Consider the following 57,671-nt stretch of genomic DNA (forward strand, 5'->3'; position numbering starts at 1 on the left):
CGGCACAGGTCATAATGGCAGCTCATCGCGATCATTTCATTCATGCCATGCCACCCTCATTCGAACACTGGAAAGCCGAACTTTTAATTGTGGGCAACATCATCCAGGACGACGACACCGCCATGCCGCCCGATGAAGCCCAGCAGCGCTTCCAGCGCTACTGCGCCATGCTCGATGCGCTGACGGGCAAGGAAGGCGCGCAATACGCACTGGCCATCTTTCAATCCGTGCAAGCCGAACACGATTACGGCGCCTACCAGATAGCCAACCGCGCCGCCTGGCGCTACGGCGAGACGGCGTATTGCATGGCACTGCTGCACGAACTGCCGCGCCTGATCGCCACCTTGCCCGACTGGGCGGGCGAGTTTCTCGTCGGTATCGCCAATCGCGCCGGTACGCCCCACGCCTCGGCCATCAACTGCTTCAACTCCCTGCTGGCCGGCGCGCCGCCCGCGCCTCAGGCGCTGATCGCGGCCTTTATTGCCGAGGAAGAAGACGATGGCTGGTTCGAGCATTGCCCTGGCGTGCTGGGCGCCGTTGCCGACGAGCGCTACGCAGGCATCATGCCTGGCCACGCTGGCGCCCCCGGCTACCAGCTGTTCCTGCTGCCCGGCGAAGGCGGCGCCCTGCCCTGGCAAGCCGCGCTCGACTGGGCCGCGGCGCGCGGCGCCTGCCTGCCCACGCGCAGCGAACTGGCCTTGCTGCACGCCAACTTGCGCGACGCCTTCCCGGATGCCTGGTACTGGTCGTCGGAAGCGGACACCATCCTGCCCCGCCTGGCCTGGAGCCACGATTTCGATAACGGCACCCAATACAATTTTCGCAAGACCTACAGCGGCCGCGCCTGCGCCGTGCGCCGGGTCGAATTGGCGCCATCGGCGGCCGCCCCCGTCCCCTTGCGGCAGGGCGAGCGCTATGCCGGCCTGATTCTCGGCAAGGATGGCGCGCCCGACTACCATCTGCTATTGCAGCCGGACAAGCTCGAGCCGGAGTACGACTCGTGGCAAGCCACGTCAGACTGGGCCGCCAGCCTCGGCCACAGCTTGCCGGATCGACGCGAGCAGACCTTGCTGTATGCGACATTGAAAGAGGCGTTCCGGCCAAACTGGCACTGGTCGAGCGAGCCGGGCGACATCGAGGACGAAGCCTGGTGCAAGGACTTTGACACGGGCGTCGCCTATCAGACTTTGCGCGAGTTCGACGGCTACGCGCTCTGCGTGCGCCGGGTGCTTGTATAGTGCGCGTTTGCTCAGCCGAGCTGTCCCATCAAGGAAAACCATGCTGTTATCACTCGACGATCCCCTCTGGCCCACCCTGGAAGGCGGCTACCGCATGCCTTACGACGTGGCCGAGGCGCTCAAGGCCATGCAGGCGGGCGAAGACGTGTGGCATGAGCTGTGGGAAGAGCTGCACCACCAGGGCGACGTGGGCGTCGCCTCGTATGCGGCCGTGCCCCAGCTCGTCGCCATGCTGGGCGGCGCGCAAGCGCGCGAGGAAGATTTCTATGCGCTCATCGCCCTGATTGAAATCGAGCGCCACCGCCTGCACAATCCGCCTCTGCCGGACTGGCTGGCCGACAGCTACCGCGATGCCTGGGCGCAACTGCCCGCCATCGCCGCGCGCGACTTGCAGGGCCAGCTCGACCCCGTCATGCTGGAATCCGTGTTCGCCGTGCTGGCCCTGGCCAAGGGCAAGCTGCGGCTGGGCGCCGCTCTGATGCACATGGATAGCTCGGAAGTGGACGAGTGGCTGGAAGAGCGTCTCGGCTGGTCCGAGGTCTACGGCAAGGATGCCTGAGAGTCAGAAACGCTCGTCGCGCAGCGCGGGCATCACCAGTTCGCGCACGAACGAGGCGTTCGACAGGTTCAGCAGCATGCGCACGACGGCAACGACGTCATGCACGGGTATCAGCTCGCCTTCGCCGCGCGCGCTAGCGTCCGCCAGCGGCACGGACAAGCCATCGTAGGTATTCAGGTAACCGAGTTGCAGCGCCGTCACGGCCAGCCCCTGTTCGCGGAAACCTTCGCGCAAGGCGTCGGCGATGCCGTTCAAGGCGAATTTCGACGCGCTGAACGTCACTTCCGGGCGGCCGCTCTGGCGCAGGCCGGACGTCGACCCCGTGAGTATCAGCTGCGGCTTGTTGCTGGCCAGCAAGCGGGGCACCAGGCGCTTGAGCAGCAATATCGTCGCCGTGATATTCGTATTGACCATGTCGACGATGGCGTCGTCCGCATCGCCGAGAAAAGCGTAGTCATCGCTGAAGGCCTTTTCTTCCCACACGCCCAGGTTGTAGATCACCGCGTCCAGCGCGGCCGGCGCTGCACGCGCGATGCGTTCGACGGCCTCGGCGGGCGCGGCCAGGTCCGCCGCGATCCATTGCAGCTGCGTGCCCTGGCCGGCGGGCAAGTCGGCAGGTTGCTGGCGCGATACGCCGATGACGGCGTGCCCGTCAGCGAGCAAACCGTCCACCAGCGCGCGTCCCAGGCCCCGGCTGGCGCCCACGATCATGATGTGCATACTGTGTCCTTTGCAATGAAGTCAACGCCGATGATAGCGGCGTTGTATTAAGCACAGCTGAGGCGGCTCGCCCCTCCCCCGCATTTACTCACGCGGCGGAAATGCGTATGCTAGGTCTGGCAATCTCCCATAACACACAAGAACGAGACACATGCCTACCTCCGACACCGCCGCAAGCAACGCCGCAAGCCGTCCCCTCACCCAGCAAGACTACAAGACCCTGTCGCTGGCCGCCCTGGGCGGCGCGCTGGAATTCTACGACTTCATCATCTTCGTCTTCTTTGCCAACGCCATCGGCCAGTTGTTCTTCCCGCCGGAAATGCCGGAATGGCTGCGCCTGCTGCAAACCTTCGGCATCTTCGCCGCCGGCTACGTCGTGCGTCCGCTGGGCGGCATCGTCATGGCCCACTTCGGCGACTTGCTCGGCCGCAAGCGCATGTTCACCCTCTCCATCCTGATGATGGCCGTGCCGACCTTGCTGATCGGCCTGCTGCCCACGTATGCCACCATCGGCCTGGCCGCCCCGCTGCTGCTGCTGTTGATGCGCATCTTCCAGGGCGCGGCCGTGGGCGGCGAAGTGCCGGGCGCCTGGGTGTTCGTGTCCGAACACGTGCCCAGCCGTTTCACGGGCTTTGCCTGCGGCGTGCTGACGGCGGGCCTGACTGTCGGTATTTTGTTGGGTTCGCTCGTGGCGACGGGCTTGAACACCGTCTACACGCCGGCGGAAATCACCGATGGCGCCTGGCGCTATCCGTTCTTGCTGGGCGGTATCTTCGGCTTCGGCGCCATGTATCTGCGCCGCTGGCTGCATGAAACGCCCGTCTTTGCGGAAATGCAGCAGCGCAAGGCGCTGGCGACGGAAATGCCCTTGAAATCCGTGCTGCGCAGCCACCGCGGCGCCGTCGTCGTCTCGATGCTGCTGACGTGGATGTTGTCGGCCGGCATCGTCGTCGTCATCCTGATGACGCCTGCCCTGCTGCAAAAGATCCACCACATCGCACCGCGCACCACGCTGGTGGCCAATACCGTGGCGACCCTGTGCCTGGCCTTCGGCTGCATCATCGCCGGCATGCTGGCCGACCGCCTGGGCGGCAAGCGCGTGATCTTCGTCGGTTCCGTGCTGCTGGCCATTTCCACGTACCTCTTCTACACCACCGTCGGCACCCGCCCCGACCTGCTGCTGCCCCTGTACGCCATGACGGGCCTGTTCGTCGGCGTCGTCGGCGCCGTGCCCTACGTGCTGGTGCAAGCGTTTCCGGCCCAGGTACGCTTCTCGGGACTGTCGTTTTCCTACAACTTGTCGTATGCGATTTTCGGCGGCCTGACGCCCGTGGTCGTGACCCTGATGCTGAAGAACAACGTGCTGGGCCCCGCCTATTACGTGATCGGCGTGTGCGTGGTGGGCATGCTGACGGCCCTGTTCATCAAGGACCAGCGGCAGACGGTGGGACGCTAGCTAGCCTCGGGCAGCGCACGGGCTTGCCTCGTGCGCTGCAGCAGTTGCCCCGGTAAGCGATCAAGAAAATAGCGATAGAAAGTCTTCAAAGGAGTTTGAAATCTTCCGCCAGTAATCATCGTCCCACAAGATGACGGATGGTGCGCCCCGGGCGCCCCTGAAATCGAGACAGAATGGACTCCCGTCACCGGCCATGCCGAAACAAATGATTTCTGTAAAATCAACGATGTCCGGCATGGCTCCCGGGCCAGCACTGCCGCTTCCAGGCTCCCCATAGCAGCCATCGCCGACGAAATACGCCCCAAGCTGCGCTGTCCGGGCAGTCAATTCGACGGCATCCGTATAGATGTGCGCCAATTCCGTCTGCAGGACGCGACCGAAAGAATCGAGCTCCTCCTTCAGCCTCACATTGCAGAATCCTGCCGCATCCCGATATCTTGCTGCAAAAGCAATATACTCGACGGGTAAATCCATACCGTTAATCTGCATCGCTGACGTTACCTTTCACAAGCGGAGCATGATATTAAAACAAATGTACCGCTACGCCACCTTCGGGTGGCTCCTTTCGCCCCGATTTGTCGCGCTGCACCAAAATCTGAAAAGGCGTTTCACATCGCGGGATTTCAAACGGCAGACTCATCCATTAATGCTCTCACTTTTTGAAAATTCATTTCACATCCTGAAAAATCATAATTAAGTCGTTGAAAAAGAACGATTAAATTTAAGTTATATGTCTTATATAAGACTTGAAGATCGGCGCGAATCGGCCTACTATTTAGTCATGCAGTTTGCTTCGACAAGACGTTGTGGCGCACTCGGCGATTTTCTCAAACATAGCTTTTCTTTTTAGGAGATTCACATGTCCCAATATCAAGACGACATCAAGGCTGTTGCTGGTTTGAAAGACCAACAAGGTAGCGCATGGAACGCCATCAATCCCGAGTCCGCCGCCCGCATGCGCGCCCAGAACAAGTTCAAGACCGGCCTGGACATCGCCAAGTACACGGCGAAGATCATGCGCAACGACATGGCCGCCTACGATGCGGATCCATCCAAGTACACCCAGTCGCTCGGCTGCTGGCATGGTTTCATCGGTCAACAGAAGATGATCTCGATCAAGAAGCACTTCAACAGCACCGACCGCCGCTACCTCTACCTGTCCGGCTGGATGGTCGCCGCCCTGCGCTCCGAGTTCGGCCCGCTGCCGGACCAGTCGATGCATGAAAAAACCGCCGTCTCGGCCCTGATCAAGGAACTGTACACCTTCCTGCGCCAGGCCGATGCCCGCGAACTGGGCGGCCTGTTCCGCCAGCTGGACGCGGCTCAAGGCGATGCCAAGCAAGCCATCCAGGCGAAGATCGACGGCCACGTGACCCACGTCGTGCCCATCATCGCCGACATCGATGCCGGTTTCGGCAATGCCGAAGCCACCTATTTGCTGGCGAAACAGTTCATCGAAGCGGGCGCCTGCTGCATCCAGATCGAAAACCAGGTATCCGACGAGAAACAATGCGGCCACCAGGACGGTAAAGTCACGGTACCGCACGAAGACTTCCTGGCCAAGATCCGCGCCATCCGCTACGCCTTCCTGGAACTGGGCGTGGACGACGGCATCATCGTCGCCCGCACGGACTCGCTGGGCGCCGGCCTGACCAAGCAGATCGCCGTCACCAATGAACCAGGCGACCTGGGCGACCAATACAATTCCTTCCTCGACTGCGAAGAAGTGTCGGCCGACGCGCTGGGCAATGGCGACGTCATCATCAAGCGCGAAGGCAAGCTGCTGCGTCCGAAACGCCTGCCAAGCAACCTGTTCCAGTTCCGCGCCGGTTCCGGCGAAGAGCGTTGCGTGCTCGACTGCATCACCTCCTTGCAAAACGGCGCCGACCTGCTGTGGATCGAAACGGAAAAACCGCATATCGCGCAAATCGGCGGCATGGTCAGCGAAATCCGCAAGGTCATCCCGAACGCCAAGCTGGTGTACAACAACAGCCCATCGTTCAACTGGACCCTGAACTTCCGCCAGCAAATCTTCGACGGCATGAAAGCGGCAGGCAAAGACGTGTCCGCCTACGACCGCGCCCAGCTGATGAGCGTGGAATACGACCAGACGGAACTGGCGATCGCCGCCGACGAGAAGATCCGCACCTTCCAGGCCGACTCGGCCCGCGAAGCCGGCATCTTCCACCACCTGATCACCCTGCCGACCTACCACACGGCAGCCTTGTCGACGGACAACCTGGCCAAGGAATACTTCGGCGACCAGGGCATGCTGGGCTACGTGGCCGGCGTGCAGCGCAAGGAAATCCGCCAGGGCATCGCTTGCGTGAAACATCAAAACATGTCCGGCTCGGACATCGGCGACGACCACAAGGATTACTTCAGCGGCGAAGCGGCGCTGAAGGCGGCAGGTAAAGACAACACGATGAACCAGTTCTGAGTTGTTGGTTTGGTTGTAGAGTGAGAAAGCCCGCTTTGGCGGGCTTTTTTGCGTCTGAACGTTGTGTAGCGTCAGACCTGGAATACACACTGATACACATTATGCGTATGCTTGCAGAGAGCAACATTTCTCCTCCGCGTTGCCGAGTTCAACAGATAGTGCATGAGGGAACAGCCATGAATATCCCCGTTGTCATTTTTAAAGATGCCGATAGTGTGTACGGTGTGAACGTCCCCGACATCAAAGGCGTCCACTCGTGGGGCGATAGCGTGGAAGATGCGCTCAACAACGTCCGGTCAGCCATCACCAGCCACATCGAGACACTGCTGGAGCTGGGCGAGCCAGTGGAAATCACGCAAAGCAAGATCGAAGCCCTCCAAGCCAATCTTGAGCATGCGGGTGGCATCTGGGCATTGGTCCACCTCGACCTTGAAAAGCTCGACAGCAAGCCCGAACGCATCAACATCAGCCTGCCGCGTTTTGTGTTGAGCAAGATCGACCGCTATGCGGCGGCGCGGCACGAGACGCGCAGCGGTCTGCTGTCGCGTGCGGCGCTCAGCTTGATCGAGGCCGAAGCCAAGGGAGGCGGTGCGCGGTGATGCCAATGACTTAACGGCAATCGATATCGATCTCGTTCTGCCCGGCCTTGCTGCCCTTCCTGTAGGTGAATTCACAAAGGCTGACACTGTCGTCCATTCTCTTCGACAGTGTCACCTCACCATGCGCGCCGTAACTGCATTGCAACCACTTGCCGTCAGGATAGGAGCCTTCCAGACGGTAGCTGAGTATCGTGCGCCCTTTCTTCTTGCGCTCCGCACTGGGCACGAGCTGCCCCCTGCGCTCCGGCGCGCCGTCGATCGGCGCTGCGGCACTGAGGTAGAGCGGGCTGCCGATATATGGCATCCAGCCAGCCGCCACGACGTTCAGGCTGATCGAAGTCGCAGGCACGCTCTCCGGGCAGGCATATGAGGCGGTCACGGCAGCATGCGTGAACACAGGGAAAATGCAGCAGGCGACGCCGGTCAACAAACGTTTATGTCGCATGGATGCTCCTCTATTCGATGACAAAAAAAGCATCAGCATTGTTGCTGGGATCGATATGCAGGCCATTCTTGTACTGGCCTTTGGAACGCAAGGTTCGCGAAGTCACGATGCCCAGGCGCTTGCCCGTCCACTGATCCATGACAATGATGCCGTCCAGCGTCTGCCCCATATACAGGGCGGCGTGATTGCCTTGTTGATGATTCGCATACTTCCCGTTGATAAATGTGGCAATGGCCGTACCCTTGCGCAGCAAGCGATTTCCCAGCACTGCTTCCCCCTGCTTCCAGGCCAACGCGGCAGGCGCACCCGCGTAGTGGCGAACCAGCGCAACGCATTGATGGTTGCCGACCATGGTGGTTTTTTCCAGGTCGTCGACTTTGCTGTAGGTGTAGGACATGAGACTCTCTCCATGGCTTTGTGGGAGATGCTTACGATACATGGGGGAAACTATGGGGGAATTGAGGAGGGACAAGGTTTGCAGGGGAATAAGGCTTACGCAAATTTGATTGCACATCTGTATTCGAATGAATACAGTTATCTCAGAAGATGATCACAAAAAGCCAAACACTTCAGCAACTGGTTGTCCGATATCAAGGACGACAAGACAAAGGCAATCATCGCTCAGCACATCGTTCGCCTGGAAAACGGATTGGGTGACGTGAAGGCAATTGGTGGCGGCGTCCGAGAACTACGCATTGATGTAGGGCCAGGCTGGCGTGTCTATTTCATTGAAGTTGAAGGGTACGTGATCGTGTTGCTCGTGGGAGGCAACAAGAGCACCCAGGCTACCGACATCAACAAGGCCAGGCAGATGGCCAAGAAGTTGAAGAAGTCTGCCGCAAAGAAAACCGTCACAAAACCGACAAAATAATAGCGACCCGAAGCAATACAGGAGGTGCATCATGACTGAGCACAACATCAAACTGTCCGACCTTGAAGGGCTGGATCTGGAAGACTTCGACCCAGCGGAATACATCACCAGCGATGAAGCGGCTGCCGCCTACATCACGCAAGCACTGGAAACGAACGACGCCGCCATATTCGCCGCCGCCATTGGCGATATCGCGCGTGCGCGTGGCATGGCCGAGATCGCCAAGGCGGCGGGTTTGGGGCGCGAGAGTTTGTACAAGGCGCTTCGCCCGAATAGTCAGCCGCGCATGGAGACCATGACCCGTGTACTTGGTGCGCTTGGGGTGCGGCTGGTGGCGGAGGCTGTTGGGTCTGGGAAGGGGGAGGTGGTGGATGCCGCGCCCAAAAAAGCAGTGGCTGCGAAACCGCGCTCGCGGGTCAAGTCGGCGGTAGCGAAGCCAGCAGCTGCCTAGGGCTAGGGCGGTCGTTTGGGCACGGACTAATGCTTTGGGCGCCGTAGAGGCCTATTGGGGCCTTGTTGGCATAAGTTCATAGCCTAGCGGAGAAGTCGAAGGGGCGGACCTACCTGCCCTCTTCGAGTCGACCAACTGCTGCCCGCTGCGCGGGCAGCTTCGTGCGCAGAGGGTGTGTGTTCTTGGTTTTAATCAGGCTCTCGACAGAAGTGGCTTCTACCGTGTCCAATGCCTCAGTCCGTGTACGGATGGCGTACCTGAGCCCGCGTCGTGTAGCGATATGGAATGCGAGAAAGTGATTCTGTAAACTAATCTCATGTATCCTAGATGAACCGGTACGGATGCGATTCAAAAATACTATCCTGATTCAAAGCAAGTAGATCGTTGCGCGAGAATTCCTTGAGGGTGACATGAAGCAGTAGCTTAATTTGTTCCTGCGGAAGAGCTAGCTGACTAGCCCAATGAACAATTTCTCGTAGATAATCCATTGACCCCGGATATATTTTTTCATTAAGTATTGTCCCTGCGCTGTTTAATCTAGCTTTGCTTTCCTCAATCGGCTCATTTGAATTTAATGTTCTAAATAGCCTTAATGCTACTCTTCTTACCCAAGGATGATCATCAACCACGCCCCACGATAGGGCCTCAGCATTGCGGTTTGCAAGTTCCGGACTACTTTCCAGCTGCTCAAAAATTGCCATTCTGGCAGCAACAATTGGAACATGTTTCACCGCCTCAATAAATTCTGACAATTCTTTTGCGTTTAGACTATTAAACACCCAGAGAGGACTGTAAGCGCCGCGCCAGGAACCATAAAGACTTGAATGAAGCCATTTTCCAATTCCCATTTTTTGAGTGCTCCCACGTGTTGGGGTATCTCCAAAACAATCGATACCAATGGTGCCGATGAGACTTGAATCAAGCCACGCCTTCAAATCATCGTTAAGCTGATTGAAAACCTCTCGATACCTCAAATATATAAAATTTATCAAACTTGAGGTGTGCTGCTTTAATTTTCCAATGAAAATTTCGGTACGCTCTTTAGTGGATGAGATATCGCCCCCATTTTCCGCCACATTGACGCCTCGCTCCCATAACTCACATACACCCCAACTAGATTGATAAAAATTATTTAGACTAAATCTTTGAATTATTTTTTCGAATGAAGAATATCCATAAAAATCAGAAAGGTACAATAGTGCGAGCCAGCGAACATCCATGACTTCCTCTTCTGAGCTGAGTAGCTTCTCTAGCTGCAAACGAAAATCATCTTTCGAAACATCGCGTCGAACGGTCAATATTCCAATGCAGCGATTAACCCAATGATTAGAAGAAAACAACCGATTACAAAGATTCAACTGTTCATTTTTTAAAAACTTTATTTCCGATAGTGCCGAACCTGCAGCTCGACGCACTAACCATGATGGCTCAGTGTATTTATCATCATCGAAAAGAATTTTTGCTACTCCTAATAGAATATATTCTGGCTCTTCTGCCAAGGCATACCAGATAGACTCTCGTACCCCTTCAGTAGCTACACGAAGCCTATCTGAAATATCTAATTGAAGCTTTTGCGATTGCGGTACAGAAAGGGGGGCCGGTGCGATGACTAGATCGTGCATACCCTCGGGGAAAAGAATATGTGGATTCTGCTTCGGCATAACGTAGTTACCGAGTTCAATCTCCAAATTCGCAACCGATATTTGCAAACCCTGCTGTTTAATTTTATATAAAGAGTTAGATAAACATTGAGTAAATATACTAAGGATCTCGCCGCTTTGCGATGGCTGAATCGGCTGCGATGACGCAATAAGAGTAGTCTTCTTTTTACTGAATCCTGTGTTGGCATAAGTGATTTTGTTTGCGGCTCCAGAGAAACAACAATCCAATATCAAAAGAACACGGGGATATTGGAAAATCCTAAGCATTTCACCAATCACGATGGTTGATATGCCATCTTGACCAAGCTTAGAATCAATGAAGTGCAAATCTAGCACTTCGTCGTAGGTGCTACCGTGCCCACTAAAATAAATAATCAAAAGGTCACTCGAAGGGCCATCTTTTTTTTGCTCTTTTAGAGCAGTGCGGATATGCGTCAGAAACTGATCACCTGTAATATCCAGTGCAACAATACTATGTCGGTGATCTAACGACTTCCCTAATACATCTTCAAATGTGTCATAAATTTTACGAGCATCATTTAACGATGCAGGAAGATCTTTTCGATGTGGCGCATATTCGCTGATACCAACAGATAGTAGGCGAACCTTCGGCGCTTTATTGGTCATATGAGGTGGTCTAAAACAACTTCAAGAATCTTCTCGCATTTCGTTTACTGTCCTAACTTCGTCGTCAATTTCTAACGGAGTTTCGCCATCGAGGCTATCGCCCAATCGTCTGAGTGAATATTTTAAGAAATCATAAACAGCATTTACAGCAATTCCTTCACCGAGGATAATAGCAACTTCAAGTATTAAACTGCCCTTTGTATCGTCTGATAAATTTTTTACTTTAACTTCGACTCCTTGGCTTTTTACTACCTCTACAAACTCGGATAGTGCAACTGAAAGTTCGGAACTGGCACTTAAGTTCTTTAAAATAAAAGTTTCCATAATCACCTTATATTGGAACGGAAGTCGTGGTTTGCGCTACCATTTTCTTAATTACATTAATATCATTACTAAGCAAAGATATCTTCTTGTCATCATTGCTACCATCGGTATGTTGCTGCAGAAATCCGTTCGGCTGGACATTCCAATATGTTGAATATAAAGAGTTCTCTCGTGTAATGACCTCAACATTTGATACCGCTTGACGAATTTCGCCTACTGCCAACAGAAAAGATTGATGATCCAATGCATATTCAAGATATTCATCCTTCTGGTTTGCAGGATGAGGTTGAATTAAACACCATTCGTTGACACCCATAGCATCAACTACAGGAGCCAATTTCCGGCTCCACTTATTTTCATAGTATTGTTTCGTAATAACCGTGTTGACCCTACACATTCTCTTTCGATCGCTGGAGTCTATCATGCCAACCAAGTTTACAGCATCATTCCATGCTCCAGGCTTTCTTCTTATTTCATCATGATCTTTAGCATAGCCATCAAGGCTAAATATTAATCTAGCGAACCGATTTGAATTGCCAATTAAAAACTGTTTATTTTTTTTCTTCCCCACCCCACTTGTAGTCAATGTAGTATGAATTCCCCTAGACCATAGATTAACACATACCTCTTCAAGAAAATCGTATGCAAGCGGCTCACCGCCAGAAAGGTCGACTTTCTGAACTCCTAACGCCAATAATGCATCAGATATATTTTCAATAAATTGAACAGGCAATCCAACTTCGGTTTTTGCTGCGAAACAATATGGACATGCTAGCGGGCATATATCTGTAATATGCCACATAACGTGTGGAATGCCCCCCACCACTAAGGGACCTTCTTGCGAGAGAAACTTATTGGTAACAGGGCAATATTTCATGAAAGGGAAAGGTGGTGATTGATTGCTGCGATCAAATCGGAATGTATATCTGCAACGCTCTTCATCATGCCGTCCGGATTTTGGCAAGTGACAACTATCGCATTGGCGTTATCTTTCGCCCACGACAAGTACATTAATTGGGCGCGATGCTGCAGAATTGCATCGCTCTCGTAAACGTCCTGAACTTTTTCTCCAATATATTCTCTTTCTTGTTTTTTGAAGACATTTTCTGATGCAATACGTGTACCAGTATCTAATATAATATACAAATCAGGGTGAGGCAGGCCAAGGATATCATGCTCAAGCTTCAATATCCAATCCCCAATTCCCAAATCTGCACCTGCTCGTGAACCTTGATATACAACGCTGGAAAGCGTAAACCGATTCAATAGCAGAACATCAATATCCTTGAGGGATTCTTCCAGTGATTGAAAGTCGTGCCATCTATCAAGTGCATACCACAACGACATTGATTTGGAATCAATTTTTTTAGCAGAATTTTCGTCGTCTCTACCAGCAAGAAGATTACCAATTTCTTTTCCTGTAAAGCTTGCATACTGAGGATATGAACGATTTACAACCTTCTTCCCAAGCGACAAGAAGTAATTTTCTAAAAGGTCAGTTTGTGTTTCTTTACCGCTGCCATCAATTCCTTCTACAGCAATAATAAACGTTCTATTATTGATTTTCCTCATATAGTATCACCTAAGCATTTTTCTAAGCTTAACATAGATGTTATTAGAATTTTCAGTATTTCGCCCGAGACCTGAAAACGCCGCGAAGCTCGCTCAATTGCTTCCATCCGCATTTCGTAACTAAAATCGGTAAGTGGGTCAGTACCGAACCTGCACCAGCTAGCAATATCGATACATCGTTTCAAGCTTGGGGGTGGCTCTTCCGTCAGAGCGCGTCGTTGAGCCTGCCTGAACCACTCGATGACACACTCCCCCTGCCTTTCGGTAAGTCGTTGTTTAAGTTCAGCCATATCAATGCCGCCAGCAGCGATTGATTGCCAATTTTGCAATAGTAAATTATGAGCGTTCATACATAGGCCATGTTGAGGGCAGAAGCGCATATTATGCCAGATCGACTTTTTCTTATCTCTTCGAATGTTCAGAATTCTGTATTACCATGGCTCAGGATAACATTGTGAGCAATTTTTACTTCCCGCAACTGACAATGGCTCGAAATTATCTCGCTGAGCGAGTCGCGACGCAGGAGGCAGGCCTGCCATTCAGACACAGGCTGAAGCACTGACCGCCGTAGAAGTCGGCTCAGCCGAAACCTAATTAGAACCACGAACGCGCGCCGCAGGCGCGCGGGGCTGCCGCGCAGCGGCAGCAGTTGGTCGATTCGGAGAGGGCCGGGCCGTTAGGCCCGACCCTTCGAATCCCCCGCGCAGGGCGCGCAGGCGCCCTGCTTCTCTCCGCGTACAGACGAAAAAAAAGCTACCCGAGGGTAGCTTTTTCTTTTTCGTCTGTGGCGGAGAGAGGGGGATTCGAACCCCCGATAGGCTATGAACCTATACACGCTTTCCAGGCGTGCGACTTCAACCACTCATCCACCTCTCCTGCAGGCAATGCGTCTACTGGCTCGCATTGCGTACTATTTCTCGCTTGTCGCGAAGCCGCAGATTATAGCAAAGATTCTACGGACTGCCAAAGTTATTTACCGTGGGGTAAAAGTTAAAGCTGGCAACGACAAGCAGCAGCCCAATACAGGCCGTGGTCGGCCCCCGCAGGGACCGACCTTTCATTACGACGCTTCCTTCAACTGCTCCAGGATGGCCGGGTTTTCCAGGGTCGAGACGTCTTGCGTGATCGTCTCGCCCTTGGCCAGCACGCGCAGCAGGCGGCGCATGATTTTGCCGGAGCGGGTTTTCGGCAGGTTGTCGCCGAAACGGATTTCCTTCGGTTTGGCGATCGGGCCGATTTCCTTGCCGACCCAGTTGCGCAGCTCCAGGGCCAGTTTCTTCGCTTCCTCGCCCGTCGGACGCGCTTGCTTGAGCACGACGAAGGCGCAGATCGATTCGCCTGTCGTGTCGTCCGGACGGCCCACCACGGCCGCCTCGGCCACCAGCGGGTTGGCCACCAGGGCCGATTCGATTTCCATCGTGCCCATGCGGTGGCCAGACACGTTCAGCACGTCATCGATGCGGCCCGTGATGGTGAAGTAGCCCGTATCCTTGTTGCGGATGGCGCCGTCGCCTGCCAGGTACATCTTGCCGCCCAGCTCTTCCGGGAAATAGCTGGACTTGAAACGCTCGGGATTGTTCCAGATCGTGCGGATCATCGATGGCCATGGGCGCTTCACCACCAGGATGCCGCCCTGGCCGTTCGGCACGTCCTGGCCCGCTTCGTCGACGATGGCGGCCATGATGCCCGGCAATGGCAGGGTGCAGGAACCGGGGACCATCGGCGTGGCGCCTGGCAACGGGGTGATCATGTGGCCACCCGTTTCCGTTTGCCAGAAGGTATCGACGATCGGGCATTTCTCGCCGCCGATATGCTTGTAGTACCACATCCACGCTTCCGGATTGATCGGCTCGCCGACCGTGCCCAGCAAACGCAGGCTGGTCAGGTCGTAGTTGCCTGGATGAACTTTCGGATCCACGTCGGCTGCCTTGATCAGCGAACGGATGGCCGTTGGCGCCGTGTAGAAGATGCTGACGTTGTGTTTCTTGATGGTTTCCCAGAAACGGCCCGCGTTCGGGTAGGTCGGGATGCCTTCGAACACCACTTGCGTGGCGCCCACGGCCATCGGGCCATACGCGATGTAGCTGTGGCCCGTCACCCAGCCGATGTCGGCCGTGCACCAGAACACGTCGTCAGGCTTGATGTCGAAACTCCACTTCATCGTCAGCGCGGCCCACAGCAGGTAGCCGCCGCTCGAATGCTGCACGCCCTTCGGCGTGCCCGTCGAGCCGGAGGTGTACAAGATGAACAGTGGATGCTCGGCATCGACCCATTCTGGTTCGCATTGCGCGCTCTGGCCTGCGACCAGGTCGTGCAGCCACGTGTCGCGGCCAGCCACCATCGGCAGGTCGCTGCCCGTGCGTTTATACACGATGACGTTTTTCACGGTATCGCAGCCACCCAGCGCCAGCGCTTCGTCGACGATGGATTTCAATGGCAGCTTCTTGCCGCCGCGCAATTGCTCGTCGCCCGTGATGACGGCCACGGCGCCCGCGTCGATGATGCGTTCCTGCAGGGATTTGGCCGAGAAGCCGCCGAAGACGACGGAGTGGGTGGCGCCGATGCGCGCGCAGGCTTGCATGGCGGCAACCCCTTCGACGGACATCGACATATAGATGATGACGCGGTCGCCCTTGGCGATGCCCTTGGATTTCAGGCCGTTGGCGAACTTGCAGACTTTTTCGTGCAGTTCTTTATAGGTAGCCTTGGTAACGGTGCCGTCGTCCGCTTCGAAGATGATGGCCGTCTTGTCGCCCAGGCCATTTTCGATGTTGCGGTCCAGGCAGTTGTACGACACGTTCAGCTGGCCGTCCTCGAACCATTTGTAGAACGGGGCATTGTCTTCGTTCAGGGTGCGGGTGAATGGCTTTTTCCAGCTCAGGTTTTCGCGCGCCAGCCTGGCCCAGAAGCCTTCGTAGTCGGTTTCCGCCTCTTTCACCATGGCCTGGTACGCGGCCATGCCGGAAATGGTGGCTTGTGCGGCAAAGGCCGCCGATGGTTCAAATACGCGCGACTCTTCTGGTCCTTGCTGCTGCGTGCCCTGTCCTTGGTTTTCTGTAGCGGCCATGCTTGTCTCCAGTGTAGTAATTGTTTGCTAACACGATAAGCGCCCTGTCTTACGGACGCCTTACATTGCGCATTTTCTGCAGCGTTTTCCTCTGTCAAGACTAACCATAAGCGCCTTCGGCGATGGGCGTCAAGGGGACGCCGTACAGTATTTTCACTGGGAAAATGCCTGGCGCGCCGAAGCTTCAATACCACTTTGTGTTTCATCAAACCCAATAATACAGAGCAAGGCCATGCGCAGTAATCGACAGCAAGTGTAAAATGTCGGGCATGCCAAAAATTGGTATTTACTCCCCCAGGAACCCCTACATGATCGACCACCTACCACCGTCTGCCAAACATACCAAGCTGCATCCATTGTCCGCCTTCATCTTCATGTCGCGCTGGCTGCAGTTGCCGCTGTACCTGGGCCTGATCCTCGCACAATGCGTGTATGTCTTCCATTTCTGGGTGGAGTTATCCGACCTGATCGGCGCCGTGTTCGGCAATGATGCAGCCTTGCAGCACGTACTGACGGCCGTCGCCGTGCCCGGCAGCGCCCTGCCGACCAAGCTGAACGAAGCGACCATCATGCTGGTGGTATTAGGCCTGATCGACGTGGTCATGATTTCGAACCTGTTGATCATGGTCATTATTGGCGGCTACGAAACCTTCGTTTCGCGCATGCACCTCGATGACCACCCAGACCAGCCGGAATGGTTGTCGCATGTAAATGCTTCCGTGCTGAAGACGAAATTGGCGATGGCCATCATCGGCATCTCGTCCATCCACCTGCTGAAGACTTTCATCAATGCCAACTCCTACAAGATGGAAGTGATCATCGCGCAGACGGTGATCCACATGGTCTTCATCATTTCCGCCATGGCGATCGCGTACACCGACCGCATCATGACGGTGACACAGAACCAGGCACGACCGCATTAAACCCGAAGCCCATGGCTGCCAGCAGCGGCCATGGGCTTTGTCATTCCAATGCAGTAACTAGTATTAGTAAAGAGTCTTACCCTTCTTATCTACCGCGAGAACACCATGACTGTCATAAAGCAAGAAGACCTGATCGAATCCGTCGCCGCAGCGTTGCAGTACATTAGCTACTACCACCCTGCTGATTACATCGAACACCTGGCGCGTGCCTACGCGGCCGAGCAAAGCCCGGCGGCAAAAGATGCGATCGCGCAAATCCTGACCAACTCGCGCATGTGCGCGGAAGGCAAGCGTCCGATTTGCCAGGACACGGGTATCGTCAACGTCTTCCTGAAAATCGGCATGGGCGTGCGCTTCGAAGGTTTCAGCGGCACGGTTACCGACGCCGTCAACGAAGGCGTGCGCCGCGCGTACAACTTCGACGACAACAAGCTGCGCGCCTCCATCGTGGCCGACCCGCATTTCGACCGCAAGAACACCAAGGACAACACGCCAGCCGTCGTGCACATGGAATTGGTTGAAGGCAATACCGTCGACGTGAAAGTGGCTGCCAAGGGCGGCGGTTCGGAAAACAAGTCGAAGATGATCATGATGAACCCGTCCGACTCGCTGGTGGACTGGGTCATGAAGACCGTGCCGACCATGGGCGCCGGCTGGTGCCCGCCCGGCATGCTGGGCATCGGCATCGGCGGCACGGCCGAAAAAGCCATGCTGATGGCAAAAGAGGTGTTGATGGAAGACATTGACATGTTTGAGCTGAAACAACGCGGCCCGCAAAATAAACTGGAAGAATTGCGTATCGAGCTGTGCGACAAGATCAACTCGCTGGGCATCGGCGCGCAAGGCCTGGGCGGCCTGACGACCGTGCTCGACGTCAAGATCATGATGCACCCGACGCATGCCGCGTCGAAGCCCGTCGCCATGATCCCGAACTGCGCCGCCACGCGCCACGGCCACTTCGTGCTCGACGGCTCGGGCCCTGCCTACATGGAACCGCCATCGCTGTCGTCGTGGCCGGAAGTGCACTGGACGCCGGACACGGAAAAATCCAAGCGCGTCGACCTGAACACCCTGACGAAGGAAGAAGTCGCTTCGTGGACGCCGGGCCAGACCTTGCTGTTGAACGGCAAGATGCTGACGGGCCGCGATGCCGCGCACAAGCGCATCCAGGACATGCTGGCGAAGGGCGAAGAATTGCCGGTCGACTTCAAGAACCGCGTAATTTACTACGTCGGCCCGGTCGATCCGGTGCGCGACGAAGTAGTCGGCCCGGCCGGCCCGACGACCGCCACGCGCATGGACAAGTTCACCGACATGATGCTGGAACAGACAGGCCTGATCGCCATGATCGGCAAGGCCGAACGCGGTCCGGTCGCCATCGAATCGATCCAGAAACACCAGTCGGCCTACCTGATGGCCGTGGGCGGTTCCGCCTACCTGGTGTCGAAAGCCATCAAGGGCGCGAAAGTGCTGGGCTTTGCCGACATGGGCATGGAAGCCATCTACGAATTCGACGTCGTCGACATGCCGGTGACGGTGGCCGTGGACTCGAAAGGCACCTCCGTGCACAACACGGGCCCGAAAGAGTGGCAGGCGAAGATCGAGCAACTCAATAGCGTCAGCAAGATTCCCGTGACGGTCGCTTAAACAAGCACTACCATTAACGCCGCGCGGCAACACAGCGCGGCGTTTTTTTATCTTCTTCGGCTTTATATGACTTCTATTGCAAGCAATGCCCGCCCGGACGCCCCCATCGGCATTTTTGACTCCGGCGTGGGCGGCCTGTCGGTACTGCGCCATATCCGCGCGCAGCTGCCGCAGGAAGACCTGATCTACTTTGCCGATTCCGGCTATGCGCCGTATGGCGACAAGACGGAACAGCAAGTGATCGACCGTTCGCTGGCGATCACCGCCTTTTTATTGCAGCAAGGCGCGAAGGCGCTGGTCGTGGCCTGCAACACGGCCACCATCGCCGCCATCAAGGCGCTGCGCGCGCGCTACCCCGACCTGCCCATCGTCGGCGTCGAACCGGGCTTGAAACCGGCGGCAGGCATCAGCCGCAACGGCAAGATCGCCGTGCTGGCCACGGAACGCGCCTTGCGCGGCGACAAACTGCTGGCCTTGCGCGAGCAGGTGAGCGCCGCCACGGGCGCCACGTTCATCTTGCAGCCCTGCATCGGCCTGGCCGACCGCATCGAGCAATGCGAGCTGGGCACCGATCCGCTGGACGCCACCAGCGCCATGCTGGAACGCTACATCGCCCCCATGCTGGAACAAGGCGTCGACACGCTGGTGCTGGGCTGCACGCACTACCTGTTCGTGCAGGACGCCATCGAACGCACGGTGCGCGCCCACACGCAGGAACAGATCACCCTGGTGGACACGGGCGACGCCGTGGCGCGCCAGCTGGCCCGCCTGCTCGATGCGGCAAGCTTGCGCCGCATCAACAACGATGCGCCACGACTGCAAGGCTACACGACGGCCAAGGTCGAGTCCCTGGCGAAAGCCTTCGCCGGTTTGCTGGACTTGCACCCGCCCGTCGAACACCTGTCCGTGTGAGCTGGGTGAGCAAAAGCGACCGTTTTCATGCAATCTTTCGATTCTTTAAAAAAGACTGCATTTAGATTTGCCACTTTGCCGAGTTCTTTGTATAATTCGGCACCTGTTCAGCAAAACAGCTAAACAGGTAAGTAAGACAGTGGTGGCTGTAGCTCAGTTGGTAGAGTCCAGGATTGTGATTCCTGTTGTCGTGGGTTCGAGCCCCATCAGCCACCCCACAGAATAATGAAGAGCCCGGTTTTCGAACCGGGCTTTTTCTATTCCGGCGCCGCTTTTCTTCATTCTCCGATACCGGCCCCGGTATCGCTTCCTGCAAAAAATTCATTAGTGCAAATTTGACCATCGCCCTACTCTGGGGTGCGGCCTGGACCGCCCCATAAAAACAGTACGGAGACAACGATGAAGCAAATCCTGGCAGCACTCTGCCTGATGCTCTGCGCCCATGCGCAGGCGATCACCCTGACGGGCGTGCCCAATGCGCACGACCCCGGTACCCTGACAAAAGACGGCGACACGTATTTCAATTTCACCACGGGCGACGGCATCTGGTATTCCACCTCGACGGACCTGCTGAAATGGTCGGCCGGCCCTGCGCCCGTGTTCAGCACGCCGCCGGCCTGGATCGCCAATAAAATCCCCAACTTCAGCGGCTCGTACTGGGCGCCAGACGTGATCCACATGAATGGCTACTATTATCTGTATTACTCGGTGTCCACCTTCGGCACCTCCGTATCGGCCATCGGCGTGGCCCGCTCGGCGTCGCTGAAAAATCCCAGCTGGACGGACCTGGGCATCGTCGTGCAATCGTATGGGGGCGGTGCGGAAATCAATGCCATCGACCCCGCCCTGTTCCGCGACTACGACGGCAAGGTCTATATGTCCTACGGCTCGTTTTTCGGCGGCATCGGCGTGACGGAAATCAACCAGGCCACGGGCAAGACGAGCGGCAACGTCACCACCATCCTCGGTGGCGGCGGCAAGGATATCGAAGCGCCCTACATCACGCGCGACGGCGAGTATTACTATCTGTTCGTCAACCGCGGCAAATGCTGCCAGGGCGCCGCCAGCACATACTACGTGGAAGTGCAGCGCGCCAGCAGCGTGACGGGACCGTACAGCGACACGCGCACGGTGCTGCCCAACCTTGACGGCAAGTACAAGGGACCGGGCCATATCGGCGTGCTCAAGCAGGACGGCTGCAACTACACCTCGGTCCACTACTACGACGTCAACGACAATGGCGCGGCCAAACTCGACATATTAAAGATGACATACGGCGATGGCTGGCCCAGCCTGACGCGCAATTTTACGGTCGCCAGCTGCGGCGGCATCTCGGACGGCCCCACGGTGCTGCGCTCGCGCCTGAGCGGCAAGGCGCTGGCCGTGGCCGGCGCCGGCACGGCGAATGGCGCGCTGGTGCAGCAGCAAACCTATACGGGAGGGAAACACCAGCAATGGTATGTGGTGGGGCATGGCGACGGGTACTATAGCCTGATCAATGCGAACAGCCTGCTGGGCCTGGACGACTACAACAACTCGACCACGGCGGGCACGAATATCGCGCAATGGAGCTACTGGGGCGGACTGGGCCAGCAATGGCGCTTCGCCAGCCCCGCGGCCGGCTACCAGACAATTACCAACCGCTACAGCAACCTGACCCTGGACGTCCTGAATCTGAGCACGTTGGAAAACGCGCAAATCATCCAGTGGAACCTGACCAATGCAAATAATCAGCAGTGGTCGCTGAGCCGGCCCTAACAGACGAGCGATATCCCGGCGGCATGGCACTGCCGGGGCGTCCTCTCAGCGGGCGGGGAGCAGGCCCAGCAAAAACTCGCGCGCCCGCGCCGCACTTGGCGAGCGCGACGAAGGATGCTGGATGCGGTAGCAATCCCTGTGGTGCAGCGGGAACTGCCACAATTGCGCATTCGGTATGCCATCCTCGACGTAATCGCAGCCCAGCGCCTTGCCCTGCGCATCGCGGGCCAGCGGAAAGAAATCGCGCCGATGTCCGGCGGTGGCGCTGCCATTGGCAAAGATGATGATCTCGGGCTGGAAGAAAGCGATTTGTACATCCAGCAGCAGTTTGGAGTACTTCTTGATGACCTCAAAATGCCGACATTTGACGGGACTACCTTTATTCCACGCCATGCACAGCAGATTGGCATAGATCAAGCCATCGCTGCCGGAACGCCGGGCCACCGCGCGCGTGAAATTATGAAAGGCACGGCCCTTGATATCCGCGCGTGACAATTGCTGCGCAAAGTAAGCCTGGTGCACGGCCATCGACCGCTCGACATAGTGCTCCAGCGAACTAAAACGCCCCCCTACCGGCAACACATTCCATTGTCGCGTTTCGCAGCCCACGATCATGATGCGCTGCCGGGCGCCAATCCAGTTGGGCGGCACGCTGGGGAGAAAGAGACCCGAGAGCTTTTCCGCATCGGCATGCGGCGCATGGCGGTCCAGCAAGGCCGTATCAAAATCGGCCAGTACGCCCAGATAGCGGCTGGCCAGGTCGGTGCTTGCAGCTTGCTTCGGGGAATGCATGGTCATTGCGTGCCTGTGTCCGGATGCCCGGGGATGGGCCGCAAACCATAGCACACATTTCAGCCCGCCAGCACCGACTGCACCGTCGTCGCTAGGTCTTCCAGGCGCACGGGTTTCACGAGGAAGTGGCGAAAGCCCACGGCCAGCGCGTCGTCCATGTACATGGGCAGGCTGTGGCCGGTGACGGCGATCAGCACGGCGTTGGCCGTTTCGGGGTTGTGGTGCAGGCGGCGGCCGATTTCGATGCCGCTGATGCCGGGCATTTCGATGTCGAGGTAGACGGCGTCGGGCACGCACAGCTTGACTTGCTCGACGGCCATCTGCCAGTTGCGCACCACCACCGCGTGGTGGCCCAGCGCTTCGAGCAGCATGGCCAGCGATTCGCCCACTTCCTGGTTGTCGTCGACCACCAGCAGATTCAATTTGCGCGCAGCACTTGCCGGCTGGTCGCCCTGGCGGCGTTCCACGGGGGGATTGCCTGGCGTCGTTTCAGTTGTCTGGCTCATTGTACGTTCACGTCTGACGGCTGCAAAAACGGGAGTATACAAGAAGCGCGCACAATGCCGCCGCACCCGAGCACTGGTGCCAAGCGGCAATCAAGGCCGCCCGCTGTACCGCGCCAGCAACACTTCCCCACCCTGCGGGCAGGCATACCGCCACTACGCAATATTCGCAATTGACGGATAAAATGAGAATCATTATCATTCTTATCCCCTTGCGCAGGATGCCCACGCCACGATGTTGTCGCGCCGCCCAAAATGCCCGCGCAACCATTGTCCCTACGGAGATCCATGCATGGCCGCCACACTTTCCCCACTGCCTTTTTCGCTGCGCCCGTGCGCGCTGGCCATCGCCCTCGCTTGCCTGGGCACGTCCCTTGCTGCGCAGGCACAGGACGCCAATACGGCCAGTACCGCCAATGACGCCGGTCCCATCCTGGAATCCATCCAGGTCAGCAGCAACCTGCTGGGCACCAGCATGGCCGCCAGCACGAAGAATTTCGCGGGCGCCCGCACGGTGGTACAAAAGGATGACATCGAAAACTCGGGCGCGACCAGCCTCAGCGACGTGATGCGCCGCATTCCCGGCGTGCAGATCAGCGACAACTCGGGCAGCGCCGGCAGCGCCATTTCCCTGAATATCGGCGTGCGCGGCCTGGCCGGACGCTATTCGCCGCGCAGCACGGTCTTGCTCGATGGCATTCCGATGTCGGTCGCGCCATATGGCCAGCCGCAACTGTCGTTCGCACCCGTCAGCCTGGCCAATGTCGAAACGGTCGACGTGGTGCGCGGCGGCGGCGCCGTACGCTTCGGCCCGCAAAACGTGGGCGGCATCATCAACTTCAAGACGCGCCGCGTGCCCACCACACCCGGCATCACGGGCGACGCCACCGTACGCTACAACTCGTACAGCGAAGTGGGCCACAACACGCAGGCCAGCGTGTTTGCCGGCACCCAGCTCGACAGCGGCCTGGGCCTGGCGGTGCTGTATTCCGGCATCCGCGGCAGCGACTGGCGCGTGGGCAGCGATGAGAAGGTCAACGACTTCGCCCTCAAATTCCGCTACGACCTGAGCCCGACGGCCGAGGTGTACGGCAAGCTGTCCTACTATGACGTGACGTCGCGCACGCCGGGCGGCCTGACTGCCGCGCAATACAAGCAGGACCCGTTCCAGAACACGCGCCCGACCGACTTCTGGAGCGGCGAGCGCAAGGCCTTCGACATCGGCTACCTGAATGCCATTTCCGGCACGCAAGAATTCGAGGTGCGCGCCTATTACAACAAGAGCTCGCGCGAAAGCACGCTGATCAGCGGAAAAAACCTGGGCCACCAGCCGCGCAACTATGAAACGACGGCCATCGAACCGCGCTACACGCAGCGCTTCACGACCGGCAAGGTGTCGCAGGACGTCACCGTCGGCTACCGCTACCTGGTTGAACGCGCCGATGAAAGCATCTACAACGTCGTCATCGCCAGCGGCGTGCAGCAGGCGCCGACGCGCTTCGCCGACAACTCCACCGATGCGCAAGCCGTGTATATCGACGACAAGATCGCCATCGACGCCTGGCGCATCACGCCGGGCGTGCGCTACGAGCACATCAAGACGGTGCGCTTCAACCACTTGCCGACCGACCAGAAGATCGAGTTGCTCAACAACAAGGCCCTGCCGTCTCTGAACGTGGCCTACTTGCTCAATAACAACGTCACCCTGTTCGGCAACTACAACAGCTCGTTTGGCGCCGTGCAAAATACGCAGCTCAATGCGCAATCGAGCAAGAACCCGCTGCAGCCGGAACTGGCGAAAACCGCCGAGCTGGGCGCGCGCTGGAAGAGCGGCCAGCTGTCGGCCGAGGCGACTTTGTTCAACATCAAGTTCGACAACCAGATCCAGTCCGTCGGCAGCGGCGAGAACGTCGTCTTCTACAACGTGGGCGCCACGCATCACCGGGGCCTGGAATCGGCCGTCGACTACCACTTCGACCAATCCGGCCCGCTGGCCGGCTTGAACGCCTACGCCACCTACACCTACACCAAGGCCACCTTGCAGGATGGCGTGAACGCGGGCAATGACGTGCCCTTCTACTCGCGCACCACGGACACCGTCGGCGCCCACTACCAGCTGGGCGCGTGGGGCTTCGACCTGTCGAGCAGCCACCAGAGCCGCCAATTCGCCGACGAGGCCAACACCGTGGCGGAAAACCCGGCCGGCAGCGTGGGCGTCATTCCCGGCTTCCGTACGTGGAACACGCAAGTGAAATGGAAAGTACCGGGCCAGAACGGCCTGGAACTGGTCGCCGGCGTCAACAACCTCGCCGACAAGCGCTATTTCACGCGCACCTCGGACGGCAACCTGGGCAAGCTGGTGGGCGCGCCGCGCATGGTCTACCTGCAAGGACGGCTGGCGTTCTAGTCCCGCGCACGTCCCGGCTATGGCATCAATAGCCGGGCGCGCACGCGGGCGGCACGCAAAAAACCTGCATCGTTGTTGTTTCGATGCAGGTTTTTTTACGTCCCGATGTCACAAAAATACTCCGGGGCAAGCAGCCTCAGGGCCGCGCTCACCCTGCGGCAGCACTGCAATTGGTTCACCATGGAAATTAATGCAATTTTGAACATGAATGATTTCACAATTACAAATATTTTTATCGCGTAGCAGTTTTTTTCGTGAGTTTTAGTGATATTCTTTAAATGTCATTTAGGAAATGAAATTAACTTTTAAATAATAGAACGGACCCACATGAAAATGCCTGCTACCCTCTTCAAGATTGCCGCGCTGGCCTCCCTGATCACTGCCGGCGGCGCCAACGCCGCGACCGAACTGGTCGTCAACGGCAGCTTCGAAAGCAACGCCATCACCACCCCATTCGCACAATTGAGCGCCGTGACGGGCTGGACCTCATCCGTCAGCGGCAATACGGCCTTTGAAATCCAGAAGGGCGCCACGCAAGGCGGCCAGAGCGGCTTCAACCCCGTCGCTGCCGCCGGCACGCAATACCTGGAACTCAACGCCGAGCGCCTGACGTCCGTGTCGCAATCGCTCGCCACCACGGCCGGCGGCACGTATGCGCTGTCGTTTGCCTACTCGGGCCGCCCGAATACGCCAGGCGGAGCAAGCAGCCTGATGAACGTCTACTGGGGTTCGACCCTGCTGACGCCAACGGCCCTGGTCGGCAATACCACCGGCGTGTGGCAAACCTACAGCCAGAACGTGACCGCGCTCGGTTCGTCCACCTTGCTGCGCTTCGAATCGATCGGCCCGGCCTCCGCGCCAACCTATGGTTCCTACCTGGACAACGTCTCGGTGACGACGGCCGTGCCGGAACCGGAAAGCTACGCCATGATGCTGCTGGGCCTGGGCTTGCTGGGTTTCATGGCACGCCGCAAGACTGCCGCCTGAGTCTGAAGTCGTCGTGCAACAGCCGCTCCGCCACCAGGCCGGGCGGCTTTTTTTATGGCCCAAACGGAAGCATAATTCCCAGGAAATGTTGCCAAAAAGAATTAAATTGACGCTACAATAGCGGGGTATCAAGCAATGCCAAGCATCGCTCCGCCAGGGCCACTACCCCGCCCTGATCATCAGCACGCATTTTTTGAACAGGATGACTGGCGCTGCCGGGCCCGATCGCGCTCCCGGCACGGCCACCACACGCACCATGTCTGCAGAAAAAACCATTACCGAAACGAGTTCCTACGGCAAGGAAACGCCCGTGGGACGTCCCGACATCGATGGCCGCGCCGGCATTTTCGTGCCCACGGCGGAATTTGACATCGACAACACCACCACCATCCGCAAGGGCGCGGGCATTGTCGGCTTCGGCAACCTCGATGGCACCCTGACCGTGTATTTCGAAGCGAACCGTTTCGACGAAAGCAATCTGCACAAGTGGGAACACAAGGCGCGCAAGGCATATGACCGCATGGTCATGGGCGCGCCCACGGTGTCGAAGGCGAAAATCGATGCGCGCATGCTGGAACAGGTCGGCATCATCGATGGCATGGGCATCAATCTCAAGCATCCGGAACGCCTGACGCACTGGCTGGCGATCTCGAACGTGCCGGACACGGCGCCGGAAGAGCCTGTAGTGCGCTGGAAAAACCGCTAAGTAATCCTCAGGAAATTATTGTGAATTTATGACGAACAGAACCGGATGCTATGCAAGGCGCCCGCTGCGACGCAGTGCGAGCACTGCTAGCAGTGGGCAACACCGCAGAGCGCCGGTTATGGAAGTCAGAAATCGGAATAATTGATTGGGGGTTACTCAGGCGGTCGGAGAGCGAGGCGGGGCGCCAGGGACGAGGTGTTGTCCTACATCGTGGCGGACATTCATCCGATGCCCTAAGGCACCGAGTCATCCTATGATGAAAGCCTGACCACACCTCACACTACTCAGGAGTACGACATGTCCCGCCTCATCCCGATCAGCTTTGGCGCCTTGCAAATAGGTCTGGCAGCGGCGGCGATGTACATCCTGTGCTCGGCGGACGTGCTGCACCAGAGTTCCGTGTATTTCCACTGAGTTCATATTACGTCACAACTCTCACCAAATTGTAGCGAGCGGCAGTGAGTCGTGGGGGAGAAGCGCAGCTGTACTTTAGTACAGCGAGCATCGCAGCCCGCGAATCGCGACGCGCAGTAAATTTGGTGGGATGTTGACTAGCGGCGGCCGTAATAACGTCCGTGCCCACCCCAGCCACCGCGGTGTCCACCGTAGCGCCCAAAGCCAAACACGAAGTCCAGCCCGATCGATACGGGCGGATTGTAATAATACGGTTGCGGCGCGTACACGGGCGCCGGCACATACACGGGCTGTTGCACGTACACCGGTTGCTGCTGCACATACACGGGTTCATTCGTGTATTCCACGCGCGGCGCGCTCACCACGCGCGATGACTGCACCGGCTCGGACGAGACCGTATGCCATTCATAGGGATTGTAAGCCCCCTGTGGCGCGCGCGAACCGTAATACGCGGGACCAGGCGGCGCCACGACGCAGCCCCCCAGGGCGGCCAGCGAAATTACTGCCAACAGGGTTTTCATTGCAATTCTCCTCGGGTACCAATACTGGTGTACTACCTTAATTAAGTACTATAAGAAATTACGCCGCGCTTTGCTGTGCTTTTACCGATTGTTACACCCCGACGCACGCCGCAACATGAAGTGTCGCAAAGCCGCCACAAACGGCGCGCGCGGCATGTTTCCTCAAATAAACGGTATCGCGCAGGTATCGATGGCCTTGCCGGCCGCATCGTAGCGCTGCACGCACACCTGGTAGCGCACGCCGTAATCGAGCTCGACCTGCTCGACCTTTCCATACTTCAATTTCCAGCTGGGCTGCACCTGTTGCCGGCCAGCCAGCGCTGCCACATCCTGCGGAATCGCCATCGCCGTCTGCGTTTCGCCCTGGCGCGCATCCTGGCGCCGCGCCACGTCGATAGCCACGCTCACGGCCAGGTCGACGCCGCCGTCCGCATACTGCAAAGCGGGCGCGCCGCGCTGCGCCCGCATCACGCCCCAGGCGCAAGGCTTGCCGCCCGCCTCGCATTGCTTCAGCTGCGCCAGCGGAAAATACTCAGGGGCAATCTTGCCATCCTTGATGGGCCAGCTGGTGCGCACGCCGTCGCGCTTGCCCGTCAGGGGATTGTCCCAGCTCAGGCTATTGACGACGGCCACGGTCTGCCCCGCCTGCAAGCCCACGGGCGTGCCCAGCGAGGCGCAGGCAGAAAGCAGCATGCCGCTGGCGGCGAGAAGGGAAAGTGTCAGGATGCGCTGCATGGTAGGCCTCTTGTGGTGGGAGATCCCGAAGGTATGTTTCGAGGGTAACAGAATCGGCGGCGACAGTGCCGTTGGCTGGCGCACATAACACTACGGGCGGCACCCTTGCAGGCGCCGCCCGTAGCGGAGAGCTCATGCCGGGAGCCAGGCTCCCGGCAATAGGTGGATCAGTCCAGCTTCCAGGCGTAGTCGACCTTGGTCCAGGTCTGCGCTGCGGCGCCATCCTTGGTGCCCGGCTTGAACTTGCACGCGGACAGGGCCTTGATGGCGGCCTTGTCCAGGTTCTTGAAGCCGCTGCTCTTCTCGACTTTCGAATCGGCAACGCTACCATCGGCATTGACCAGGAAGGACATCGTCACGGTGCCCTGCTCTTCGTTCATCAACGAAGCTTTCGGATAGTCGGCCTTGCAGTTCTTGGCATCGAACGACGCCGGCACCTCGGCAGCGAAGGCTGCGGAAGAAACGGACACCAGCAAGGCTGCTGCAACACTCATCAAACGCTTATTCTCAAACATGTGCTTCCCCATGATTATCAGATACGGTAATTACAACTTCCTGTGCGCTGTTGGCCGCGCTTAAAACTCTTCCCACTCGTCATTGCTGCCGGCGCTTGCCGCCTTGCGCGGCGCCGGAGCAGCCACGGGAGCTGCCGCTTCCGCCTTGCGTGCCAGCGATTTCACCGGGCGCAATGCGGGCGCCGGCTTGCGCGCGGCAACGGGCGCAGCCACAGCCGCTACGGGGGCCGGTACATACGCTGCCGGCTTTTCTTCGCCTTCGACCAGTTTGAAGATGCTGACCACGTGGGCCAGTTCGGCCGCCTGGTCTTGCAAGCTTTGCGCCGCGGCGGCTGCCTGCTCCACCAGGGCCGCATTTTGCTGCGTCATGCCATCCATCTCGATGATCGACAGGTTGACCTGTTCGATGCCGGCGCTTTGTTCCTGGCTGGCACTGGCGATCTCGCTCATGATGTCGGTGACGCGGCGCACGCTGTCGACCACTTCGCCCATCGTCACGCCAGCCTGGCCCACCAGACGCGTACCGCGTTCCGTCTTCTCGGCCGAATCGTCGATGAGGATCTTGATTTCTTTCGCCGCGCCAGCGGAGCGCTGGGCCAGGTTGCGCACTTCCGACGCCACCACGGCAAAGCCGCGGCCTTGTTCGCCGGCGCGTGCCGCTTCCACGGCCGCGTTCAGCGCCAGGATGTTGGTCTGGAAGGCGATGCCATCGATCACGCCGATGATGTCGACAATTTTCTTCGCCGATTCATTGATCGAGCTCATGGTGTCAACCACTTGCGACACCACGGAGCCGCCCTTCAGGGCCACGTCCGACGCGGTGGCAGCCAGCTTGTTGGCTTCGCGCGCATTGTCCGCATTCTGTTTCACGGTCGAGGTCAGCTCTTCCATGGCCGACGCCGTTTTTTCCAGCGCGCTGGCCTGCATTTCCGTGCGCGACGACAGGTCGATATTGCCGTCGGCAATTTCACGCGACGCCGTGCCGATGGTTTCCGTACCGACACGTACCTGGCCGACGATGCCCACCAGGCTGTTGCGCATTTCCTTCATTTCCGCCAGCAGGCTGGAATTGTCCGATGGCTGCGTGTGGATGCCGATCGACAGGTCGCCATTGGCAATGCTGCCGGCGATCGATGCCGTGTAGTCAGGCTCGCCGCCCAGCTGTTTCAGCAAGCCGCGGGTGATCACCAGTGCCGCCGCCACGCCCATCGCCACGGCCAGTACGCCGAGGATGATCATGAACAGGCGCGCGCTGTCGAAGGCCTTGCGGGCGTCCGATTGCATCTGCTCATTGAGCTTGTCTTCCAGCACGGCCAGTTGCTCCAGCGCTTCCATCCATTTTTTCTGTACCGGGCGGATTTCCTTGATCATCACGCGCGTGGCGCCTTCCGCATCGTTGGCCATCCACAACGCGGACGCCTTGGCGATGGCCGGCATGGCGGCGGCTTCGTATTCCTTGATCGAGGTCAGCAGGGCTTTTTCTTCAGAAGTCGACTCGACGGCGAATTTCTCTTCGAGCTTCTTCTGCGTTTCCTGATAGGTGGTCGTTTGCGTCTTGATACGCGCCATTTCCGGCTCCATATCGCCCGCGTCGGTCATCAGGGTCAGGATGCGCAGCGAGGTGATGCGGTCGCTGACGTTGCCACGCATGTCGATCACCAGGCGGGTGACGACGTTGTTGACATTGATCACGTGATCGAGACGTTCCTGGATTTGCGCCATGCGCGCGATGCCGAGGACGGTCACGGCCACCAGCAGAACCAGTACCAGGGCGAAACCCAGGCCCAGGCGGGTACCAACCTTCATTTTTGCTAAATTCATTTCGGCTCTTCGTAAATGAAACTATTGATAAGGATTTTTGCCCGGCACGACAAGACGAAGGCTGCGCAACACCGGCATCCGCCCTTACCCATTGGTATGCTGGCGGTATCCGGCCGCACGCAGCCTGGGGTACTTCCTGGTCTACAACAGCCCTGAAAACCACCAGTGACTGCGAATGCAAATTTGTTCCACGGACTGAATTTTTGACACCGATGATGTGAGATCAACATCAAACATTCATATGAGAAATATTTGTCTATAATCAATTATAGGTGTAAATTTTGCCTCAAAGCAAGCAATAAGTACCTGAATAAATGGCTGATTAACTTTCTTCGGGGAAATGGCAACAACGCCGTTTCTTGCCCCATAGAAATGCCCCACGACAGTGCGGCCGTGCGCCGAAACAGCGCATTTACAACACATGGCATAGTCGGTGACATCGTTTCGGAAGTGGTATTCAGAGGAGGGGGTGGTGCGGACAATACCAGTGCGCCGGGGCACCGGTATAGACAAGTTTGCTCAGCGGTCCCAGCTGCAATGCATCACATAGGCGTGACGCTCTGTGCCAAAGACAAAGACGCTCCAGACGGCGCCCAATTGACTGGCCAGGCTGCGCTGCCCCGATGATACCAGTTGATACCAGCGGGGCGCACCGCCCAGCAATTCGGCCAGTTCGTTCTCGAAACCATCGAACAGGCGCGCGTCGAGCGGCTGGCGGTCAGCCTCGCTCGCCGGGTGCAAGCGCTCGAGCAGCCACTGGCGCGGCGTGCACAGGACGCCGCTGCACACCACGCTGTCGATCGGCTGCAGACTCAAGCCGTCCGGCGCGATTTCCAGCGCGCGGCACAGCGCGTCGAACGCCGCCTGCGGTGCCACGGAGCCCAGACAGGAGCATGCGAAAAGGCTGCCATCGTCCTTCAGCGCGCTGACGGCTTGCAGGTAGCCGTCAATCTGGCGCGCAAGGCCGTGGCAATCGCCGCTCATCAGGCAGGCAACGACAGGCGCGCCGCCGCTTCCAGCAGCAAACGCGGGTCGCCCGAGGCCAGCTTCTTCGAATCGGACAAGGTCTGGCGGAAGCCGCGCGCGCCGGGCAGGTTTTGCATCAGGCCCAGCATGTGGCGCGTGACGCTGTTCAGCTTCAAGCGCCCCGCTTCCTTTTCCAGCTGCGCACTAATATAAGGAATCATCGCTTCGAGCACCTGTTCGCGCGTCTTGACGGGAGCGTCGTCGCCGTAATAGCGCTGGTCGAACTGCGCCATCACGTACGGGTTGTGATACGCCTCGCGGCCCAGCATCACGCCGTCGAGGTGCTGCAGGTGCAGGTCGATTTCCTCGAGCGTCTTGATGCCGCCGTTGATAATGAACTCGAATTGCGGAAAATCACGCTTCAAACGGTAGGCATAGTCATACTTAAGGGGCGGCACTTCACGGTTTTCCTTCGGACTCAGCCCTTTCAGGATGGCGTTACGCGCATGCACGATAAACGTCTTGCAGCCGGCGTCGGCCACGGTGCCGACGAAATCGCGCACGAAGTCGTACGATTCGCTGTCGTCGATGCCGATGCGGTGTTTCACCGTCACGTCGATATCGACCACGTCGCGCATGGCTTTCACGCAGTCGGCCACCAGTTGCGGCTCGGCCATCAGGCAGGCGCCGAACGCGCCCTTTTGCACGCGCTCGGACGGGCAGCCGCAGTTCAGGTTGACTTCATCGTAGCCCCACTGCTGGCCCAGCTTGGCGCTGGTGGCCAGGTCTGCCGGGTCGCTGCCGCCCAGCTGCAGCGCCACCGGATGCTCTTCCTCGTTGAAGCGCAGGTGGCGCTCCACGTCGCCGTACACGAGCGCGCCCGTCGTCACCATCTCGGTATAGAGCCAGGTGTGGCGCGTGATTTCGCGGTGGAACTTGCGGCAATGGCGGTCGGTCCAGTCCATCATCGGGGCAACGGACAGGCGGCGGGAAGGCAAAGAAGAGGAAGTCATGGTGTCTACAAAAAACAGGAGCTGCAAATGACAAACCCGCTGCGCGCCTCACCAGTGACGATGACGCGGCGCAGCGGGCCGGAGCGGCATGGCCCGCAGGCCATGCTCTACAACAGATTACGAATCACGCGACGCTTTTTTACGCTCGTGCTCTTTCAGGAAGCGCTTGCGCAGACGGATCGATTTAGGGGTGATTTCCACCAGTTCGTCGTCCTCGATGAATTCGACTGCGTATTCCAGCGACATCTGAATTGGCGGTACCAGGCGCACCGCTTCGTCGGTACCCGACGAACGCACGTTGGTCAGCTGCTTGCCCTTGATCGGGTTGACGACCAGGTCGTTGTCGCGCGAGTGGATACCGATGACCATGCCTTCGTAGACCGGGTCATTGTGCGACACGAACATGCGGCCGCGGTCTTGCAGTTTCCAGATAGCGTAAGCAACAGCGGCGCCGTCGTCTTGCGAGATCAGCACGCCGTTGCGACGGCCAGCCATTTCGCCACGGGTGTTGTCGACTGGCGCGTATTCATGGAATACGTGGCTCATCAGGCCGGTGCCGCGGGTCAGGGTCATGAATTCGCCCTGGAAGCCGATCAGGCCACGCGCCGGGATCAGGTACTCGAGACGCACGCGGCCCTTGCCATCCGATTCCATGTTTTGCAGGTCGCCACGACGACGGCCCAGTTCTTCCATGACGCCGCCCTGGTTGGCTTCTTCCACGTCGACCGACAGGTTTTCAAACGGCTCGTGGCGCACGCCATCGACCATTTTGAAGACCACGCGTGGACGCGAAACGGCCAGCTCGAAGCCTTCGCGACGCATGTTTTCGATCAGAATCGTCAGGTGCAGCTCGCCGCGGCCCGATACTTCGAAGATCGTGTCGTCGTCGGTTGGTGCCACGCGCAGAGCAACGTTGGCTTTCAATTCTTTTTCCAGACGGTCACGCAGTTGACGCGAGGTAACGAACTTGCCTTCGCGGCCAGCCAGTGGCGAGTTGTTGACCATGAAGTTCATGGTCAGGGTCGGCTCGTCGACGGTCAGCATAGGCAGCGCTTCTGGGGTGTCCACTGCGCACAGGGTCGAACCGATGCCGATTTCGTCGATACCGTTGATCAGGCAGATGTCGCCGGCGACGGCTTCGTCCACCAGCACGCGCTCCAGGCCCTTGAAGTTCAGCACCTGGTTGATGCGGCCCTTGATCGGGGTCGCGCCTGGGCCATTGATGACCAGCACGTCCTGGCCGACCTTGACGGTACCGCGGTTGACGCGGCCAATGCCGATCTTGCCGACGTACGACGAGTAGTCCAGCGAGGTGATCTGCATTTGCAGCGGGCCTTCCGGATTGTCGTCACGTACTGGAACGTGTTCCAGGATGGCGTCGAACATCGGCTTCATGTCGCCGCCGCGCACGTCTTCGGTCAGGCCGGCATAGCCGTTCAGGCCCGAAGCGTAAACGATAGGGAAGTCCAGTTGTTCGTCGGTAGCGCCCAGCTTGTCGAACAGTTCGAACGTCTGGTTGATGGCCCAGTCCGGACGTGCGCCTGGACGGTCGATCTTGTTGACGATAACGATAGGCTTCAGACCCAGTGCCAGCGCCTTGCGCGTGACGAAACGGGTTTGCGGCATCGGGCCTTCTTGTGCATCGATCAGCAGCAGAACCGAGTCCACCATCGACAGAACACGTTCCACTTCGCCGCCGAAGTCGGCGTGGCCTGGGGTGTCGACGATGTTGATGTGGGTGCCTTCGTACTCAACGGCGCAGTTCTTCGACAGAATCGTAATGCCGCGCTCCTTTTCCAGGTCGTTCGAGTCCATGACTCGGGTGTCGACCGCTTGGTTTTCACGGAAGGTGCCGGACTGGCGCAGCAGCTGATCCACCAGCGTGGTTTTGCCGTGGTCAACGTGGGCGATAATGGCGATATTACGAATTGCGCGTTTTGTATTTGACATGGTCGTAGTAGTTACTGAAAAACTGCGGAGTGCGTACAAGATGTACGAGATACCCGAATGCTAATCTATTTCCGGAACCGCGTAGTATAGCATGTTGCGTTGCAACGCTATCTAAAAATGCTGGCGGCTCCCGCAGTCGGGGACGGTTTGTTTAAAAAAGCGACACTGTTTAACGAGTGTCGCTGGGTAATATGACGTTGCTGTGACTTATTGATGCGCCGTGGCAATCAAGCGTTCTGGCGCCAGGATGCTGTATTCCTGCAACTGGCCCGTGCCCAGCAGCTTGCTGTCGTGATACACGCGCACCCTGCCCGGCTCGGCTGGCACGGCGACGTCTTCCTTGCCCAGCGCGATGCGCTGGCCATGCAGGAAACGCTTGGCCAATTCTTCCGTCAGCTGGACGGCGGGAAAGCTCGACAATAATGCATCGACGGGCGCCAGCAAGCTCAACGGTTCGGCATGCGCCGTCAATTCGTCGAGCGTGACGACGCCGTCCAACGTCAGGTTGCCCACCTGCGTGCGGCGCAAGGCGTTCAAATGGCCGCCGCAACCCAAGGCATGGCCGATGTCTTCGCCCAGCACGCGGATATACGTGCCCTTGCTGCACATCACGGACAATTTCAGGAACGGGGCTTCGTAGCCGAGGAACTCGAGCTTGTGGATGGTCACCGGGCGCGCTTCGCGCTCCAGGGTGATGCCGGCCCTTGCATACTCATATAAGGGCTTGCCGTCCCTTTTCAAGGCCGAGTACATGGGCGGCGTCTGCAGGATAGGCCCGCGGAACTGCGCCAGCACGGCTTCGATCTGCTCTTCGGTGACGTTGACGTCGCGCGTTTCCAGCACTTCGCCCTCGGTATCGCCCGTATCCGTCGTCTGCCCCAGGTGCACCAGGGTTTCGTAGGTCTTATCGGCTTCCAGCAAGTCCTGCGAGAACTTCGTCGCCTCGCCAAAGCACAGCGGCAGCAAGCCCGTGGCGAACGGATCCAGCGTGCCCGTATGGCCCGCCTTCTTCGCGTTCAGCACGCGCTTGGCCTTGATCAAGGCGTCGTTGCTGGACCAGCCGACAGGCTTATCCAGCAGCAAGACGCCATCGACCAGGTCGCGCACCCGCTTGATGCCCGGTGGTTTCTTCGGACCCGCCACTGTTATTGCTCGTCCGTCTCGGGTTTCGCGTCCGGCTCGGCGTCAGCCGCGCGCGTGGCGTTGGCCTTGTCGATCAGCAAAGACATTTCCATGCCGCGCGAGGTCGAGCTGTCGTGCACGAAATGCAACATCGGCAAGGTGTGGATGTGCAGGCGCTTGCCCAGCAAGCCACGGATGAAGCCGGCCGCGGCCATCAAGCCTTCGGTGGTGTTCTTGATGGCTTCCTTGCTGTCTTTCAACATCGTGAAAAACACCTTGGCGTGCGCGTAGTCGGGCGTGATCTGCACTTCGGTGATGGTGATCATCGTGCCGACGCGCGGGTCCTTCAATTCGTAGGCGACGATTTCTGCCAGATCGCGCTGGATCTGGTCGGCCACGCGCAAGCCGCGCGCTGGCATGGTTTTGCTATGTTTAGCCATGATTTTATGCTGTCCTAAGTGCCGCAGGGCGCATGGGTCAAACGGTTGCCCGTTGACCAATGCGCCCCACGTGTTTGCGCGGACAAAGATATGTCCGCGCCATTACTGCTGTGATTACAGGGTACGAGCGATTTCCTGGACTTCGAACACTTCCAGCGTGTCGCCAACCTGAATGTCGTTGTAGTTCTTCAGCGACAGGCCGCACTCCAGACCGGCGCGAACTTCTTTCGCATCGTCCTTGAAGCGTTTCAGGGAGTCGATCTCGCCGCTCCACACCACGATGTTGTTGCGCAACAGGCGGACGGAAGAAGCACGCTTGACCACGCCATCGGTGACCAGGCAACCGGCAATCGCGCCCACTTTCGAGACCAGGATAACCTGGCGGATCTCGACCTGGCCGATGACCGTTTCGCGTTTCTCTGGTGCCAACATGCCCGACAACGCCGATTTGATCTCGTCGATCGCATCGTAAATGATGTTGTAGTAGCGAATGTCCACGCCATTCGACTCGGCCAGCTTGCGTGCCTGGGCATCAGCACGGGCGTTGAAGCCGATGATGACCGCTTTCGAGGCGACTGCCAAGTTGACGTCCGATTCCGTGATGCCGCCGACGGCAGCGTGTACCACTTGTACGCGCACTTCGGAGGTCGACAGTTTCTGCAGCGAACCGACCAGCGCTTCTTGCGAACCTTGCACGTCGGTTTTGATGATCAATGGCAAGTTTTTCACTTCGCCTTCGGCCATCTGGTCGAACATGTTTTCCAGTTTCGCAGCTTGCTGTTTCGCCAGTTTCACGTCGCGGAACTTACCTTGACGGAACAGACCAATTTCACGCGCCTTGCGCTCGTCAGCCATGACGACGACTTCCTCACCGGCAACCGGCACTTCCGTCAGACCCTGGATTTCGACCGGAATCGAAGGACCCGCTTCAGCGATGGCTTTGCCGTTCTCGTCCAGCATGGCGCGAACACGGCCATACGAAGAGCCAGCCAGGATCACGTCGCCGCGGCGCAAGGTACCGGACTGCACCAGGATCGTCGCGACAGGACCACGGCCCTTGTCCAGACGCGCCTCGACTACCAGGCCGCGCGCAGGCGCTTCGACCGGTGCCGTCAGTTCCAGCACTTCGGCTTGCAACAGCACTTGTTCCAGCAGGTCGTCGATACCCTGACCCGTTTTGGCCGACACCGGCACGAATGGCGATTCGCCACCGTATTCTTCCGGCACGACTTGTTCGGCGACCAGTTCCTGCGTCACGCGGTCAACGTTGCCGCCTGGTTTGTCGACCTTGTTGATCGCCACCACCAGCGGTACGCCGGCTGCTTTCGCATGGGCAATCGCTTCTTTCGTTTGCGGCATCACGCCATCGTCGGCGGCAACCACCAGAATGACGATGTCGGTTGCCTTGGCGCCACGGGCACGCATGGCGGTAAACGCTTCGTGACCCGGGGTGTCGAGGAAGGTGATCATGCCGCGTGGCGTATCGACGTGGTAAGCGCCGATATGCTGCGTAATGCCGCCCGCTTCGCCGGAAGCAACCTTGGCACGACGAATATAGTCCAGCAGCGAGGTCTTGCCGTGGTCGACGTGACCCATGACGGTGACCACCGGTGCGCGTGGCTTGGTTTCGAAGTGCGCGTGTTCGCCCACGTCGGCCAGCAGCGCTTCCGGATCGTCCAGTTCGGCGGCGAACGCCTTGTGGCCCATTTCTTCCACCAGAATCATGGCGGTTTCCTGGTCCAGCACCTGGTTGATCGTGCACATCTGGCCCAATTTCATCAAATGCTTGATGACTTCGGATGCCTTGACGGACATTTTGTGCGCCAATTCGGCCACGGTGATCGTTTCCGGTACGTGCACGTCCTTGACGACGGCTTCCGTAGGAGCCTGGAAGTTCGATTCACGGTCGTCATGGTGCGTCGGGCGACGGCCCTTCGCGCCACCGCGCCAGCTGTCACGGCCGCCTGGGCCGCTATTGCCGCGTGGCTTGGGACCACCGGTGGTGCCGCGTTTTTTCGCGTCATCGGACCAGGTGGACGACACATTCGCCGACTTGATGGATTTCTTGTCTGCAACAGCAGGCTTCTTGTCGCCCGGCTTGTCGCCAGGTTTCTTGTCAGCAGGCTTGTGCAGCGTGCCTTCCGGCGCCTTCGGCTTGACCGGTACCGGTGCAGGCTCAGGAGCCTTGATGGCGCGACGTGGCGCGTTCATCATGGCCTTGATCTGGGCGACTTCGTCGGCCACGGCCTTGCGTGCACGCTCGGTGGCTTCCGCTTTGTCAGCGGCTTCCTTGGCGGCAACAGCAGCGGCGGCGGCTTTCTTCTTCGCTTCTTCAGCGGCAGCAGCTTTTTTCGCTTCGGCGGCGGCGTCGTCAACGACAGGCGCGGCGGCGCTGGCGGCAGGCGCGGCGGCAGCCTTGGCGGCCGCTTTCTTCGCTTCCGCTTCCGCTTCTTTCTTCGCAGCCAATTCAGCCTGTTGCGTGGCTTTCGCCTGGGCTTCTTTTTCCGCGTCGAGCTTGGCCAGACGTTCTTGCTTTTCGCGCAGATCGGCTTCCTGGCGGGCGATCAGTTCAGCCTGTTTACGGGCTTCTTCTTCACGGCGCGCCACGTCGGCGGGATCGATCACCGGTGCGGCAGGCGCGACCGGTTCAGCTGCGACCGGCGCAGCTTCGTCACGCTGGACGAAAGTGCGTTTCTTGCGCACTTCCACCTGGATGGTGCGCGATTTGCCGGTGGCGTCAGCTTGCTTGATTTCAGTCGTTTCCTTGCGGGTCACGGTGATTTTCTTCTTTTCTGTGTCAGCCGCTGCGCCGTGTGTGCGGCGCAGATGATCCAAAAGCTTGTCCTTATCATCTTTCGACAATGGATCTGACGTCGAACTTTTCTCGACGCCGGCAGAACGCAGCTGCGTCAGCAGCAAATCTGCAGGCATCTTCAGTTCGGTGGCAAATTGGGCTACGTTGTTACTCGCCATTCAGTCCTCTTTTCTATGTGTCGCGGAGATGATAAAGATACTCAAATTAAGCCTTTGCGGATTCGGCCAGACTCCATGCCTTGGCTTGCAACGCCTTGGCACGATCGTCGTATTTCGAGTCAACCAACTTCATCTCATCGTCGGTCACATCTTTAAATTCACTTGTAATCAGTTCACGCGCACGGTCCGCAGACAAGGCCAGGATTGCGCCAAATTCGTCGTATGCCAGTGCTGCAAATGCTTCAACGGTCTTGATACCAGCCAGACCCAGCTTGCCGGCGGTAATGCGGTCCATGCCTTCCAGACCGACCAACGCCTCGTCCATGCCTTCCAGACCCTCTTCCGAAGCAATCGCTTCGGTCACGAGCGCATCACGCGCACGGGTACGGAGTTCATTGACGGTATCTTCGTCAAACGATTCGATTTCCAGCATTTCGGAAATTGGCACGTAAGCGATTTCTTCCAGACTGGCGAAACCTTCTTCCACCAGAATATCGGCCACTTCCTGGTCGACATCGAGCTTTTCCATGAACAGGATGCGCACGGCAGCCGTTTCCTGGGCAGCTTTGTCAGCCGATTCTTCGGCCGTCATGATGTTGATCTTCCAGCCGGTCAGGTCCGAGGCCAGGCGCACGTTCTGGCCGGAACGGCCGATCGCGATTGCCAGGTTTTCTTCGTCCACGACGACATCCATCGCGTGTTTTTCTTCGTCGACCATGATCGACGACACGTTCGCCGGCGCCAGGGCGCCGATGACGAACTGCGCCGGATCTTCCGACCACAGCACGATGTCGACACGTTCGCCGCCGAGTTCGCCGGTCACGGCCTGCACGCGCGAACCGCGCATGCCGACGCAAGTACCGATCGGGTCGATGCGCTTGTCGGCCGTGTAGACGGCGATCTTGGCGCGGACGCCGGCATCGCGGGCTGCGGATTTGATTTCCAGCATGCCTTGCTCGATTTCCGGCACTTCCAGTTCAAACAGCTTCATGATGAAGTCTGGCGCGGTACGCGACAGAATCACTTGCGGGCCGCGCATATTGCGGTCGATGCGCAAGATGAAAGCACGCACGCGGTCGCCGATACGCAGATTCTCTTTCGGGATCATCTGGTCGCGTGGCAGACGCGCTTCGATCTTGCCCGATTCGACGATGGCGTCGCCGCGTTCCATGCGCTTGATGGTGCCGGTGACGAGCGAGTCGCCGCGTTCCAGGAAGTCGACCAGGATCTGTTCGCGCTCGGCGTCACGCACGCGCTGCAGGACGACCTGTTTGGTATCCTGGGCGAAACGGCGGCCGAATTCGACGGATTCGATCGGTTCTTCGATGTGGTCATCGACTTCGATATCCGGAATCTGTTCTTTTGCCTCGAAATGCAGGATCTCCTGATCCGGCAATTGCAGGCCCGCTTCATCGGGCACCACGTGCCAGCGGCGGAACGATTCGAATTCGCCCGTTTCGCGGTCGATCGAAACGCGGATGTCTACCTCACCCTCATACCGTTTCTTCGTGGCTTGCGCCAACGCGAATTCGAGGGCGCCGAAGACGACATCTTTATCGACGTTTTTTTCGCGCGCCAGCGCGTCAACCAATAATAAAACTTCGCGGCTCATGCTTTGCGTCCCTTAAAAACCACCTGCGGCACCAAGCGTGCCTTATCCACATCCGCGAGCGTAAACTCCAACATCGCCGGACCATCCTTACCTTCAAATTCCAACGACAATTTATCGCCCACGGGTTCTTGCAAGATCCCCTGGAACGATTTCCGGTTGTTCGTACCCGGCATCGCCACCATCAGCTTGACGATGATTTCCTGACCTGCGAAACGGACAAAGTCTTCCAGCTTGCGCACCGGACGATCCAGACCCGGGGAAGAAATCTCGAGGCGCTCGTAAGGAACGTTCTCTACCGTCAACACATGCGATAACTGGTGACTCACCGTGGCACAGTCTTCGACCGTGATCGGACCTTTTTCAGCGGCATCGGCGGCGCTGAAATCAATAAAGACGCGCAGCAGTCCGCGCTCGGCACGTTCGACATCAACGAGCTCATAGCCCAGACCTGTAACTGTCTTTTCAATTAATCCCAACTGCTGCAAGAAATTCTCCAGAAATAAGGCCCGTTTTCGGCATGACAGCGCCACATCGGGCGCCTACAACATGCAAAAACACGCATTCAAGTCATATATGGCCCCTTGCGGAGCCATTACAAACGGTTCAACAAAAAAAAAATGGGCATCTGCCCATCTTCTTGTATTTCCCCAACCAGATGAAAGCACTCCCCACCAAACAACCCTGCGGAGAACTTTTATTAGGCTGCAGATTATAACCTCTTATTAACTTCGCCGCAATGCCGCACACGCGGAGCGGCCCGGCTTACAACAGTTACAAGAGCGCGCACCCGCGGCAGATCGGCGGGCGCGCAAGAAGAAACTCTTCCCGATTAACCTTTGCTGCGGCGGCGCGGCATGCCATCCATGCCGCCACGATCCATGCCGCCACGCGGCTGGCCACCGGAACGTTGCCCACCGGCACCACCACCCGTATTGCGGCGCGGACCCGTGTTGGCGAAGCCGAACGCCGTTTGCAGCGGATCGGGCTGGCGCGGACCGCGCTGCGGCGCGCGGCCTTCGCCACCCGGACGGCCTTGACCCTGGCCTGCCGCACGCGGCGGACGACCCTGGCCTTGCGGCGCGCCTTCGAACGATGCCGACGAGCGGGGCTGACCACCCTGGAACGGACCTTGCGGCTGGCCACGGCCAGGACCACGCGCGTCGCCTGGACGACCGGCGCCGCCTGGGCGGCCCTGGCCTTGCGGACGGGCAAACTGGCCTTGCGGCTGGCCACGGCGCGGCGCGACCGGGAAAGGATCGGCGTTGCGGTTGCTCACATCGATGCGGTTGCCATTTGGCTCGTCATCGCGGCTGGCCTTGCGCGCTTCGCGGCCCTTGGCGGCGCCAGCGGCGCGGGGGTCGCCCGATGCCGGCATTTTCTTTTCGATGCCGTAGGCGGTCAGCAGGTCGCGCACGGTGTTTTCATCCATCTCTTCCCAGCGGCCGCGTTTCAGGCCGCTCGGCAGGGTCATGGCGCCGTAGCGGGTACGGATCAGGCGCGAAACGGTCAGGCCGATGGCTTCGAACATGCGGCGCACTTCGCGGTTACGGCCTTCGCCGATCACCACGCGGTACCACTTGTTGATGCCTTCGCCGCCGCCATCGGCGATCTTCGAGAACTGCGCCAGGCCGTCTTCCAGCTCGACGCCGGCCAGCAGTTTCTGGCGCATGCCCTCTTCCAGCTCGCCCAGGGTACGCACGGCGTACTCGCGGTCGATGCCGTAGCGCGGGTGCATCAGGCGGTTGGCCAAATCACCGGAGGTGGTAAACAGCAGCAAGCCTTCCGTGTTGAAGTCGAGACGGCCAACGGCCAGCCACTTGCCGGCTTTCATGGTCGGCAAGCGGTCGAATACGGATGGACGGCCGTCCGGGTCATTATGGCTGACGATTTCGCCGGCCGGCTTGTGGTAGACCAATACGCGTGGCGGCTTCTTGCTGACGCGGCGCTGGATCAACTTGCCATTGATGCGCACGTGATCGCTCGGCAGGATGCGCTGGCCGATGTGGGCTGGCTCGCCATTGACGGACACGCGGCCAGAAATGATCAGGTCTTCCATGTCGCGGCGCGAACCGAGACCGGCTTCGGCCAGCACCTTGTGCAGCTTCGGCGCATCGTCGTCGGACGTCAGGTCGCGGCGCACGACGGCTTTCTGTACGCGGCCCGTGCCGCCTTCTTCGCTGTCGAACGCGTCGGAGGTGACGAACGAGAAGACAGCATCAGCGTCGCTGAGCTTGCCCGGCGCAGCCTGGCGGCCCTTGCCCTTCTTGCGGCTCTTGCCGGCATTCTTGCCGGCGCCCGGCACGTCGTTGCGCGGACCGCGCGGCAGGCGCGGGCCGGAGACGAGGTTGCCTTCGGCATCGAACACATCGGCGACAGGCGCGGCAGCTTGCTCGGCGGCAGGGACGGCTTCCGCTGCCTGCGGCGCTTCGGCGCGCGGCGGCTGGCGCAGCGCACGTTCCGCCTGTACACCACGCATCTGGCGCGGACCGCGCGTCGGACGCGCTTCGGCCGGCTTGTCGGCAGCAACTTCCGGCGCCGTTTCAGCGACGGCGGCAGCGGCCTTGGCGGCGGCGCGGGCGCGCGGCGGACGCGGCGCCGGGGCGGCAACCGCCTCGGCTGCTGCTTCGGCGGCGTCGGCCACGGCCTTCAGGGCCGGCTTGGCGCGGGTTTTCTTGGCGGCTGGCGCCGCTTCAGTTTCAGCAGCGGCGACGACGACGGGCGCATCGGCAGCCACGTCGGCTTTCGTGCGGCGCTTCGGCTTGGCAGCGGCGGTGTCGCCTGCAGCGGCGGCAGCGGCCGTATCGGCTTCGATCTGGGCCTTGGTGCGGCGCTTGGGCTTGGCAACGATGGCTTCGTCGCTGGCGGTTACTGTCTCGGGTGTGTTCGGATTATTCATTCTTCGTTTCTTGGCTGTGCTGACCTGGCGCAGCGTCAACCGTTAGTTCTGGCGCAGGGTCGTGAGTGTAGGCTTCGTCCGTGGGCGAAGCATCGGGGCCGGCATCAAGGCTTGCTGTCACATCTACATCTGTCACAGCCGTATTGCTACCTGCACCAAGCTGGGGGACAAGCTCATTGCTTGCCTTGTCAAAATTCTCTTGCAGGGCCGCTTCCAGGGCTTCCAGCCCATTGCCCTGCATTTCACTGATTTGCTGCAACGGCGGCAGCTGGGACAGCGAATGCAAACCCAGGTCGTCCAAAAACTGCTTGGTGGTGGCCAGCAAGGCCGGCCGTCCCACCACGTCGCGGTAACCGATGGCATCGACCCAGCCACGGTCTTCCAGCATCTTGATCGTCTGCGAATTGACGGCAACGCCGCGAATCTCCTCGATATCGCCGCGCGTCACCGGCTGGCGGTAGGCGATGATGGCCAGGGTTTCCAGGGTCGCCCGCGAATACTTGGGCGGCCGCTCGGGCGTCAGGCGATCGAGATACATCTTCATTTCCGGGCGGCTTTGAAAGCGCCAGCCCGAAGCGAGACTGACGATCTCGATGCCGCGCCCTTCCCACTCATCGCGCAACTCTTCCAGCAATTGCTTGATCGTATCGGCGCCGACGCCGACGCCACGCACGCGACCATTCTCGTCCGCATCGACGAACAGCTTCTTCAAGCTGTGGATCGTCAGCGATTCACGAGCGCACAGCAACGCGGTTTCGAGGACTTTTTTAGCCTCAATTGTATTCATAGCAATTCTGTGCGGATGTGTGTTGCAATTCGTATGCAGAGAAAGAAATCAAAAACGTTCATTTCAACGTAACAGAGGGCAGACATCGATGATGACGCCGTGCTGGGTTACTAGTTGAGGCTGTTTTTCCGACGCCTTGGCCGATGCGCGCAAAGCGGGACTAAAGCGGATGCAGTGAAAGTCCTGCCATCCATGGTGCTGGCCTTAAATAACCAGCAATGAAACGAACTCCGGAGCAGCTGCTTTTCCCGTGGCGACGATGCAGCCAGACGGGAAAGCGACAGTCGTCGTTTCATCCAACGATGCCAATTGTACCTGATAAAAAGCGGAAAAGCGCAAAACCGGGTAAAACACGCGTTTTACCCGGCTCTGGCGCGACATCCCGCCCGCTGCCCGCATCACAGGGAGGCGAGTTTCTCCGAGAGAATGGCCGATGCGCCCAGGAAAGCTGGGTACTGCGCCGTGATGACGAAGGTCGGCACTTGCGAGACATAATTGGCGAAGCGGCCCTTGCGCTCGAAGCGGGCGCGGAAGCCGGAGCGGTCGAAACGCGCGCCCAGGCGCGGCACGATGCCGCCGCCGATATAGATGCCGCCCAGCGCGCCCAGGGTGACGGCGACGTTGCCCGCCACGGTGCCCAGCATGCAGCAGAACGCTTCGATGACGTCGTCGCACAGCTGGGATTCGCCAGCCAGCGCGCGGCGCGTGATTTCCGCCGCCGGCAAGTCTTCCGCCGGCACGCCCGCGCGGTCGGCCAGGGCGCGGTAGATCAATTCCAGGCCATCGCCGGAAATCAGGCGCTCGGCCGAGACATGCTCGTATTCGCGCCAGGCGAATTGCAGAATGCTCACTTCCACTTCATTGAACGGCGCGAAGCTGACGTGGCCGCCTTCGCTTTGCAGGGCGATCCAGCCGCCGTGCGAAGGAATCAGGCCCGATACGCCCAGGCCCGTGCCGGCGCCGATCAGGCCAATGGCCGTGTTCGGACGGGCCGTGCCCGCGCCCACCTGGTGCTTTTGCTCGTTGGACAACTGCGGCAAGGCGCGCGCCAGGGCCGTGAAATCGTTGACCACGTCCAGGGTCGTGAAACCGCACTCTTCGCGCATGGCGCGGATCGAGAACGACCAGTGGTGGTTCGTCATGCTGAGGAAATCGCCGTCGACGGGATTGGCGATGGCGATCACGGCATGGCGCACGGCTTGCCCGCCGGCCGCGGCGATGTGCGGCAGGGCCAGGTAGGCTTGCAGGGCGGCGGACAGGCTCGGGTAATCGGCACAGGGCAACACTTCCACCAGGGTGATGTGGCCGGTGGCCACTTCCAGGGCGAAACGGGCATTGGTGCCGCCCACGTCGGCCAGCAGGCGCGGTCCATCGGCGAAGGCGGAAGTCGGCAGTACGGGAGAAGACGAAGCGCTCATGATTTTAAATGATGAAGTGGGACGCATGGGACGCCAAGCTTAAAGGATGAATGCGCCCGGAGGCAAGCAAAGTTTGTAGTTTAAGTACATCAAAACAAGCCTTTATTGGTAGTTCCACTCCAAATGCAACAGGCAGCGCCAAAATTGCTTAGAAACAATGATTTATAGTAAGTACTTGCACTCGCCAGGCACGCGAAAAGCATGCTGCACAGCAGCAGGAATCACCTTGAAAACAGAGTATGCCGGAGTTTGCGCAAAGCCGCTTGGTACGCGACGGCGCTGGTGCGGCGCTGCCGTCCTGGCCACGCCGCAAAGGTGTTTTCGTATTATTACTACCGGTTTTTACTGCGGGCTTTATTGCCAGCCTGGCGTGCCGGCGGCAACCCGGATCAGGAAGGCAAGCCTTCGCCCAGCAGGCTGGCGGGCGCCGGCTGGTCCGAGCGGTAGGCGGCGTTCCACGCATCGAGGCCGCCATGCAGGGGCTTGGCCCGGTGGAAGCCGTGCTGGTGCAGCAGCTTGGCCACTTGCGCGGCCGTCACGTCGTTGGGGCAGCTGCAATACACGATGATGTGGCGATCCTTGTCCATGGAGATCATGGCGGGCACCGGTTCCTTGCCATTGAAGAACAATGCGCCCGGCACGGCCGGTTCCAGCGCCTGCGCCGTGGCGCTGCGCGCGTCGACCATCAGCGGCTCTTCGCCCTGCTCTATGAGTTCGAGCAATTCATCGATGCCGATGCGCTCGATCTGCAAGGCCTGGCGGAAACGCCGGCGTTCGAGGAATTTGTACAGCAGGAACAAGCCCAGCAAGGTGGCCAGCATCAGCAAGGCCGTGCTGCCCATGGTGCTGAGCAAGTCGAGCACCTGCTGCACGCTGGCATGGAAAATCACGCCGACGACGATGCCCGTGCCGCTCCACAGCAAGGCGCCCAGGCCCGCGTACAGGAAGAACAAACCCGGCGGCGTGCCCAGCGCGCCCGACATGGGCGCGGCCACGGTATTGAATCCCGGCACGAACTTGGAGACGATCAGGGCTTTCGGGCCCCAGCGCTTGAATTTGTCTTCCGTCTGGCTGACGCAGTAATCGGGCGACAGCGAGATGCGGCACAGCAGCCGCAGGATGCGCTTGCCGAAATGGCGGCCCGCGCGGAACCACGTGAAGTCGCTGATCAGGCAAGCGCTGAGCGCGGCGGCCAGCACCAGTCCCCCATTCATGTCGCCATCGACGGCCAGCGCCCCCGCCACCACGAGGATGGGAAAGGCGGGAATCGGCAGGCCGAGCTGCTCCACCAGCACGATGCCAAAGACAATTAGGACACCGTAATGTTCGAGCAGGTAAATGAGGTTGGGCATGGCCGCTATCTTACCGTAAAAGCGTGTTTATATTTGCACGCCCTTCGGTATGGCGCTTAGTAACGTGCGCGTGTACGGATGCACGGGATTGCGGTACAGCTCATCCGAATCGGCCAGTTCCACCACCTGCCCCTTGTGCATCACCATCACCTGGTCGGCGATGTATTTGACGACGGACAAATCGTGCGAGATGAAGATGTACGACAATCCGAATTCATCCTGCAAATCCTGCAGCAAGTTCAATACCTGCGCCTGCACCGACACGTCCAGCGCCGACACGGATTCGTCGCACACGAGAATTTCCGGCTGCATCGTCAGGCAGCGGGCAATGGCGATGCGCTGGCGTTGGCCGCCGGAAAACTCGTGCGGATAGCGGTGGAAAGCCTGCTCCGGCAAGCCGACTTTATCGAGCAGCCAGTAGGCCTTGGCGATGCGTTCCTGGTCCGTCGCGCCGATCTTGTGGATGCGCATGGGTTCCAGCAGGATCTGTCCCACCGTGAAGCGCGGGTTCAGCGAGGCATATGGATTCTGGAAGATGATCTGGATGCGGCGTTTATACGGCAAATACTCCTTGTTCGGCATGGCGATCAGATCCTTGCCGTGGAACATGGCCGTGCCGCCCGTCGCCTGGTGCAGGCGCAGCAGGGTCAAGCCCACCGTCGTCTTGCCGGAACCGGACTCGCCCACCACGCCCAGCGTTTTTCCGCGTGGCAAGGTGAACGACACATCCTTGACGGCCTGGAATTCGCGCTTGCCGAACAGTCCCTCGCGCGTGTAAAAACTTTTACTCAAGTTACTGACCACCAGCACGGGCTCGTCGCCCGGCGTGTAGCCGCGCGTGCGTTGCTTCACCTCGACGCCGGGACCCGCCTTGCCATCCATATAATCGGCGATGACGGGCAGGCGCCAAGGGCGCTCGTCCAGGGACGGGCGGCAATGCAGCAGCGCTTTCGTATAACTGTCTTGCGGCGCTTCAAACACTTGCCGCACGTCCCCCGTCTCGCGCACTTCGCCGTGGCGCATGACGATCACCTGGTCGGCGATTTCTCCCACCAGGCCCAGGTCGTGGGTAATGAACAGCACGGACATCTGGTGTTTCTTTTGCAGCGCCGCGATGAGGTCCATGATCTGCTTCTGGATCGTCACGTCCAGCGCCGTCGTCGGTTCGTCCGCGATCAGGAGTTTCGGTTCGCAGGCGATGGCCATGGCGATCATCACGCGCTGCTGCTGGCCGCCCGACATCTGGCTCGGGTAGGCGTCGATTTTCGTGGCGGGGTCCGGTATGCCCACTTCCTCGAGCAATTCCAGGGTGCGCGCCCGCGCCTGCTTGCGGTTCATGCCCATGTGCTGGCGCAACACTTCGGCGATCTGGAAACCGACCGTGAACACGGGGTTCAGGGACGACATCGGCTCCTGGAAGATCATCGAGATATCCTTGCCGCACATGGTGCGCCGCTCGGCGATCGATAATTTGAGCAAGTCGCGTCCGCCGAAGTGGATGCTGGAGGTCGGGTCGATGATGGTGTTATCCGGCGGCAACAAGCCCATCACGGCCAGGGAGCTGACGGACTTGCCGCTGCCCGATTCGCCCACCAGGGCGACGGTGCTGTTGCGCGGCACGTTGAACGAGATGCCCTTGACGGCTTCGAACGTGGTCTTCTTGTCCAGGCGGAAGGTGACGCGCAGGTCGCGCACTTCCAACAGGTTATTCTGGTCCATGAGCAACTCCTATTTCACTTTGGGGTCGAGCGCATCGCGCAAGGCATCGGTAAACAGCGAGAACGCCGTCACCAGCACGGCCATCGCCGTAGCGGCGGCGGTCAGCTGCCACCATTTGCCCAGGATCAGTTCATTTTGTGCCTCGTTGAGCATGCTGCCCCACGAGACGGTGCCCACCGGCACGCCAAAGCCGAGGAAACTCAGGATCACTTCCGCCTTGATGAAGCCCACCACGAGGATGGACATTTGCACCAAGGCAACGTGGCTGACGTTCGGGAAGATGTGGGAAAACATCTTGCGCCAGTGCGAGGCGCCGATGGCGTCGGCCGCCATCACGTATTCGCGCGCCTTGTGCTTGATGTATTCGGCGCGGATCAGGCGGTACGGCCCCGTCCAGCCCGTCAACCCCAGGATCAGCACGATGGTCAGCACGCCTTTTTGCTGCAAGACCGCCGCCACCGTCAAAATCATCAGGATCGAAGGAATCGACGTGAAGATGCTGTAGAACCAGTTGAAGAAGTCATCGACGATGCCGCCGAAGTAGCCGGACACGGCGCCAAAGATGGTGCCCAGCACGACGGCCAGCAAGGCGGCCACCAGGCCCACGACGATCGACGTCTCGCCGCCCTTGACGGTTTTCTGCAGGATATCGTGGCCCCACTTGTCGGCGCCGAACGGCAAGGTTGCCGCCTTGTGCGTGACGAGTTTCTTGGCCTTGCCCATGCCGGCGCGCAAGGCCGTCAAGTCGTCGGCCAGCGGGTCCGCGACGCCGTACATTTCCACGCCAGCCGATGGGTTGCTGCCCATCTGGGCGCGCAGTTCGGCGATATCGTCGGCCAGCGGGTCGAGCACGTTGACGGGTGTCGGCGCGCTGCGCTCGTCCGTCACGGGCATGGCGCCATCGGCGGCGACGTCCTTGTCAGCGCCGACAAACGTGGGCGGCGCGTAGCTGACGGCCACTTCGTCTTCCCAGTTAGAGGCAACCAGGCCGCTGGCGGAAGCCAGCACCAGCAGGAAAAAGGCGCCGACCACGGCCAGCGATACCATTGCAATCTTGTCGCCGCGCAAACGGCGCCACGCCAGGGCCCACAGGCCGGGCGATGTATGAGGTTTCGACATCGTCTCTTTCTACTTCAGTTGTACGCGAGGATCGACCGCCTGGTACAGCAGGTCGGTGAGCAGGTTGAAGAGCATGGTGGCGGCGGCGACATACACGGTGATCGCCTTGATCACCGGAAAGTCGCTACGCTCGACGGCCAGAATCACTTCACGCCCGATGCCGGGGATGCCGAAGAAGCGCTCAAGCAGGAAAGCGCCGATCAGCAGGGCCGGCAAGTTCGACATCACATAGGTAATGATGGGGATGCCGGCATTGCGCAGCACGTGGACCCACATGATGCGGCCTTCCTTCAAGCCCTTGGCGCGCGCCGTGCGCACGTAATCCTGGTTGGCCTCGTCCAGCACGAAGGTACGGAACAGGCGCAGGGTGGGCGCGATGGACACGGCCAGGCCGATCAGGATGGGCAAGGTCGAATAGCGCAGCAGGTTTTCCCAGAAGCTGTCGCCCCAGCCCTGAACGGGGAACAGGCCCAGCTTATAGGCAAAGCCGTACTGGAAGACGATGATGTAGACGAGGATGGAAATCGACATGCCCACCGTGCAGGCGATCATGACGGCGCGGTCCGTCAGCGAGCCGCGCACGAAAGCGATGGCCAGCGCCAGCGCCACGCCAAAGAACGTTTCCAGCACGGTCAGCGGGATCAAGACCATCATCGACGGCCCCAGGCGCGAGGTGATGATGTGCGACACGGCTTCCCCCGTCGCCCAGCTCTGGCCGAAGTCAAACGTGACGATCTGCTTGATGAAGATCCACAGTTGCACGTAGTACGGCTGGTCGACGCCCAGCTGGCGGCGGATGTTGGCGATGCTTTCCGCACTAGACATCTTGCCGGCCAGGATGTAGGCGGGGTCGCCGCCCACCCAGTTGAACAGGATAAACACCAGCAGGACGACGCCCAGCATGGTGGGCAGCATCTGCCACAAGCGGCGCAGGATATAAGCAAACATAATGATTCCTTGTTGTTATAAGCCGCGCTTATTTTTTAGCGGAATCGGCAACGGGCGCCACTGGCGTGCCCGTGCTGTCGATATCCATGTACGCCCATTCCTGGAACAGGATCGGGTGCTTCTTGTAGCCCTGCACCGACTTTTGCGCCAGCATGTTGCGGTAGCGCGCATAGCCGATCAGGGCGCCCGCATTGACTTCCAGGCGGCGCGCCATCTTGTGGAACAGCTCGTCGCGCTCGGGGCTGGCCGGCATGGCCTGGCTGGCCGCGTACCATTTATCGTACTCGGGGTCCTGGTAGCAGCCATTGTTGTTCTGGTGCGTGTTCGGGCCGTAGAACAGCTGCATGAAGTTGTCGCCGTCCGGATAATCGGCCAGCCATGGCGCCGTACGCGTCTGCATCTTGCACTGCTTTTCCGTCTTGAGGATGTCGGAGAAGATCATGCGGTCGTTTTCCATGCGGATGCCCAGCGAGTTGTACGTCTTGCGCCACATTTCCGCCTGCAGCACGCCATTGGCTTCGTTGCGCGAAGCGTAGCGAATCAGGAGCGGCTTGCCGTCAGGCAAAGTGCGCCAGCCATCGGCGCCCTTCTTGTAGCCGAATTTATCCAGCAATTTATTGGCCAGCACGGGATCGTATTGCAGCAGGCTCTTGTAGTGGGGATCGTAGCCGACGACGCCGGGCGGTATCGGATAGTCGAGGCGCTTGGCCTGGCCATTCCAGATGATGCGGATTTCTTCATCGATATTGTGCGCCATGGCAATGGCACGGCGCAGCGCGATCTTTTCCTTGCTGAAGCCGCCGAGGGTGGGGTCTTCCATGTTCCAGTAGTAATAGCTGATCTCCGGGTCCAGCAAGCGCGACAGTTGCACGCCCTTCTCCGCCAGCTCGGGACGCAGCTTGCCGTTCAGCAATGCTTTCGGCGCCAGCGGGCCGTCGAGCCAAAACACGTCCGTGCCGCCGCTCTGGAAGGACAGCCAGCGCGACTGGTCTTCGATCATCACGGAAATTTCGATGCGGTCGATGGCGGGAATGCGTTTACCCTGCATCTGGCGCACGATACGCTGGTCGTCCGGGTCGTCGCCAGCCATGAAATTCCACGTTTCCGGCAAGTGCTGCGGGTTGCGGTTCAGGACGATGCGGTTGCCGCGCGTCCATTCACCGAGCGTGTAGTAGCCGGTGCCGACGGGATTCGAGCCCACTTCGCCCTTCACGTCGCCGTACTTGTCCACCACTTCGCGCGCCACGGCGGCCGTCGGCACGTAGGCGAGGATCATGGGGAAGTTGAAATCCGTCTTGGTCAGCGTGATGCGCAAGGTGTACGGATCGAGAATTTCCAGGCCGGCCACCTTCTTGTTGAAGTCCAGCTTGTTCGCCTTGGCCGCTTCCTTGGCCAGGTCGTCCAGCCCCACCACCTTGCCTTCGAACAGCCAGCTGTGCGGCGAAGCGAGGCGCGGGTCGAACAATCGTTTCCACGAATACACGTAATCGGCCATCGTCAGTTCGCGGCGCTTGCCGCCGAACGCCGCATCGGGCGTGAACAGGATGCCTTTTTTCAGGCGGATGGTGTAGGTCTTGCCGTCGGCGGACACTTCCGGCATGGCGGCAGCCGCGCCGGGCACCACCTTGACGGGGCGCGCCAGGTAATCATAGGTGTACAGGGTGTCGAAGACAGCCTGCGTGATGTGGTTCGAATACAGGTCGCGCGCGGTGGCCGGATCGAAGCCCGTCTCGGCGGCCGGCAGGATATAGCGCAAGGTTTTGACCGGCGCGGCCGCGGCGCTGGGGGCATCGGCGGCAACGGCCGCCAGCGGCAGGGTGGCCAGGCAGGCGAGCAGCGCCACGCGCCGCATCCATGGTGACTTCATGTAATACCCTTCATCTCGATTATCTGTCGCACCGTATTGGTGCGCTTGTACTGGCTTCCCCCTGGGATACAGGATTCCACCGCCAAAACCAGTCTATCCTCGCAAGATCTATGCCTTGTTCATCGCCAGCCCCGTCCGCATGCAGGCGCGCTGGAAAAAGGCGTAACGATAACGCATATTTTGTTCCCCGGGCAAAAAGCCGCAGTGCTGGCGTGACGGGCAGCCACGGCTGCCTGCCGTGCAGGGGAAATCTTCCGCAGCGCAACAAAGACCGGTCGCCACCATGAAAAAACGACTTGGCAGTAACCGTTACGGCCCCGAATGACGACAGTTTTTATGGCAGTACGGAAAATATACGGCGCGGTGCAACATTAAAATAATTGCAAATATTAAAACAAGTCGGCGCCCTGGGCCTGGCCGTGGGCGCGGAACACCGCCGCGACAAGCTCGACAATCCATCGTTGTCGGGCACAAAAGACGGCGCCATCCATTCCAGCTATGTAGCCGCCAAGGGCGACAGCAAGGTGTCGGCCGTGTTCCTGGAAGTGCTGGCGCCCGTGATCAAGACGGTGGAATTGTCCGGCGCCTTGCGTGACGACAAATACGACCGTTTCTCGTCGACCACGCCGAAACTGGGCGCCGGCGACAATTTCTTCCAGCGTCCGCTCAGGCTGCCACGCACAGCCTGAACATCCGGCAGGCACAAGTCACTATCGCCATGCCATCCACACCAACGCCCGCTGCACTGCAGCGAGCGTTTTTTTATTTTGCGCACGAGGGGGGATGGCAGCCTCGTCAAAAATGCGGCACAAAATGCACCTTCTTTGTTCTAAATCAGTACCTCTGATGCACTGCGTTGTTTAGGCACACAAACCTGTTTGCCACGTTGACAAGGACTTTTGCAGCTCATTACAGTGAATCTCTTGAAAAGATATAAATACTTTTCAATGTTCTCGGTGCGCCAACCAGCGCGGCCGTTCTTGCCCTTCTAGCCAACCGCTTTTCCAGGAGTCTTGAACATGATCAGAGAAACACGCTTGTCCCGTTCCATCCGTTTGATCTGCGCCAGCGGCCTTGCCGCCGGCCTGCTCAGCCAGCAGGTGCTGGCGCAAGAAGTCAGCGATACCAGCAGCATGCAACGCGTCGAAGTCACCGGTTCCTCCATCAAGCGCCTCGTCTCGGAAACGGCGACGCCCTTGTCCATCTTCAAGGCCGAGGATTTTGCCAAACAGGGCTTGACGACGGCCCAGGAAGTGCTCAGCAAGATCCCCTCGAATGCGTCCAGCATGGGCAGCGGCAATGCCGTCGGCGGCAATACCAGCGGCTTGCCCACGGGCGGCCAGGCCAGCGCCGACTTGCGCGGCCTGGGCGGCGACAAGACCCTGGTCCTGCTCAACGGCCGGCGCATCGCCAACCATCCGTATGACGGCGCCAGCGTCGACCTGAACATCATTCCCATCGCCGCCCTGGAACGGGTCGAAGTGCTGCGCGACGGCGCCTCGGCCATCTACGGCACGGACGCCATCGGCGGCGTCATCAACTTCATCACGAAGCGCTCCGTCAACGTCACGAATATCACCGCCGAGGTCGTCGCGCCTGAACACAAGGGCGGCGGCGAGCACCGCATCAACCTGTCGACGGGTTTCGGCAAGCTCGACACGGACGGCTACAATATTTTCGGCGTGGTCGACTACCACAAGCAAAATGTGCTCACCTCGCAGGACCGCGATTTTTCCAAGACCGGCATCATTCCCGAGCGGGGCCTGTCGCTCACCAGCGGCACCACCTTCCCCGGCAACTACTTCGATGCGGCGGCCAACGGCGGCAAGGGCCTGGCCGGCAATCCGTACGCGGCCAGCGGCTGTCTGCCGCCGCTGTCGGTGGCGGCCGCCAACGGCACTTGCCGCCAGGATTACACGCGCCAGATCGACGATCTGCCCGCGCAGGAGCAAGTGGCCTTCTTCGGCAAGGGCGCCTTCAAGCTCGGTGGCGGCCACCTGGCCACGGTGGAATATCTGCATTCGGAAAACAAGGTGAAGGCACGCACGGCGCCGCCGCCGCAAACGGGCTTGATCTTGCCCATTAGCAGCAAATATTATCCGGGCAAGGCGGGCGGCGTGCCGGCGCAGCCGGGCTTGTCGGGCCAGCCGCTGAGCGTCAACTGGCGCCCCGTGGAAGCGGGCCAGCGGCAGATCGATTCGGACGGCAAGGCGGACCGCCTGGTGCTGGCTCTCGAAGGCGAACTGGCGGGCTGGGATTACAAGACGGGGCTGAGCCACGCGATCAGCAAATCGTCGGAGAAATTTACGGGTGGCTATGTGCAGGATGCCTCGTTCGCCGCCGGCGTGCTCAATGGCATCCTGAACCCGTTTGGCGTGCAGGATGCAGCCGGCAAGACTTATCTGGACAGCACCGCCCTGCGCGGCGAAGTGCAGAACGCCAAGGTCACCACCACGGGCTTCGACCTCAAGGGCAGCCGCGACCTGATGCAACTGGCCGGCGGCCCGCTGGCGATCGCGCTCGGCGGCGAAGTACGGCGCGAAAAGGCCGACTTCAACGTGAACCGCGACATCGCCGGCCAAGCCACCAGTTCAGGCCTGTCCGGCTCGCTGTCGAAGAGCGGTTCACGCACGATCCAGGCCGTCTTCGGCGAAGTTAACTTGCCGCTGATCAAGGACCTGGAAGTGCAGCTGGCCGCCCGCTTCGACCATTACAGCGACGTGGGCAGCACCACCAATCCGAAGCTGGCCCTGCGCTACCAGGCCAGCAGCGCGCTGGTGCTGCGCGGCTCGGCCAGCACGGGTTTCCGCGCGCCCACGCTGTTTGAAAAGAATGCGCCGCCGTCGAAGAACGATACCAACGATTCCTACGACGACCCGATCCTGTGCCCCGGAGGCGTGCCGCAACCGGGCGCCAACCCCTTGCGCGATTGCGACTTGCAGCAATTCAAGCTGCAGGGCGGCAATGAAAAGCTGAAACCGGAAAAATCCACCACCTTCGCCTTTGGCCTGGTGCTCGAACCCATCAAGGAAGTCACCGTCGCCGTCGATTACTGGAACATCCATTTGAAGGACAAGATTTCGTCCCTGCCCGAACAATCGATCTACGGCAACTATGAAAAATACAAGGCCTTGTTCCTGCGCAATCCCGACGGTTCGCCCTACGCCATCCTCGACCTGAACGACAACCTCGGTGAAGTGAAGACCGACGGCATCGACGTCAGCCTGAATGCGCGCCTGGGACGCGGCGCGTATGGCGATTTCAGCGTGTCGGTCGACGGCACCTGGACCCACAAGTATGACTACCAGAACGAGCGCGGCGGCGAATTCATCGCCAACGTGGGCCGCTACGCGGACAACAATCCCGTCTTCCGCTGGAAGCATACGGCGGCGCTGAACTGGCGCATGGGCAACTGGGGCGCCACCGTGTCGCAATCGTTCAAGTCCGGCTACACGGATCAGAACCAGGTGGATCCGCAGTACCGCCACGATGTGCCGTCCTACAGCCTGCTGAACGTCTCCGGCAGCTATGCGTGGAAGGGCTTGCTGCTGACGGCCGGCGTGAAAAACCTGTTCGACAAGGAACCGCCGTTCTCGAACCAGGGCACCTTGTTCCAGAAAGGCTATGACCCGCGCTACACGGACCCGATCGGGCGCGCCTGGTACTTGCGCGGCAGCTATACGTTTTAAGGGGGAATTGCGGGAAACGCGATCAGACGGGCAGCGCTGGCAGGCATTTGCCAGCGGAAGCAAAGACGGCGCCATCAGCGATGATGTGCGCCGTTTTATTTTACGCATCTGAGCAAGTCTGACAAGGGTTCACGATATTTTATTGCTGAAGGATTATAAAAAAAACAGGAAAATGTTGCATTTCGTCCAAAAAGTCCGCACGAAATTGACAATCTGAATCGTGAATGTTTTGATGAGGCCCAAGAAAATTTACAGAATTTTCGTTGGTCAATTTTGAAATAAGCAAATAAATTGTCAGCAAGCAACATGTTATTTCAAAATAAATGCCATCTTTATCACAATAACAAGGAATTTCAGATGATGATAGAAAATGTAATATCGCGGTCGCTGCGCCTGATGTTTGCAGGCGGCATGGCCCTGGGCATGCACGCCGCGTATGCGCAAGAAACAACAGATGGCACCATGCAACGCGTGGAAGTCACGGGTTCGAGCATCAAGCGCATCGCTTCCGAAGCGTCGCTGCCAGTGCAGTCGTTCAACCAGAAAGACATCAAGAAAACCGGCGTTACCACGGTTACCGATTTCATCCAGCAAATTCCTGCAATGCAGGGCTTCTCCGTGGCCGCCGATTCGGTGGGCGGCGGCGGCGGCGGTGTCACCACGGCCTCGATCCACGATATCGGCGCAGCCTACACGCTGGTGCTGCTGAACGGCCGCCGCTTGGCGCCATCCAATTCCGGCACCACCATCGACCTGAATTCGATCCCCCTGTCGGCCATCGAGCGCGTGGAAGTGCTGACGGACGGCGCCTCGGCCCTGTATGGCGCCGACGCCATCGCCGGCGTGGTCAACTTCATCCTGAAAAAAGGCACATCGCCGCTGGAAATCAACGCCAAGTACTCGCGCCCTGAAGAAAAAGGCGGCGCCAGCAATTCGATTTCGATCAGCAAGGGCTTCGGCGATATCGACGAAGACGGCTACAGCATCTTCGTGTCGGCCAGCCACGACGAACAAAAATCGCTGAAAGCATCGCAGCGCAGCTTCGCGAAAAGCGGCATCATCAATTTCAACGATCCGAAGACCGGCAAGGCGCTGCAATTCATCAACGGTTCCTCGCGTTCGTCGGCAG

47 protein-coding genes, 2 tRNA genes and 1 pseudogene (1 of these 50 cut by a window edge) are annotated in these 57,671 nt (G+C 59.1%); 18 read left to right on the top strand and 32 right to left on the bottom strand.

The features are described from left to right. Nucleotides 1-47: 47 nt before the first annotated feature. The gene (locus CLU94_RS08055) at nucleotides 48-1,238 is read left to right on the top strand and encodes a DUF1566 domain-containing protein (RefSeq protein WP_143451379.1); all 1,191 of its coding nucleotides are present in this window, start codon (nucleotides 48-50) and stop codon (nucleotides 1,236-1,238) included. Between the two features lie 40 nt (nucleotides 1,239-1,278). Then, nucleotides 1,279-1,797: a hypothetical protein gene (locus tag CLU94_RS08060; protein ID WP_099665265.1), complete on the top strand. Its 519-nt coding sequence runs from the start codon at nucleotides 1,279-1,281 to the stop codon at nucleotides 1,795-1,797. A gap of 3 nt (nucleotides 1,798-1,800) precedes the next feature. On the opposite strand, the gene CLU94_RS08065 is transcribed toward CLU94_RS08060, so the two are convergent. Further along, entirely contained in the window at nucleotides 1,801-2,517 is a 717-nt protein-coding gene (locus tag CLU94_RS08065; protein WP_099665266.1) for an SDR family NAD(P)-dependent oxidoreductase, read from the bottom strand. A gap of 151 nt (nucleotides 2,518-2,668) precedes the next feature. Here CLU94_RS08065 and CLU94_RS08070 point away from each other — a divergent pair, with 151 nt between their 5' ends. Further along, entirely contained in the window at nucleotides 2,669-3,973 is a 1,305-nt protein-coding gene (locus CLU94_RS08070; RefSeq protein WP_099665267.1) for an MFS transporter, read from the top strand. Between the two features lie 60 nt (nucleotides 3,974-4,033). On the opposite strand, the gene CLU94_RS08075 is transcribed toward CLU94_RS08070, so the two are convergent. Then, entirely contained in the window at nucleotides 4,034-4,447 is a 414-nt protein-coding gene (locus CLU94_RS08075; protein WP_180278616.1) for an SMI1/KNR4 family protein, read from the bottom strand. Nucleotides 4,448-4,832: 385 nt separating this feature from the next. Here CLU94_RS08075 and CLU94_RS08080 point away from each other — a divergent pair, with 385 nt between their 5' ends. Together CLU94_RS08080 and CLU94_RS08085 are read left to right on the top strand one after the other, a co-directional pair. Next, nucleotides 4,833-6,413 (top strand): isocitrate lyase, encoded by a 1,581-nt coding sequence (locus CLU94_RS08080; protein WP_034784508.1) that lies wholly within the window; start codon nucleotides 4,833-4,835, stop codon nucleotides 6,411-6,413. Nucleotides 6,414-6,589: 176 nt separating this feature from the next. Next, complete coding sequence (locus CLU94_RS08085) at nucleotides 6,590-7,012, top strand: type II toxin-antitoxin system HicB family antitoxin (RefSeq protein ID WP_099665269.1); 423 nt, start codon at nucleotides 6,590-6,592, stop codon at nucleotides 7,010-7,012. 10 nt (nucleotides 7,013-7,022) lie between these two features. Here CLU94_RS08085 and CLU94_RS08090 read toward each other — a convergent pair whose 3' ends face one another. Continuing rightward, the gene (locus tag CLU94_RS08090) at nucleotides 7,023-7,457 is read right to left on the bottom strand and encodes an STY0301 family protein (RefSeq protein WP_143451380.1); all 435 of its coding nucleotides are present in this window, start codon (nucleotides 7,455-7,457) and stop codon (nucleotides 7,023-7,025) included. 10 nt (nucleotides 7,458-7,467) lie between these two features. Then, nucleotides 7,468-7,854, bottom strand: coding sequence for a BPSL0067 family protein (locus CLU94_RS08095; protein WP_099665271.1), 387 nt, complete (start codon nucleotides 7,852-7,854; stop codon nucleotides 7,468-7,470). 168 nt (nucleotides 7,855-8,022) lie between these two features. Here CLU94_RS08095 and CLU94_RS08100 point away from each other — a divergent pair. After that, nucleotides 8,023-8,328 (top strand): annotated as a pseudogene (locus tag CLU94_RS08100) (type II toxin-antitoxin system RelE/ParE family toxin); the annotation flags it as partial. Nucleotides 8,329-8,359: 31 nt separating this feature from the next. Then, nucleotides 8,360-8,779: an addiction module antidote protein gene (locus CLU94_RS08105; RefSeq protein WP_099665273.1), complete on the top strand. Its 420-nt coding sequence runs from the start codon at nucleotides 8,360-8,362 to the stop codon at nucleotides 8,777-8,779. A 323-nt stretch (nucleotides 8,780-9,102) separates the two neighbouring features. Here the strand turns inward: CLU94_RS08105 and CLU94_RS08110 are convergent, their stop codons facing one another. The 6 genes from CLU94_RS08110 to acs all read right to left on the bottom strand — a co-directional run bounded on the left by CLU94_RS08110 (nucleotide 9,103) and on the right by acs (nucleotide 16,030). Continuing rightward, entirely contained in the window at nucleotides 9,103-11,067 is a 1,965-nt protein-coding gene (locus CLU94_RS08110; RefSeq protein ID WP_099665274.1) for a caspase family protein, read from the bottom strand. 21 nt (nucleotides 11,068-11,088) lie between these two features. Further along, complete coding sequence (locus tag CLU94_RS27990; RefSeq protein WP_143451381.1) at nucleotides 11,089-11,391, bottom strand: hypothetical protein; 303 nt, start codon at nucleotides 11,389-11,391, stop codon at nucleotides 11,089-11,091. A gap of 7 nt (nucleotides 11,392-11,398) precedes the next feature. Next, on the bottom strand, nucleotides 11,399-12,268 hold the full coding sequence (locus CLU94_RS08115; protein WP_099665275.1) for a radical SAM protein: 870 nt from the start codon (nucleotides 12,266-12,268) through the stop codon (nucleotides 11,399-11,401). Next, nucleotides 12,265-12,963, bottom strand: a complete 699-nt coding sequence (locus CLU94_RS08120) for a hypothetical protein (RefSeq protein WP_099665276.1) — start codon at nucleotides 12,961-12,963, stop codon at nucleotides 12,265-12,267. The genes CLU94_RS08115 and CLU94_RS08120 overlap by 4 nt, the downstream gene beginning before the upstream one ends. 785 nt (nucleotides 12,964-13,748) lie before the next feature. After that, nucleotides 13,749-13,839: transfer RNA gene (locus CLU94_RS08125), tRNA-Ser, on the bottom strand. 184 nt (nucleotides 13,840-14,023) lie between these two features. Next, the gene (acs, locus tag CLU94_RS08130; RefSeq protein ID WP_099665277.1) at nucleotides 14,024-16,030 is read right to left on the bottom strand and encodes an acetate--CoA ligase; all 2,007 of its coding nucleotides are present in this window, start codon (nucleotides 16,028-16,030) and stop codon (nucleotides 14,024-14,026) included. Between the two features lie 308 nt (nucleotides 16,031-16,338). Between acs and CLU94_RS08135 the strand changes: the two genes are divergently transcribed. From CLU94_RS08135 to CLU94_RS08155, 5 genes are all read left to right on the top strand, one after another. Then, nucleotides 16,339-16,953: a YqhA family protein gene (locus tag CLU94_RS08135; RefSeq protein ID WP_077400355.1), complete on the top strand. Its 615-nt coding sequence runs from the start codon at nucleotides 16,339-16,341 to the stop codon at nucleotides 16,951-16,953. A gap of 105 nt (nucleotides 16,954-17,058) precedes the next feature. Beyond that, nucleotides 17,059-18,600, top strand: coding sequence for a fumarate hydratase (locus tag CLU94_RS08140; protein ID WP_099665278.1), 1,542 nt, complete (start codon nucleotides 17,059-17,061; stop codon nucleotides 18,598-18,600). Nucleotides 18,601-18,666: 66 nt separating this feature from the next. Continuing rightward, on the top strand, nucleotides 18,667-19,512 hold the full coding sequence (murI, locus tag CLU94_RS08145; protein ID WP_099665279.1) for a glutamate racemase: 846 nt from the start codon (nucleotides 18,667-18,669) through the stop codon (nucleotides 19,510-19,512). A 142-nt stretch (nucleotides 19,513-19,654) separates the two neighbouring features. After that, nucleotides 19,655-19,730 (top strand) — tRNA-His (locus tag CLU94_RS08150). A gap of 181 nt (nucleotides 19,731-19,911) precedes the next feature. Further along, entirely contained in the window at nucleotides 19,912-21,270 is a 1,359-nt protein-coding gene (locus tag CLU94_RS08155) for a family 43 glycosylhydrolase (RefSeq protein WP_099665280.1), read from the top strand. 45 nt (nucleotides 21,271-21,315) lie between these two features. Here CLU94_RS08155 and CLU94_RS08160 read toward each other — a convergent pair whose 3' ends face one another. Further along, a complete protein-coding gene (locus CLU94_RS08160; protein ID WP_143451382.1) occupies nucleotides 21,316-22,116 on the bottom strand; it encodes a hypothetical protein in 801 nt (266 codons plus the stop codon). 5 nt (nucleotides 22,117-22,121) lie between these two features. Beyond that, nucleotides 22,122-22,568, bottom strand: coding sequence for a response regulator (locus tag CLU94_RS08165; RefSeq protein WP_099665282.1), 447 nt, complete (start codon nucleotides 22,566-22,568; stop codon nucleotides 22,122-22,124). Nucleotides 22,569-22,857: 289 nt separating this feature from the next. On the opposite strand from CLU94_RS08165, the gene CLU94_RS08170 reads away from it, so the two are divergent. From CLU94_RS08170 to CLU94_RS08180, 3 genes are all read left to right on the top strand, one after another. Then, a complete protein-coding gene (locus tag CLU94_RS08170; RefSeq protein ID WP_099665283.1) occupies nucleotides 22,858-24,972 on the top strand; it encodes a TonB-dependent receptor family protein in 2,115 nt (704 codons plus the stop codon). A 327-nt stretch (nucleotides 24,973-25,299) separates the two neighbouring features. Then, a complete protein-coding gene (locus CLU94_RS08175; RefSeq protein ID WP_099665284.1) occupies nucleotides 25,300-25,959 on the top strand; it encodes a PEP-CTERM sorting domain-containing protein in 660 nt (219 codons plus the stop codon). 256 nt (nucleotides 25,960-26,215) lie between these two features. Then, nucleotides 26,216-26,665 carry a hypothetical protein gene (locus CLU94_RS08180; RefSeq protein WP_035825219.1) on the top strand — a complete coding sequence of 150 codons (450 nt, stop codon included), beginning with the start codon at nucleotides 26,216-26,218 and terminating at the stop codon, nucleotides 26,663-26,665. A gap of 551 nt (nucleotides 26,666-27,216) precedes the next feature. On the opposite strand, the gene CLU94_RS08185 is transcribed toward CLU94_RS08180, so the two are convergent. From CLU94_RS08185 to CLU94_RS08280, 20 genes are all read right to left on the bottom strand, one after another. Further along, nucleotides 27,217-27,600 carry a hypothetical protein gene (locus CLU94_RS08185; RefSeq protein ID WP_077400334.1) on the bottom strand — a complete coding sequence of 128 codons (384 nt, stop codon included), beginning with the start codon at nucleotides 27,598-27,600 and terminating at the stop codon, nucleotides 27,217-27,219. A gap of 162 nt (nucleotides 27,601-27,762) precedes the next feature. Further along, nucleotides 27,763-28,335 (bottom strand): hypothetical protein, encoded by a 573-nt coding sequence (locus CLU94_RS08190; RefSeq protein WP_099665285.1) that lies wholly within the window; start codon nucleotides 28,333-28,335, stop codon nucleotides 27,763-27,765. A gap of 167 nt (nucleotides 28,336-28,502) precedes the next feature. Then, nucleotides 28,503-28,850 carry an energy transducer TonB gene (locus CLU94_RS08195; protein ID WP_077408994.1) on the bottom strand — a complete coding sequence of 116 codons (348 nt, stop codon included), beginning with the start codon at nucleotides 28,848-28,850 and terminating at the stop codon, nucleotides 28,503-28,505. A gap of 60 nt (nucleotides 28,851-28,910) precedes the next feature. After that, complete coding sequence (locus CLU94_RS08200; protein WP_257218722.1) at nucleotides 28,911-30,671, bottom strand: methyl-accepting chemotaxis protein; 1,761 nt, start codon at nucleotides 30,669-30,671, stop codon at nucleotides 28,911-28,913. Nucleotides 30,672-31,190: 519 nt separating this feature from the next. Further along, nucleotides 31,191-31,655, bottom strand: coding sequence for a hypothetical protein (locus CLU94_RS08205; protein ID WP_099665287.1), 465 nt, complete (start codon nucleotides 31,653-31,655; stop codon nucleotides 31,191-31,193). Next, nucleotides 31,655-32,650: a tRNA dihydrouridine(20/20a) synthase DusA gene (gene dusA, locus CLU94_RS08210; RefSeq protein WP_099665288.1), complete on the bottom strand. Its 996-nt coding sequence runs from the start codon at nucleotides 32,648-32,650 to the stop codon at nucleotides 31,655-31,657. The genes CLU94_RS08205 and dusA overlap by 1 nt, the downstream gene beginning before the upstream one ends. Nucleotides 32,651-32,767: 117 nt before the next feature. After that, on the bottom strand, nucleotides 32,768-34,600 hold the full coding sequence (typA, locus tag CLU94_RS08215) for a translational GTPase TypA (RefSeq protein WP_076569139.1): 1,833 nt from the start codon (nucleotides 34,598-34,600) through the stop codon (nucleotides 32,768-32,770). A gap of 207 nt (nucleotides 34,601-34,807) precedes the next feature. Further along, the gene (truB, locus tag CLU94_RS08220; RefSeq protein ID WP_099665289.1) at nucleotides 34,808-35,743 is read right to left on the bottom strand and encodes a tRNA pseudouridine(55) synthase TruB; all 936 of its coding nucleotides are present in this window, start codon (nucleotides 35,741-35,743) and stop codon (nucleotides 34,808-34,810) included. Between the two features lie 2 nt (nucleotides 35,744-35,745). Then, the gene (gene rbfA / locus CLU94_RS08225; RefSeq protein WP_099665290.1) at nucleotides 35,746-36,162 is read right to left on the bottom strand and encodes a 30S ribosome-binding factor RbfA; all 417 of its coding nucleotides are present in this window, start codon (nucleotides 36,160-36,162) and stop codon (nucleotides 35,746-35,748) included. Between the two features lie 114 nt (nucleotides 36,163-36,276). Beyond that, complete coding sequence (infB, locus tag CLU94_RS08230) at nucleotides 36,277-39,135, bottom strand: translation initiation factor IF-2 (RefSeq protein WP_099665291.1); 2,859 nt, start codon at nucleotides 39,133-39,135, stop codon at nucleotides 36,277-36,279. Between the two features lie 46 nt (nucleotides 39,136-39,181). After that, a complete protein-coding gene (gene nusA, locus CLU94_RS08235) occupies nucleotides 39,182-40,747 on the bottom strand; it encodes a transcription termination factor NusA (protein WP_077400312.1) in 1,566 nt (521 codons plus the stop codon). Then, the gene (rimP, locus tag CLU94_RS08240; RefSeq protein WP_035828693.1) at nucleotides 40,744-41,232 is read right to left on the bottom strand and encodes a ribosome maturation factor RimP; all 489 of its coding nucleotides are present in this window, start codon (nucleotides 41,230-41,232) and stop codon (nucleotides 40,744-40,746) included. The genes nusA and rimP overlap by 4 nt, the downstream gene beginning before the upstream one ends. A 344-nt stretch (nucleotides 41,233-41,576) precedes the next feature. Then, nucleotides 41,577-43,643 carry a 23S rRNA pseudouridine(2605) synthase RluB gene (gene rluB / locus CLU94_RS08245; protein ID WP_099665292.1) on the bottom strand — a complete coding sequence of 689 codons (2,067 nt, stop codon included), beginning with the start codon at nucleotides 43,641-43,643 and terminating at the stop codon, nucleotides 41,577-41,579. Beyond that, nucleotides 43,636-44,430 carry an SMC-Scp complex subunit ScpB gene (gene scpB / locus CLU94_RS08250; protein ID WP_077400306.1) on the bottom strand — a complete coding sequence of 265 codons (795 nt, stop codon included), beginning with the start codon at nucleotides 44,428-44,430 and terminating at the stop codon, nucleotides 43,636-43,638. Before scpB ends, rluB begins: the two co-directional genes overlap by 8 nt. 398 nt (nucleotides 44,431-44,828) lie before the next feature. Continuing rightward, entirely contained in the window at nucleotides 44,829-45,848 is a 1,020-nt protein-coding gene (locus CLU94_RS08255) for a glucokinase (RefSeq protein ID WP_099665293.1), read from the bottom strand. A 389-nt stretch (nucleotides 45,849-46,237) separates the two neighbouring features. Further along, the gene (locus tag CLU94_RS08260; RefSeq protein ID WP_099665294.1) at nucleotides 46,238-47,200 is read right to left on the bottom strand and encodes a VTT domain-containing protein; all 963 of its coding nucleotides are present in this window, start codon (nucleotides 47,198-47,200) and stop codon (nucleotides 46,238-46,240) included. Between the two features lie 27 nt (nucleotides 47,201-47,227). Continuing rightward, nucleotides 47,228-48,919, bottom strand: a complete 1,692-nt coding sequence (locus CLU94_RS08265; RefSeq protein WP_099665295.1) for an ABC transporter ATP-binding protein — start codon at nucleotides 48,917-48,919, stop codon at nucleotides 47,228-47,230. 9 nt (nucleotides 48,920-48,928) lie between these two features. After that, nucleotides 48,929-50,038, bottom strand: coding sequence for an ABC transporter permease (locus tag CLU94_RS08270; protein WP_099665296.1), 1,110 nt, complete (start codon nucleotides 50,036-50,038; stop codon nucleotides 48,929-48,931). Nucleotides 50,039-50,047: 9 nt separating this feature from the next. Beyond that, nucleotides 50,048-50,986 carry an ABC transporter permease gene (locus CLU94_RS08275; protein WP_099665297.1) on the bottom strand — a complete coding sequence of 313 codons (939 nt, stop codon included), beginning with the start codon at nucleotides 50,984-50,986 and terminating at the stop codon, nucleotides 50,048-50,050. 28 nt (nucleotides 50,987-51,014) lie between these two features. Continuing rightward, nucleotides 51,015-52,853: an ABC transporter substrate-binding protein gene (locus tag CLU94_RS08280; protein ID WP_081345921.1), complete on the bottom strand. Its 1,839-nt coding sequence runs from the start codon at nucleotides 52,851-52,853 to the stop codon at nucleotides 51,015-51,017. A gap of 380 nt (nucleotides 52,854-53,233) precedes the next feature. On the opposite strand from CLU94_RS08280, the gene CLU94_RS08285 reads away from it, so the two are divergent. From CLU94_RS08285 to CLU94_RS08295, 3 genes are all read left to right on the top strand, one after another. Next, nucleotides 53,234-53,542 carry a TonB-dependent receptor gene (locus tag CLU94_RS08285; RefSeq protein ID WP_180278617.1) on the top strand — a complete coding sequence of 103 codons (309 nt, stop codon included), beginning with the start codon at nucleotides 53,234-53,236 and terminating at the stop codon, nucleotides 53,540-53,542. Nucleotides 53,543-53,872: 330 nt separating this feature from the next. Next, a complete protein-coding gene (locus tag CLU94_RS08290) occupies nucleotides 53,873-56,542 on the top strand; it encodes a TonB-dependent receptor (protein WP_099665298.1) in 2,670 nt (889 codons plus the stop codon). 357 nt (nucleotides 56,543-56,899) lie between these two features. After that, nucleotides 56,900-57,671: the start of a TonB-dependent receptor gene (locus CLU94_RS08295; protein ID WP_180278618.1), read on the top strand. Its footprint extends 2,075 nt past the window's final position; 772 of the gene's 2,847 nt are visible here — the first part of the coding sequence; it begins with the start codon at nucleotides 56,900-56,902; the stop codon falls past the right edge of the window.

Source organism: Janthinobacterium sp. 13 (assembly GCF_002749695.1).
Classification (GTDB): domain Bacteria; phylum Pseudomonadota; class Gammaproteobacteria; order Burkholderiales; family Burkholderiaceae_D; genus Janthinobacterium; species Janthinobacterium kumbetense.

Excerpts from the sequence above, each read along its gene's own strand:
- CLU94_RS08055 (WP_143451379.1), top strand. The coding sequence starts at position 48 with ATGCCACCCTCATTCGAACACTGGAAAGCCGAACTTTTAATTGTGGGC.
- CLU94_RS08060 (WP_099665265.1), top strand. The coding sequence starts at position 1,279 with ATGCTGTTATCACTCGACGATCCCCTCTGGCCCACCCTGGAAGGCGGC.
- CLU94_RS08065 (WP_099665266.1), bottom strand. The coding sequence starts at position 2,517 with ATGCACATCATGATCGTGGGCGCCAGCCGGGGCCTGGGACGCGCGCTG.
- CLU94_RS08070 (WP_099665267.1), top strand. The coding sequence starts at position 2,669 with ATGCCTACCTCCGACACCGCCGCAAGCAACGCCGCAAGCCGTCCCCTC.
- CLU94_RS08075 (WP_180278616.1), bottom strand. The coding sequence starts at position 4,447 with ATGGATTTACCCGTCGAGTATATTGCTTTTGCAGCAAGATATCGGGAT.
- CLU94_RS08080 (WP_034784508.1), top strand. The coding sequence starts at position 4,833 with ATGTCCCAATATCAAGACGACATCAAGGCTGTTGCTGGTTTGAAAGAC.
- CLU94_RS08085 (WP_099665269.1), top strand. The coding sequence starts at position 6,590 with ATGAATATCCCCGTTGTCATTTTTAAAGATGCCGATAGTGTGTACGGT.
- CLU94_RS08090 (WP_143451380.1), bottom strand. The coding sequence starts at position 7,457 with ATGCGACATAAACGTTTGTTGACCGGCGTCGCCTGCTGCATTTTCCCT.
- CLU94_RS08095 (WP_099665271.1), bottom strand. The coding sequence starts at position 7,854 with ATGTCCTACACCTACAGCAAAGTCGACGACCTGGAAAAAACCACCATG.
- CLU94_RS08105 (WP_099665273.1), top strand. The coding sequence starts at position 8,360 with ATGACTGAGCACAACATCAAACTGTCCGACCTTGAAGGGCTGGATCTG.
- CLU94_RS08110 (WP_099665274.1), bottom strand. The coding sequence starts at position 11,067 with ATGACCAATAAAGCGCCGAAGGTTCGCCTACTATCTGTTGGTATCAGC.
- CLU94_RS27990 (WP_143451381.1), bottom strand. The coding sequence starts at position 11,391 with ATGGAAACTTTTATTTTAAAGAACTTAAGTGCCAGTTCCGAACTTTCA.
- CLU94_RS08115 (WP_099665275.1), bottom strand. The coding sequence starts at position 12,268 with ATGAAATATTGCCCTGTTACCAATAAGTTTCTCTCGCAAGAAGGTCCC.
- CLU94_RS08120 (WP_099665276.1), bottom strand. The coding sequence starts at position 12,963 with ATGAGGAAAATCAATAATAGAACGTTTATTATTGCTGTAGAAGGAATT.
- acs (WP_099665277.1), bottom strand. The coding sequence starts at position 16,030 with ATGGCCGCTACAGAAAACCAAGGACAGGGCACGCAGCAGCAAGGACCA.
- CLU94_RS08135 (WP_077400355.1), top strand. The coding sequence starts at position 16,339 with ATGATCGACCACCTACCACCGTCTGCCAAACATACCAAGCTGCATCCA.
- CLU94_RS08140 (WP_099665278.1), top strand. The coding sequence starts at position 17,059 with ATGACTGTCATAAAGCAAGAAGACCTGATCGAATCCGTCGCCGCAGCG.
- murI (WP_099665279.1), top strand. The coding sequence starts at position 18,667 with ATGACTTCTATTGCAAGCAATGCCCGCCCGGACGCCCCCATCGGCATT.
- CLU94_RS08155 (WP_099665280.1), top strand. The coding sequence starts at position 19,912 with ATGAAGCAAATCCTGGCAGCACTCTGCCTGATGCTCTGCGCCCATGCG.
- CLU94_RS08165 (WP_099665282.1), bottom strand. The coding sequence starts at position 22,568 with ATGAGCCAGACAACTGAAACGACGCCAGGCAATCCCCCCGTGGAACGC.
- CLU94_RS08170 (WP_099665283.1), top strand. The coding sequence starts at position 22,858 with ATGGCCGCCACACTTTCCCCACTGCCTTTTTCGCTGCGCCCGTGCGCG.
- CLU94_RS08175 (WP_099665284.1), top strand. The coding sequence starts at position 25,300 with ATGAAAATGCCTGCTACCCTCTTCAAGATTGCCGCGCTGGCCTCCCTG.
- CLU94_RS08180 (WP_035825219.1), top strand. The coding sequence starts at position 26,216 with ATGTCTGCAGAAAAAACCATTACCGAAACGAGTTCCTACGGCAAGGAA.
- CLU94_RS08185 (WP_077400334.1), bottom strand. The coding sequence starts at position 27,600 with ATGAAAACCCTGTTGGCAGTAATTTCGCTGGCCGCCCTGGGGGGCTGC.
- CLU94_RS08190 (WP_099665285.1), bottom strand. The coding sequence starts at position 28,335 with ATGCAGCGCATCCTGACACTTTCCCTTCTCGCCGCCAGCGGCATGCTG.
- CLU94_RS08195 (WP_077408994.1), bottom strand. The coding sequence starts at position 28,850 with ATGTTTGAGAATAAGCGTTTGATGAGTGTTGCAGCAGCCTTGCTGGTG.
- CLU94_RS08200 (WP_257218722.1), bottom strand. The coding sequence starts at position 30,671 with ATGAATTTAGCAAAAATGAAGGTTGGTACCCGCCTGGGCCTGGGTTTC.
- CLU94_RS08205 (WP_099665287.1), bottom strand. The coding sequence starts at position 31,655 with ATGAGCGGCGATTGCCACGGCCTTGCGCGCCAGATTGACGGCTACCTG.
- dusA (WP_099665288.1), bottom strand. The coding sequence starts at position 32,650 with ATGACTTCCTCTTCTTTGCCTTCCCGCCGCCTGTCCGTTGCCCCGATG.
- typA (WP_076569139.1), bottom strand. The coding sequence starts at position 34,600 with ATGTCAAATACAAAACGCGCAATTCGTAATATCGCCATTATCGCCCAC.
- rbfA (WP_099665290.1), bottom strand. The coding sequence starts at position 36,162 with ATGGCTAAACATAGCAAAACCATGCCAGCGCGCGGCTTGCGCGTGGCC.
- infB (WP_099665291.1), bottom strand. The coding sequence starts at position 39,135 with ATGGCGAGTAACAACGTAGCCCAATTTGCCACCGAACTGAAGATGCCT.
- nusA (WP_077400312.1), bottom strand. The coding sequence starts at position 40,747 with ATGAGCCGCGAAGTTTTATTATTGGTTGACGCGCTGGCGCGCGAAAAA.
- rluB (WP_099665292.1), bottom strand. The coding sequence starts at position 43,643 with ATGAATAATCCGAACACACCCGAGACAGTAACCGCCAGCGACGAAGCC.
- scpB (WP_077400306.1), bottom strand. The coding sequence starts at position 44,430 with ATGAATACAATTGAGGCTAAAAAAGTCCTCGAAACCGCGTTGCTGTGC.
- CLU94_RS08255 (WP_099665293.1), bottom strand. The coding sequence starts at position 45,848 with ATGAGCGCTTCGTCTTCTCCCGTACTGCCGACTTCCGCCTTCGCCGAT.
- CLU94_RS08260 (WP_099665294.1), bottom strand. The coding sequence starts at position 47,200 with ATGCCCAACCTCATTTACCTGCTCGAACATTACGGTGTCCTAATTGTC.
- CLU94_RS08265 (WP_099665295.1), bottom strand. The coding sequence starts at position 48,919 with ATGGACCAGAATAACCTGTTGGAAGTGCGCGACCTGCGCGTCACCTTC.
- CLU94_RS08270 (WP_099665296.1), bottom strand. The coding sequence starts at position 50,038 with ATGTCGAAACCTCATACATCGCCCGGCCTGTGGGCCCTGGCGTGGCGC.
- CLU94_RS08275 (WP_099665297.1), bottom strand. The coding sequence starts at position 50,986 with ATGTTTGCTTATATCCTGCGCCGCTTGTGGCAGATGCTGCCCACCATG.
- CLU94_RS08280 (WP_081345921.1), bottom strand. The coding sequence starts at position 52,853 with ATGAAGTCACCATGGATGCGGCGCGTGGCGCTGCTCGCCTGCCTGGCC.
- CLU94_RS08290 (WP_099665298.1), top strand. The coding sequence starts at position 53,873 with ATGATCAGAGAAACACGCTTGTCCCGTTCCATCCGTTTGATCTGCGCC.